Source organism: Vibrio maritimus (genome assembly GCF_021441885.1).
Lineage (GTDB): Bacteria > Pseudomonadota > Gammaproteobacteria > Enterobacterales > Vibrionaceae > Vibrio > Vibrio maritimus_B.
Genome location: NZ_CP090438.1, coordinates 115,343 through 173,013 on the forward strand (window position 1 = coordinate 115,343; position 57,671 = coordinate 173,013).

Consider the following 57,671-nt stretch of genomic DNA (forward strand, 5'->3'; position numbering starts at 1 on the left):
AGCAAGATTTCAACGAAGAAGATCACAACTCTCGATATTTCTGGTATATTGCGGGCGTTTTTTTAATCGAGTCAGCGGCTATCGTGCGGCGACTCTTGACTGAGTGAAAGAAATCTATGTCAACTCCACAGATTGATAAGTTAAGAAACATTGCGATTATCGCGCACGTTGACCACGGTAAAACTACCCTTGTTGACAAGCTGCTTCAGCAATCCGGTACTCTTGAGTCTCGCGGTGAAACTGAAGAGCGAGTTATGGACTCGAACGATATTGAAAAAGAGCGTGGTATTACCATTCTTGCTAAGAATACCGCGATCAACTGGAACGACTACCACATCAACATCGTAGATACTCCGGGACACGCGGACTTCGGTGGTGAAGTAGAGCGTATTATGTCGATGGTAGACTCAGTACTACTTATCGTTGACGCAGTAGACGGTCCAATGCCACAAACGCGTTTCGTAACGCAAAAAGCATTCGCGCACGGTCTTAAGCCAATCGTTGTAATCAACAAGATTGACCGTCCAGGTGCTCGTCCTGATTGGGTTATGGATCAAGTATTCGACCTATTCGACAACCTAGGTGCTTCTGACGAGCAGCTAGACTTCCAAGTGGTTTACGCATCGGCACTAAACGGCTGGGCTACGCTTGAAGAAGGCGAAGAAGGCGAGAACATGGAAGCACTATTCCAAGCTATCGTTGACAACGTAGAAGCGCCAGCAGTTGACCCAGAGGGTGCACTACAGATGCAGATCTCTCAGCTAGACTACAGCTCATACGTAGGTGTTATCGGTGTAGGCCGTGTAACTCGCGGTACGGTTAAGCCTAACCAACAAGTAACGGTTATCGGCGCTGACGGTAAGACTCGCAACGGTAAAGTAGGTACTATCCTTGGTTACCTAGGTCTTGAGCGTCACGAAGTTCAACAAGCAACGGCGGGCGACATCATCGCTATCACGGGTCTTGGCGAGCTAAAAATCTCTGACACTATCTGTGCTCAGGGTGAAGTTGAAGCGCTACCAGCACTGTCTGTTGATGAGCCAACAGTAACCATGACGTTCCAAGTAAACACCTCTCCATTCGCAGGCAAAGAAGGTAAGTTCGTGACTTCACGTAACATCCTTGAGCGTCTAGAGAAAGAATTGGTACACAACGTTGCACTGCGCGTTGAGCAACTTGACGATCCAGACAAGTTCCGTGTATCAGGTCGTGGTGAGCTACACCTATCTATCCTTATCGAGAACATGCGTCGTGAAGGCTTCGAGCTAGCGGTTTCTCGTCCTGAAGTTATCATCAAAGAAGAAGATGGTCAGAAGCAAGAGCCATACGAAACAGTAACTATCGACGTAGTTGAAGAGCACCAAGGTAGCATCATGGAAGCTATCGGTCTTCGTAAGGGTGAGCTAACTGACATGGCTCCAGATGGTAAAGGCCGTATCCGTATGGACTTCATGATGCCATCTCGTGGTCTAATCGGTTTCCAAACTGAATTCATGACACTAACGTCTGGTTCTGGTCTTCTATACCACACGTTCGATCACTACGGTCCATTCAAGGGCGGTGAGATCGGTCAGCGTGTAAACGGTGTACTTATCTCGAACGGTGCTGGTAAAGCGCTAACTAACGCACTGTTTAACCTACAAGAGCGCGGCCGTATGTTCATCGGTCACGGTGTTGAGGTTTACGAAGGCATGGTTATCGGTATCCACAGCCGCGACAACGACCTAACGGTTAACCCGCTTAAAGGTAAGCAGCTAACTAACGTTCGTGCATCTGGTACAGATGACGCACAGGTTCTTACTCCGCCAATCATCATGACTCTAGAGCAAGCGCTTGAGTTCATCGACGATGACGAGCTAGTAGAAGTAACACCTGAAAGCATCCGCATCCGTAAGAAGTTCCTATCGGAAAGCGACCGTAAGCGTGCAAGCCGCGAAGCTAAGTCTTAATTGATTTAGATGAGATGTGAAAAAACCAGCCGAGAGGCTGGTTTTTTTGTGTTTGAAGTCTGTCGATAGTTGCTACGCTTCTAACTGATACCGTCATCCTCACGCAAGTGAGGATCTGCTGCCACAAGTAACTCATCTAAAGCATCTTAAGAACCTAAAGCACGCGCTTCAAAAGATTCTCGTTTTCACGAGAATGACGTTGTTTTGAATTTTAAAGCAACTGCTTCAAAACCCGATCAGCCCTTACTCGGGTAATCTTCTTAATCAACTTCTGCACTGGCACCGGATAGTTCTCAACCTTCTCAAGCTGCTTATAAGTACAAATCAACTGAGTATGCTCAAGAATATTCTCAATCTCAGCATCAAACTTATCAACAAGGTGCGAGTAGTGATCCTGAATCAGAATCGCGTTCTCGAGATCTAGGCTCCAAGCGCGTGGGTTCAGGTTGTTTCCTGTGATCAGCATATAACGCTTATCGACCCAAATACCTTTCAAGTGGAAGCTGTTGTCATCGTGCTTCCAAAGACGAATGCACAGATTACGGCTTGCGATGTGCGCTTCGTTGGCTTTGGCAAAACGGCGCAGATTCATTTCATACAGATAAGGCAGGCCACCAATGGTCTTAAAGTCTTCTTCTGGTGAAATGTAGAAATCGTTAGCCGTCTTGTCACCAACGACAATACGCACTTTTACCCCGCGCTTTAGCGCGCGCTTGATCTCTTTAGCAACCGACTTAGGGAAGTTAAAGTAAGGCGTGCAAATAAAAATCTCGTCTTTGGCGCTTGCCAGAAGCTGATTGATGCTCTGGTTTAGCTTGTTGCGTCGCTTACCAATGCCCACGATCGGCGTGACGGACACCTGATGTTCATTAGCTGGCTCAGCATCGAATTCATAACGAGCTTGGGATAGCGAGCCGCGTAGCTGTCGGATCTCGGCCTTGATTTCTTTGGTGGTCGGCTTCTGTGGTAGCGATAGATCATTAACCGCAGGGTTAGCGATCATCTCTGAAGCCACAAAGTTCGCCATACTGTCGGCAAGCTTTTGATTCTCAAGAACGTGATAGCGGTCAAAACGGTAACGGTCTTGGTAGTTCAAGTAGATGTTATTAAGGCTAGCGCCGCTATAAATCACCTTGTCATCGACGATAAACCCTTTTAGGTGCAAAACGCCAAACACCTCTCGACCACGTACAGGAATACCGTATACAGGGACGGCATGTTCGTATTTCTCGCGAAACTCACGGTACATCACTGCATTGCCATCGGATTGCTTAGCGCCAATAAGGCCACGCTGAGCGCGATGCCAATCAACACAGATTGCGATATCTAGGGCAGGGTTGTTCTGTTTCGCCTGATAAAGCTCAGTCAAAATCTGACGACCTGCCTCATCATCTTCTAAATACAGTGCGACTAGGTAGATTCTTGACTTTGCTTCGCGTATCGCTTGAATTAAATATTCGCGATAGTCGCTGGCGGAGAGCAAAACATCGAGCTTGCTCGGATCCTGTGCGATAGAGGGAAGCTGTTCAAAAGAGTTCCTAAAAGCCATCATGTAGAGACTGTACCTTTGGTCATTGCAAAATTGCGAACCTAGAATTTTACCAAACTCTTGCCCCAAATGGGTAGTAAACCGTTGATAAGTTTAACGGGGATCAATGTAACGCATTGCTAACAGCGATTTTCCACCGCCAATGTAGCGAGAAAACAGTTGCTTAAGCGGATTTGGTAATGAATCCTCGTCTATGGTTTCAAAGCCATGTTGTGAGTAAAAGCGTTCAAGGTGCGACAAAGCGAAGCAGTAGTCTCCGTCTTTGAGTTCACCTTGCTCTAAATACGTCATCAACTGGTGACCAAGACCAGCGCCACGTTGTTCCGGTAGAACCAGCATGCCAGTCATCAGTCGGTAATGCTCAATCGTTCGAAAGCGCACCAGTGCACTGAGCGATTGATTGCGACTTAAAGTAAGAATGCGTTCGTCACTTTTTGGTTTACCCGCTGGGTAGTGCGATTTGTAGAGTTTCTTTGCGATTGGCAGCTTTATTGGGTCAAGCACACCGAAATTTAACGTATCCATAGCCAATACGGATTTCAAAAGGATAGAATAGCGGCAGTGTAAGCCATCAATCGACGCCCATGCAAATTCAAAACAATGCCCAGCTTCGCCCGTACCATACCTTTGGTATCGACCAACAATGTCACGTCTTGATTGAGGTCCACTCAGTAGAGGACCTTATTGCGGTTTATCAACGCCAAGAGTGGCTAGCTCTGCCAAAGCTTATGCTCGGAAAGGGCAGCAATATGCTGTTTACCACACCGTTTGAAGGTGTAGTCATTATCAATCGCTTACGCGGTATCGATGTCAGTGAGACCGACGGGCAATATCATCTGCATGTCTCAGGTGGGGAAGATTGGCCGAGTTTGGTCGAATGGTGTGTCGAGCATAACTACGCGGGCATCGAAAATCTCGCCCTGATCCCTGGCTGCTCAGGCAGCGCACCCATCCAAAACATTGGCGCGTATGGGATTGAGCTTAAAGATGTTTGCAGCTATGTCGACTACCTCTGCTTAGAAACCTTTGAGGTGAAAAGGCTGACGCGTGAGGCGTGTCTATTCGGCTATCGCGATTCGATTTTCAAACATCAGCTGAAAGATAAAGCCATTGTTACTGCGATCGGATTAGCGCTTGATAAGAAGTGGCAGCCAAATCTGAGCTACGGTCCGCTGCAATCGCTAGAGCCAACCACAGCAACACCTAAAGCCGTGTTTGATATTGTCGTTAAGGTGCGTCAGGAGAAGCTTCCCGACCCCAAAGTGACGGGTAATGCCGGTAGCTTTTTCAAAAATCCGATCATCAGCCGCGAACAATATGATGCGCTCAAAGCGCAGTTTGAGGCTTTGGTGGCGTATCCAGCTGATAAAGGTATGAAGCTTGCTGCGGGATGGCTGATTGATCAGTGTGGTCTCAAAGGGCACCAAATTGGCGGCGCCATGGTTCATCCCAACCAAGCGCTTGTATTGGTCAATCATAGCGGAGCGACTGCGCAGGACATCGTCGAACTTGCGGCATTTGTTCGTCAAAGTGTCTTAGACAAGTTTGGCGTAGAGCTTGAACATGAGGTTCGCTTTATGGGCGCGCAACATGAAGTTTATTTGAAGGATTTGCTATGAAAGAACATCAAATGAAGCTAGCAATCCTAAATCAGCTATCCAAAGGCGGCTTTCACTCGGGAGAGGCGCTCGGTGAACAGCTTGGGATCTCGCGTGCTGCGGTCAGCAAACACATCAAAGGCATCCAACAGTGGGGGGTGGATATCTTTCGCGTGCAAGGCAAGGGCTACCAATTGGCTCAACCTATGGAGCTATTATCGGAGCAAGCCATTGGTGATGCGCTGACGACGCCATTTGAGCTGATCCCAATTATCGACTCGACCAATCAATACTTGCTCGACAAACAGGATTTACTCGATTCGGGTTGTGTGTGTATTTCCGAGTACCAAGCCAAAGGGCGTGGTCGCCGAGGTAGACAGTGGGTCTCACCGTTTGGTAGCAATCTCTACCTTTCGATGTATTGGCGTTTAGAAGCCGGAATGGCAGCGGCAATGGGCCTAAGCCTTGTCGTTGGCGTGGCGATTGTCGAAGCGCTGCAAAGCTTGGGAATCAATGGCGTTAAACTTAAGTGGCCGAACGATCTCTACTACCAAGATAAGAAGCTTGCAGGCATTCTCGTTGAAATGTCCGGTCAAGCGGGTGGGGCGGCGAATCTAGTGATTGGTATGGGTATGAACCTGAACATGAGTGAGCAGGTGACCGGTATCGACCAACCATGGACCTCTCTTAGTGAGGTTGCAGATAAACCGTTTAGCCGTAACGAGTTAGTGGTGGCGTTTATCAAGGCGTGGCACGCCGCACTGGAAGACTACGAACTGCGTGGCCTGCACGGCTTTGTTGAGCGTTGGAATCAGCATGATAACTTCCTCGAAAGAGAGGTGAAGCTGATTATGGGCGCTCGAGAAGTTAAAGGTATCGTCAAAGGTATTGATGCAACAGGTGCTGTGCTGTTAGAAACCGAGCGTGGTGTCGAGGCATACGTCGGTGGTGAAATATCGCTAAGAAAAGCCTGATCTGAGATTATTGAGGCATCGGCTAACAACAGTCGATGCCAATTCGCGACTATTTTCTTAAGTACACCGTCTCAACGCTGTGATCCGCACCTTTTTGCAGAATCAACTGCGCGCGCTCTTTCGTCGGCAAGATGTTCTCTTCTAGGTTCAAGCCATTAATCGATGCCCAAATAGACTTCGCCTTAGAGGTCGCTTCGGCTTCGGTGAGCTGAGTGTAGTGGCTAAAGTAAGAGCCTGGCTTAGTGAACGCACCCTCACGGAATTTCATAAAGCGGTTTACATACCACTGCTCAATTTGCTCACTGTCGGCATCCACATACAGAGAAAAATCCAAGAAGTCAGAAATAAACACACGATGTGGGTCGTGCGGATAGTCCATACCACTTTGCAATACGTTTAACCCTTCAATGATCAGCACATCCGGTAGATCAACGATTTTCTGCTCTTCGGTAATATCGTAAGTAATGTGTGAGTAGACGGGGGCTTGGACGTTGCGTTTACATGCCTTAACGTCCGAGACAAACTGCACCAAGCGGCGCATGTCGTAGGACTCAGGAAAGCCTTTTTTACCCATTAGCCCTTTTTCCAATAGCGTTTTGTTGGGATACAGAAAACCGTCAGTGGTGATGAGTTCCACTTTCGGGTGGTTATCCCAGCGGCTTAATAACGCTTTCAGTAGACGCGCAGTGGTGCTTTTGCCAACGGCGACACTACCAGCGATACCAATAACAAAGGGTGGGGTGTGCTCACTGTTCCCAAGGAACTCACCGAGTACCGAGTTACGACGCTGCCTTGCTGCGACATAGAGGTTAAGCAGTCGAGAGAGCGGCAGGTAAACATCAGTGGCTTCTTGCATGGTTAGCTTTTCATTGATGCCCTGAAGCTCTTTTAGGTCTTCTTCTGTGAGTGTCATCGGTACGGCGTTACGAAGCGCTGACCATTGCTCTCGACTGAATGACATAAAGGGACTCATAGGTAACCTAACCATGGATTAAAGTGACTGAGTGCTGAACATACCTGAAGCAAGCGATAAATCAAATAATTCATGCAACCAGGTCACGCTAATTCCCCGAAATGTGTACAAAAAGTCGTCAAACAAAAAGAATGTGGTGAAAATCGGATTTTTTTTTAATTTAACGGTTGCATCCACAAGATTCATTCAATAGAATGCGCTCCACTTATGCCGACTTAGCTCAGTAGGTAGAGCAACTGACTTGTAATCAGTAGGTCACCAGTTCGATTCCGGTAGTCGGCACCATTTTCACTTTGCCTAGGGCAATGATGACGAAAATGGTAAGTAAAATTTGGGGGGGTTCCCGAGTGGCCAAAGGGAGCAGACTGTAAATCTGCCGGCACTGCCTTCGATGGTTCGAATCCGTCCCCCCCCACCATATTCTTTAGGGAATAGCTCTCAGAGTTACGTGTTGCGGGCATCGTATAATGGCTATTACCTCAGCCTTCCAAGCTGATGATGCGGGTTCGATTCCCGCTGCCCGCTCCAACTCATTTAGAGTGCTGATATAGCTCAGGTGGTAGAGCGCATCCTTGGTAAGGATGAGGTCGGCAGTTCGAGTCTGCCTATCAGCACCAGCTCTCAAAGCAATTTTCCTTTTGATACTTTCTTTCGCCTAAACTATGTTTATTGGTTGAAAGAAGCTTTATTACCAAGATTTTTTGGTTGCGTGGTCTTCAAAGCCACCTAAATCCGTACCTAGAGGGACAACTCATGTCTAAAGAAAAATTTGAACGTACGAAACCGCACGTAAACGTTGGTACTATCGGCCACGTTGACCACGGTAAAACAACTCTAACAGCTGCAATCTGTACTACTCTTGCAAAAGTGTACGGCGGTGAAGCGAAAGACTTCGCATCTATCGATAACGCTCCAGAAGAGCGTGAGCGCGGTATCACAATCGCAACTTCTCACGTTGAGTACGACACTCCAACTCGTCACTACGCACACGTAGACTGTCCAGGACACGCGGATTATGTTAAGAACATGATCACTGGTGCTGCACAGATGGACGGTGGTATCCTTGTAGTTGCTGCAACTGACGGCCCAATGCCTCAGACTCGTGAGCACATCCTACTAGGCCGTCAGGTTGGTATCCCATACATCATCGTATTCATGAACAAATGTGACATGGTTGACGATGAAGAGCTTCTAGAGCTAGTTGAAATGGAAGTTCGTGAACTTCTATCTGAGTACGAATTCCCAGGTGATGACCTACCAGTTATCCAAGGTTCTGCACTAGGCGCTCTAAACGGCGAGAAGCAGTGGGAAGACAAAATCGTTGAGCTTGCTGAAGCACTAGACTCTTACATCCCAGAGCCAGAGCGTGCAGTAGACCAACCGTTCCTACTACCAATCGAAGACGTATTCTCGATCCAAGGTCGTGGTACTGTTGTAACTGGTCGTATCGAGCGCGGTATCCTACGCGTAGGTGACGAAGTAGAAATCGTAGGTATCAAAGAGACTACAACGACTACTTGTACTGGTGTTGAGATGTTCCGTAAGCTTCTTGACGAAGGTCGTGCTGGTGAGAACGTTGGTGCACTTCTACGTGGTACTAAGCGTGACGAAGTTGAACGTGGTCAAGTTCTTGCAGCTCCTGGCTCAATCAACCCACACACTAAGTTCGAGTCTGAAGTATACGTACTTTCTAAAGACGAAGGCGGCCGTCATACTCCGTTCTTCAAAGGCTACCGTCCACAGTTCTACTTCCGTACAACTGACGTAACTGGTGATATCTCTCTACCAGACGGCGTAGAAATGGTAATGCCTGGCGACAACATCCAAATGAAAGTTGAGCTAATCGCTCCAATCGCTATGGATGAAGGCCTACGTTTCGCTATCCGTGAAGGTGGCCGTACAGTAGGTGCTGGTGTTGTTGCTAAGATCTTCGACTAATTCTTAGAATTGTCGCAAGCTCTGGGAAAATCTTTGAATAAGATTTGACTAAGCAATGCTAAAAAGGGCATCATTTGATGCCCTTTTTCTGCGCTACTATTTATAGGGGCGCATAATTCACTCAATGACTGCTCAAAGAGTGAATGAATAAAGGATTTATAAGGGTTGAGTTGGAAAGCGATTTCTACCTGAGCCTTTGCATAATATGTTGGTTTGACTCAAATTTTATCAACATTAAAGGAATAAGCCCTGCAGCAGCGGGGTTGTTGTCGTCTAGTTAAGACTTGTCACAGGTTGGTTTTATGAAAGCAAACGCTGAAACTCCTGATAGCTCAAATGCAGCAGATGTAATTAAGTGGATCGTCGCTTTTGCGCTGCTAGCCGCCGCTGTTGTGGGTAATTACCTGTACGGAGAGCTATCTGTAGTTCTTCGCGCTGCAGGTGTAGTTGTATTGATTGCCGCGGCACTTGGTGTTGCAGCTACAACAACAAAAGGTAAGGCAGCTATCACGTTCGCACGTGAAGCACGCGTAGAAGTTCGCAAAGTGGTTTGGCCTACACGCCAAGAAACAATGCAGACTACGCTGATTGTCCTTGCAGTAAGTATTGTAATGGCGCTTGCGTTATGGGGTATCGACGGCATTATGGTCCGTCTTGTTGCGTTCATAACCGGGTTATAGAGGGTGTTAATTCATGAGTGAAGCTCCGAAAAAACGCTGGTACGTTGTTCAAGCCTTTTCTGGTTTTGAAGGACGTGTGGCTCAGTCTCTTCGCGAACATATCAAAATGCACGCAATGGAAGAGTACTTTGGTGAAGTGCTAGTACCGACTGAAGAAGTTGTGGAAATGCGCTCTGGCCAACGCCGCAAGAGCGAGCGTAAGTTCTTCCCAGGCTACGTTCTTGTTCAAATGATCATGAACGACGAATCATGGCACCTTGTACGCAGTGTGCCACGAGTAATGGGCTTCATTGGTGGAACCTCTGACCGTCCAGCACCTATCACAGATAAAGAAGCTGATGCTATTCTGAATCGTCTAGAGAAAGCTAGCGAAGCTCCACGTCCAAGAACGATGTTCGAAGCGGGCGAAGTGGTACGTGTTAACGAAGGTCCGTTTGCTGACTTCAACGGTACTGTTGAAGAAGTGGATTATGAGAAGAGCCGCCTGAAAGTGTCTGTATCGATCTTTGGTCGTGCAACACCAGTTGAGCTTGAATTCGGTCAAGTTGATAAACTTGATTAATACTCATTTTTTAAAAGCTTAGGCCAATAAAAACGAGAGTATAAAAAAACACCATTTTAGGGTTGTTAAAGGCGCGAATTATGCTTATAATTTCGCGCCTTTTTGCAGTAACGACTGTAGAAAGTTTTTTCAAAACACGGGGAGCTCTCCCATTCGGATAGCGCTTGAACCCAAAATTAGGAAATATCATGGCTAAGAAAGTTGAAGCTTATATCAAACTGCAAGTTGCAGCTGGTATGGCAAACCCAAGTCCACCGGTTGGTCCTGCTCTAGGTCAACACGGTGTGAACATCATGGAATTCTGTAAAGCGTTCAACGCAAAAACAGAATCTATTGAGAAAGGTCTACCGACTCCAGTAGTAATCACTGTATACAACGACCGTTCTTTCACGTTCGTAACTAAGACTCCACCTGCTGCTGTTCTTCTTAAGAAAGCTGCTGGCGTTAAGTCTGGTTCAGGTCGTCCTAACACTGAAAAAGTGGGTACAGTAACTGACGCTCAAATCCAAGAAATCGCAGAAACTAAAGCTGCTGATATGACTGGTGCTGACATCGAAGCGATGAAGCGTTCTATCGCGGGTACTGCTCGTTCAATGGGCCTAGTGGTAGAGGGTTAAGATCATGGCAAAACTTACTAAGCGTATGCGCGTAATCCGCGAAAAAGTTGACGTAACTAAAGAATACGAAATCAACGAAGCTGTAGCTCTTCTTAAAGAACTAGCAACGGCTAAATTCGTTGAGTCTGTAGACGTTGCTGTTAACCTAGGCATCGATGCTCGTAAATCTGACCAGAACGTACGTGGTGCAACTGTACTACCTCACGGTACTGGCCGCGAAATCCGCGTTGCAGTGTTCACTCAAGGTGCAAACGCTGAAGCAGCTAAAGAAGCTGGCGCAGACATCGTAGGTATGGAAGATCTTGCTGAGCAAGTTAAGAAAGGCGAAATGAACTTCGACGTAGTTGTTGCTTCTCCAGATGCAATGCGTGTTGTTGGTCAACTAGGTACTATCCTAGGTCCTCGCGGTCTTATGCCAAACCCGAAAGTTGGTACTGTAACTCCTAACGTTGCTGAAGCAGTTAAGAACGCTAAAGCTGGTCAGGTTCGTTACCGTAACGACAAGAACGGCATCGTACACACTACTATCGGTAAAGTGTCTTTCGAAGCTAACCAACTACAAGAGAACCTAGAAGCTCTACTAGTTGCGCTTAAGAAAGCGAAGCCATCTTCAGCGAAAGGTACTTTCCTGAAGAAAGTAAGCATCTCTACTACTATGGGTGCTGGTGTTTCTGTAGATCAATCTACACTAAACACTCAAGCTTAATTGCTTGCATAGGCGCGAAATTCTTGTATAATTTTGCGCCTATCAAAATTTGTGGTTGAGGCTGAAATCCTAGTGACTTTAGTCTCCATCCAAGACCGTAGGCGTTCTGAAAAGAACTTAATACTACCTACGTAGATGGTGCCAGATAGAAAGGAAGTTGAGCGTAACGTTTATCTTTCTTCTGGAAAGCACCGTATGAACTCCCAAAATCGCGAAGATTTCGGGTGGTGTAAAAACAACCAGGAGTAAATCCAAGATGGCTTTAAACCTTCAAGACAAAAAAGCAATTGTTGCTGAAGTCAACGAAGCAGCCAGTGGTGCACTTTCTGCAGTTGTAGCTGACTCTCGTGGCGTTGAAGTTGGCGCAATGACTTCTCTACGTAAACAAGCGCGTGAAGCGGGCGTTTACCTGAAAGTTGTGCGTAACACTCTAGCACGCCGTGCGGTTCAGGGTACTGACTATGAGTGTCTAACTGACACTTTCACTGGTCCTACTCTAATCGCGTTCTCTAACGAGCACCCAGGTGCTGCAGCGCGTCTTTTCAAAGACTTCGCTAAAGAGAACAAAGAATTCGAGATCAAAGCTGCTGCATTTGAAGGCGCGGTTACTGATGCTGAAGTACTAGCGACACTACCAACTTACGACGAAGCTATTGCACGCCTAATGATGTGCATGAAAGAAGCTTCTGCAGGCAAGCTGGTACGTACTATCGCTGCACTACGCGACCAGAAGCAAGAAGAAGCTGCTTAATCAGCTTGCTTTTTACTGGTTGCAAAATAAACTTATTGTTGACTTAAAAGAGAATTGTTATGTCTATTACTAACGAGCAAATCCTAGACGCAGTTGCAGAAATGTCTGTAATGCAAGTTGTTGAGCTTATCGAAGCTATGGAAGAGAAATTCGGCGTATCTGCTGCAGCTGCTGTTGTAGCTGGCGGTGCTGCTGGTGGCGAAGCTGCTGCTGAGCAAACTGAATTCGACGTAATCCTAACTGCTGCTGGCGGTAACAAAGTTGCTGTTATCAAAGCGGTACGTGGCGCAACAGGTCTAGGCCTTAAAGAAGCTAAAGGTCTTGTAGACTCAGCTCCAGCACCTCTAAAAGAAGGCGTTGACAAAGCTGAAGCTGAAGCTCTTAAAGCTCAGCTAGAAGAAGCTGGTGCTTCTGTTGAAGTTAAGTAATTATTGCTTAATTTCTTAGCCGAATAGGCTAATGGCTGGTGGTTTATTGACCACCGGCCTTTTTGCGCTGTAGGGCATAGATGAATTTTCCCGCTGTTTAAGCGTCTATGCACCAAGCAAAAAACGTTGTCTCGACGCTAGAGTCAACGTCACTACAGTAAACAGTTGTTAGTCACTGCCCCATACTCCACCTTAAGTAACTAGGATGGAAGGGCAGTTTGGGTCACTTATCAGCGAGCTGAGGAACCCCATGGTTTACTCTTATACCGAGAAAAAGCGCATCCGTAAGGACTTTGGTACTCGTCCACAAGTTTTGGACATTCCATACCTGCTATCGATCCAGCTTGATTCGTTCGACAAATTCATCGAACAGGATCCAGAGGGTCAATACGGACTTGAAGCTGCGTTTCGTTCTGTATTCCCAATTCAGAGCTATAACGGCAACTCTGAGCTGCAATACGTTAGCTACCGTCTTGGTGAGCCAGTATTTGATGTTAAAGAATGTCAAATTCGTGGCGTTACGTATTCAAAGCCACTACGCGTAAAACTACGTCTAGTTATCTTTGATAAAGACGCACCAGCAGGTACCGTAAAAGACATTAAAGAACAAGAAGTCTACATGGGCGAAATTCCGCTTATGACAGACAATGGTACCTTCGTTATCAATGGTACCGAGAGGGTTATCGTATCCCAGCTGCACCGAAGCCCAGGCGTGTTCTTCGACAGCGATAAGGGTAAGACTCACTCTTCAGGTAAAGTTCTTTATAACGCACGTGTTATTCCTTACCGTGGTTCATGGCTCGACTTCGAGTTTGACCCGAAAGATAACCTGTACGTTCGTATCGACCGTCGTCGTAAACTACCAGCATCGATCATTCTTCGTGCACTAGGTAAGTCTACGCAAGAAATCCTCGATATCTTCTTCGAAAAAGTAAACTTCGAAGTTAAGGACCAAACTCTACTTATGGAGTTGGTGCCTGAGCGTCTACGTGGTGAGACTGCTTCTTTCGATATCGAAGCAAACGGCAAAACTTATGTTGAGACTGGTCGTCGCGTTACTGCTCGTCACATCCGTCAACTAGAAAAAGATGGCGTTGAGTTCATTGAAGTACCTGTCGAGTACATCGTAGGTAAAGTAGCTTCTCAAGACTACATCAATGAAGCGACAGGTGAGATCATCGTTGGTGCAAACCAAGAGATCAGCCTAGAAGCACTAGCGAACCTATCTCAGGCAGGCGTTAAGAAACTAGAAGTTCTATTTACGAACGATCTAGACCACGGTCCGTTCATGTCTGACACTCTACGTGTCGACAGCACGGTAGACCGCATCTCTGCACTGGTAGAAATCTACCGCATGATGCGCCCTGGTGAGCCGCCAACAAAAGAAGCTGCAGAAGCACTATTCGAAAGCCTATTCTTCTCTGAAGAGCGTTATGACCTATCGACTGTTGGTCGTATGAAGTTTAACAGCTCTATCCTACGTGAAGATGCTCTAGAGCAGGGTACGCTGGATGAGACTGACATCATCGAAGTGATGAAGAAGCTTATCGCGATCCGTAACGGTATCGGTGAAGTCGATGATATCGACCACCTAGGTAACCGTCGTATCCGTTCTGTAGGTGAAATGGCTGAGAACCAATTCCGTGTTGGTCTTGTACGTGTTGAGCGTGCAGTGAAAGAGCGTTTGAGCCTAGGTGACCTTGATGCAATCATGCCTCAAGACCTAATCAACGCGAAGCCTATCTCTGCGGCAGTTAAAGAATTCTTCGGTTCTTCACAGCTATCTCAGTTTATGGACCAGAACAACCCGCTTTCAGAAGTAACGCACAAGCGTCGTATTTCTGCATTGGGTCCTGGTGGTCTAACTCGTGAGCGTGCTGGCTTCGAAGTACGTGACGTACACGTAACTCACTACGGTCGTCTATGTCCTATCGAAACGCCTGAAGGTCCGAACATCGGTCTAATTAACTCTCTATCAGCATTCGCGCGCTGTAACGAGTACGGTTTCCTAGAAACTCCGTACCGCCGCGTTGTTGATGGTGTAGTAACTGACGAAGTTGATTACCTATCAGCAATCGAAGAAGGCCAATTCGTTATCGCTCAGGCTAACGCTGCGCTAACGGAAGAAGGCTCTTTTGCTGACGAGCTAATCACAGCACGTCAAAAAGGTGAATCTGGTCTTCACCCACGCGACCATGTTAACTACATGGACGTTGCAACAAACCAAGTAGTATCTATCGCTGCATCGCTTATCCCGTTCCTAGAACACGATGATGCGAACCGTGCATTGATGGGTGCGAACATGCAACGTCAGGCTGTTCCAACACTTAAGGCTGATAAGCCTCTAGTTGGTACTGGTATCGAGCGCAACGTAGCGGTTGACTCTGGTGTAACAGCAGTAGCTAAACGTGGCGGTACAGTTCAGTCTGTAGATGCTTCTCGTATCGTTATTAAAGTTAACGAAGACGAGCTGATCCCTGGCGAAGCAGGTATCGATATCTACAACCTGACTAAGTACACGCGTTCGAACCAGAACACTTGTATTAACCAGCGCCCAACCGTACTACCTGGCGAGCCAGTAGCACGCGGTGACGTTCTTGCTGATGGTCCTTCAACAGACCTTGGTGAGCTAGCGCTTGGTCAAAACATGCGTATCGCGTTCATGCCTTGGAACGGTTACAACTTCGAAGACTCGATCTTAGTATCTGAGCGCGTAGTTCAAGAAGACCGCTTCACGACTATCCACATCCAAGAACTGTCTTGTGTGGCACGTGATACTAAGCTGGGCTCTGAAGAGATCACAGCGGATATTCCAAACGTAGGTGAGTCTGCTCTGTCTAAACTAGACGAGTCAGGTATCGTTTACATCGGTGCTGAAGTTAAGGGTGGCGACATCCTAGTTGGTAAAGTAACGCCTAAAGGTGAAACTCAGCTGACTCCAGAAGAGAAGCTACTACGTGCGATCTTCGGTGAAAAAGCATCTGATGTTAAAGATACTTCACTACGTGTACCTAACTCTATTTCAGGTACCATCATTGACGTTCAAGTCTTCACTCGCGATGGCGTAGAGAAAGACAAGCGTGCTCTAGAAATTGAGCAAATGCAGCTGAAAGAAGCGAAGAAAGACCTAACTGAAGAATTCCAGATTCTTGAGGGTGGCCTTCTAAACCGTGTGAAAGCTGTACTACTTCAAGGTGGTTACTCTGACGCTAAACTAGATACTATCGATCGTAAGAAGTGGCTAGAGCTAACGCTAGAAGACGATGCAATGCAAACTCAGCTTGAGCAACTTGCAGAGCAGTACGACGAGCTAAAAGCAGACTTCGATAAGAAGTTTGAAACTAAGCGTCGTAAGATCACTCAAGGTGATGATCTAGCGCCTGGCGTTCTTAAGATTGTTAAAGTTTACCTAGCGGTTAAACGTCGTATCCAGCCTGGTGATAAGATGGCGGGTCGTCACGGTAACAAGGGTGTAATCTCTAAGATCAACCCTGTTGAAGACATGCCTTACGATGAGAAAGGTCAGCCTGTAGACATCGTACTTAACCCACTGGGTGTACCTTCGCGTATGAACATCGGTCAGATCCTTGAGGTTCACTTAGGTCTGGCAGCGAAAGGTATCGGTGACAAGATCAACCAGATGGTGAAAGAGCAGCAAGAACTAGCGAAATTCCGCGAGTTCCTGCAGAAGGTTTACGATCTAGGTGGTACTCGTCAGAACGTTGATATTGCATCACTGTCTGATGACGAAGTACGTACTCTAGTTAAGAACCTACGTGGCGGTCTACCGATTGCTACACCTGTCTTTGACGGTGCGTCTGAGAAGTCTATTAAAGAACTTCTAAAACTGGGTGACCTACCAGAATCTGGTCAGCTAACTCTGTTTGACGGTCGTACTGGTGATGCGTTTGAGCGTCCTGTAACTGTCGGTTACATGTACATGCTGAAACTAAACCACCTTGTTGATGACAAGATGCACGCTCGTTCAACTGGTTCGTACAGCCTAGTAACTCAGCAACCACTTGGTGGTAAAGCTCAGTTCGGTGGTCAGCGTTTCGGTGAGATGGAAGTATGGGCACTAGAAGCATACGGTGCTGCATATACGCTTCAAGAAATGCTAACGGTTAAGTCTGATGACGTTAACGGCCGTACGAAGATGTACAAAAACATCGTCGATGGTAACCACAGCATGGAACCTGGCATGCCAGAATCGTTCAACGTACTGTTGAAAGAGATCCGCTCGCTAGGTATCAACATCGAGCTAGAAGACGAATAATCCCTCTGGATTATCTGGTAGAAAAGGGGCTCGCACAGGTTTGCTGACCTAGCGGGTTCCTTTTTAAACTCCTTACAGGAGCTGATTGTGAAAGACTTATTAAACTTTCTAAAAGCACAGCATAAGACCGAAGAATTTGATGCAATCAAAATCGGTCTATCTTCACCTGACATGATTCGTTCATGGTCTTTTGGTGAAGTTAAAAAACCAGAAACTATCAACTATCGTACGTTCAAGCCTGAGCGCGATGGTCTGTTCTGTGCGCGTATCTTTGGTCCAGTTAAAGACTACGAATGTCTTTGTGGCAAATATAAGCGTCTGAAGCACCGTGGTGTTATCTGTGAGAAGTGTGGTGTAGAAGTTACACAAACTAAAGTTCGTCGTGACCGCATGGGCCACATCGAGCTTGCGTCTCCAGTAGCTCACATCTGGTTCCTAAAATCGCTACCATCTCGTATCGGTTTGCTAATGGACATCCCACTACGTGATATCGAGCGCGTTCTTTACTTCGAAATGTACGTAGTAACAGAGCCGGGTATGACGGATCTAGAAAAATCACAGATGCTTACTGAAGAAGAGTATCTTGATCGTCTAGAAGAATGGGGTGATGAGTTCACTGCTAAGATGGGTGCAGAAGCGATCAAAGATCTGCTGTCTACTATGGACATGCACGCTGAAGCAGAGATGATGCGCGAAGAGCTTGAGTCTACAAACTCAGAAACTAAGCGTAAGAAAATCACTAAGCGTCTGAAGCTAGTTGAAGCGTTTATTCAATCAGGTAACAACCCTGAGTGGATGATCCTAACTGTGCTTCCGGTACTTCCGCCAGATCTACGTCCTCTAGTACCACTAGATGGCGGCCGTTTCGCAACGTCTGATCTGAACGACCTATACCGTCGCGTAATCAACCGTAACAACCGTTTGAAGCGTCTTCTAGAGCTAGCGGCTCCGGACATCATCGTACGTAACGAAAAGCGTATGCTGCAAGAGTCTGTTGATGCCCTTCTAGATAACGGTCGTCGCGGTCGTGCGATCACAGGTTCGAACAAGCGTCCTCTGAAATCTCTTGCTGATATGATCAAGGGTAAACAAGGTCGTTTCCGTCAGAACCTACTAGGTAAGCGTGTAGACTACTCTGGCCGTTCTGTAATCACAGTAGGTCCATACCTTCGTCTGCACCAGTGTGGTCTTCCTAAGAAGATGGCACTAGAGCTATTCAAACCATTTATCTACAGCAAGCTAGAAACTCGTGGCATGGCGACGACAATCAAAGCAGCTAAGAAAATGGTAGAGCGCGAAGAAGCGATCGTTTGGGATATCCTAGACGAAGTAATCCGCGAACACCCAGTACTATTGAACCGTGCACCAACACTTCACCGTCTTGGTATCCAGGCGTTCGAACCAGTACTAATCGAAGGTAAAGCGATTCAGCTACACCCACTAGTGTGTGCGGCGTACAACGCGGACTTCGATGGTGACCAAATGGCGGTTCACGTGCCTCTAACTCTAGAAGCACAGCTTGAAGCTCGTACTCTGATGATGTCGACAAACAACATTCTGTCGCCAGCATCAGGTGATCCGATCATCGTACCTTCTCAGGACGTTGTATTGGGTCTGTACTACATGACACGTGACAAGATCAACGTGAAAGGTGAAGGTATGTACCTTGCTGGCCCTGAAGAGGCTGAGAAGGCATACCGTACTAAGAGCGCAGAGCTACACGCTCGCGTAAAAGTACGTATCACTGAAACTGTCGTTGACGAAGACGGCAACAGCACAACTGAGACTAAGATGGTTGATACCACTATCGGTCGTGCAATGCTATGGCAAATCGTGCCAGCAGGTCTTCCATTCAGCTTGGTAAACCAAAAGCTAGGTAAGAAGCAAATCTCTAACCTACTGAACGAGGCTTACCGCAAGCTGGGTCTAAAAGACACTGTAATCTTCGCTGACCAAGTTATGTACGCTGGTTTTGCTTACGCAGCACTTTCAGGTGTATCTGTTGGTATCGATGACATGGTTGTACCTCAAGCGAAGTACGACGAGATCGAATCAGCAGAAGAAGAAGTTCGCGAAATCCAGGATCAGTTCCAATCTGGTCTTGTAACAGCGGGTGAGCGCTACAACAAAGTGATCGATATTTGGGCATCGACCAACGATCGCGTAGCGAAAGCGATGATGGACAACCTATCATCTGAAACGGTTATCAACCGTGACGGTGAAGAAGAACAACAAGAGTCGTTCAACAGCATCTACATGATGGCTGACTCGGGCGCTCGTGGTTCTGCAGCTCAGATTCGTCAGCTTGCTGGTATGCGTGGTCTAATGGCACGTCCAGATGGTTCAATCATCGAGACGCCAATCACCGCGAACTTTAAAGAAGGTCTAAACGTACTTCAGTACTTTATCTCAACGCACGGTGCTCGTAAGGGTCTTGCGGATACAGCACTGAAAACAGCGAACTCGGGTTACCTAACTCGTCGTCTAGTAGACGTTGCTCAGGACGTAGTTGTTCACGAGCACGACTGTGGTACGCACGAAGGTATCCTAATGACTCCGCACATCGAAGGTGGTGACGTTAAAGTTGCACTTTCTGAACTTGCGCTGGGTCGTGTAGTTGCTGAAGACGTTCTTAAGCCAGGTACTGAAGAAGTTCTGATCCCACGTAATACTCTGATTGATGAGAAGTGGTGTCAGATCATGGAAGATAACTCTGTAGACAGCATGAAAGTGCGCTCAGTAGTTACCTGTGATGCAGACTTCGGTTGTTGTGCACAGTGTTACGGTCGTGACCTAGCACGTGGTCACCTAGTGAACCAAGGCGAAGCAGTGGGCGTTATCGCTGCTCAGTCTATCGGTGAGCCGGGTACACAGCTTACGATGCGTACGTTCCACATCGGTGGTGCGGCATCTACTGCAGCAGCAGAGAACAGCATCCAAGCTAAGAACACAGGTTCTGTGAAACTTCACAACGCTAAGTTTGTTATCAACAAAGATAAGAAACTGGTTATCACCTCTCGTGCGTCAGAAATGACGATCATCGATGAGTTCGGTCGTACCAAAGAGAAGCACAAACTTCCTTACGGTTCACTACTGACTAAAGGTGACGGCGATGCAGTTCAAGCTGGTGAAACAGTAGCGAACTGGGAAGCGCACACGCTTCCAATCATCACTGAAGTAGCAGGTCGCATCCAATTCGTAGACATGATCGATGGCGTAACTGTTTCTCGTCAAACAGATGACCTAACAGGTCTATCTTCAAGCGAAGTAACAGAAGCGGCAGCTCGCCCAGCAGCAGGTAAAGATATGCGTCCAGCAATCAAACTTGTTGATGAGCAAGGTAACGACGTAATGATCGCAGGCACTGAAATGCCAGCACTTTACTTCCTACCTGGTAAAGCGATCGTGAACATCGAAGATGGCGCAGAAGTAGGTGTGGGTGATACGCTAGCACGTATTCCACAGAAATCTGGCGGTAACAAAGATATCACCGGTGGTCTACCTCGCGTTGCGGACCTATTCGAAGCTCGTAAGCCAAAAGAGCCAGCAATCCTTGCTGAGCACTCTGGTACCGTTTCATTCGGTAAAGAGACGAAAGGTAAGCGTCGTCTAATCATCACTCGTGATGGTGGCGATAACTACGAAGAGATGATTCCTAAGCATCGTCAGCTAAACGTGTTCGAAGGTGAGCGCGTAGAGCGTGGTGACGTAATCGCTGATGGTCCAGAAACTCCGCATGACATTCTACGTCTACGTGGTATTCACGCTGTGACTCAATACATCGCGAACGAAGTTCAAGAAGTATACCGTCTACAGGGTGTAAAGATTAACGATAAGCACATCGAGACTATCGTTCGTCAAATGCTACGTAAGTGTACTATCACTCATGCTGGTGACTCTGAGTTCCTACCAGGCGAGCAGGTTGAATACTCAAGCGTTAAGATCGCAAACCGTCAGCTAGAAGCTGAAGGCAAAGAACTTGTACGTTTCGAGCGTGACCTACTAGGTATCACTAAGGCATCGCTAGCAACAGAATCGTTCATCTCTGCAGCATCGTTCCAAGAAACGACGCGCGTACTAACAGAGGCAGCGGTATCTGGTAAGCGTGATGACCTACGTGGTCTGAAAGAGAACGTTATCGTGGGTCGTCTGATCCCAGCGGGTACTGGTTTTGCGTATCACCAAGACCGTCAAGCTAAGCGTGACGAAGCTCAAGAAGGTCCATCAGCTGAACAAGCGACGGACAACCTAGCTGCACTACTAAACGCAGGTTTCTCTTCTGACGAGTAATCGCAGAGCGAAATGACAAAAGGCGCCGAAAGGCGCCTTTTTTGTGTCTGGAATCCTGAGATTTGGCAGGTGCGTTGAGTAGCCCCCTTGCCTGCGTCGGCGCGCGACAATTGGAGTGATGGGATTGCTTAGTCTTGATGGCTCCATAGCGCACGTCATTCCTGCGCAGGCAGGAATCTTCTTGAAGCTTGGTACACGCTTTGAGTAGACCCCTGCCTGCGCAGGGGTGACGGTCATTTTGAGTGTGGCTATTTTTAGTATGCAAATGCTAGCATTTTTAGGCGCGTAGTCGCTATTTGGGGCATAACGATTTATTTAGACGTGATTGCTCCACAACGTATGTCATTCCTGCGTAGGCAGGAATCTTCTAGAGGCTTGGTGCACGCTTTGAGTAACCCCTTCCTGCGCAGGAGCGCGGCTAGTGGAGTGACGGTAATTCTGGATTCAGAAATGCTAACTATTGCACTATTGCTTACGCACCTGGCGGAATCGCCAAACTATCCGCGATCAACTGAATCAGCTTATCTTCCACTTCAAAGCGCAGCTCAAGTATCTCACCAACTTTAGACATATCGTCCTCGAAACCCGGAAGCTCATCTTCAAATGATACTTGTACATATTTGTCGTTGAACTCAAGTAATGGGTCTGTGGTGAGAACGATCTTAGCGTAGGTCGCATCGATATCATCGTTGGTCTTAAAGCCAGTCGCCTTCCACTTATCCATCACCATGTCGTAGATCTTAAAGTGGCCTTCAGAGATGTAGTCGACGAGATGATCACAAAAGGAGCTGATTTCTTTCGCAGAGGGAAGCTCAACCACGTTAGATTGGGCTTGAGCGGGTTGAAGGGAACCGAGCTTACAGTATTCAACAATAAGCGCTTGTCTTGTTTCTAGCCAGTGGTCGATGACTTCGCTAGAGCCACCCCATTGTTCTTGTACTTGTTTGAATTTATTTAACATGACCATGTCCTCATGATCGGCACTGCAATTGGCAGCTGCACGCTTTGTAACGACAAAGAGTAAAAGAGAATTCGTTTCTCATTCACCAGAATTAGAATTTCGAGTTTTCTAGCTGGTATGAATTTAGATTGCCAGTAAAATGGACGAACTGCAAGTGAAGAGGATTCATGATGTTAAAAAAAAGTGAAAAGGTCATTCGCCAGGCTTATTGGTGTGTGGTGTCAGGGAATGAACTTTGGCTTGCAGACGGTGATGTGCCGCTTGGTTCGGCAGAGCAGTTTTCACTGCCTGCTCATCAGGCAATAAAAGTAGGGGCGTTTGAAGGTAAGCCCGTGATGTGGCTTAACGATGCCGACCTAGAAGGAGAGCGAGAGCTAACCTCACTGCGCGAATTGCTTCATCTCCCAGAGACGCTGTTCCATCAAATCTCCAAAGCAATTCAATATGGCTATATGAGCCAGTCTATGCGTTTTTGTCCTCAATGCGGAGGTCGCAATCACCTCAACCACAATCAGCTCGCTATGCAGTGCCAAGACTGCCGAACGCTGCATTATCCACGTATCTTTCCCTGCATTATCGTCGCCGTGCGCAAAGGGCAAGATATCTTGCTGGCACAGCATAATCGCCATGCAGGCGGCATGTACACGGTTATCGCCGGGTTCCTAGAAGTGGGGGAAACACTAGAAACTTGCGTTGCCCGTGAGGTGGAAGAGGAGACAGGCATCAAGGTTGCCAATATTCGTTATTTTGGCAGTCAGCCATGGGCATTTCCTTCGAGCATGATGATGGCGTTTCTAGCTGACTATGAGAGTGGGGATATCAAACCAGACTACAGTGAGCTCAAAGACGCACAGTGGTTTAATACTAATGAGCTTCCCTTGGTCGCGCCTGAAGGAACTATTGCCAGATCGCTTATTCATGCGACCGTCGAGGCGGCTGCGGCAGAAAAATGACAAAAAAAACCCTCCGCGTGCGGAGGGGGTAAGTAAGATGTCGTTATGAGATGCTGAGTCTAGAGACTCAGTAGTATTATTGTAATTTTCGCTAGCAAACAAACTTTTAACATTCCTTTTGGTCCTTGGCAAACTCACCTCAAAACTGCGTATTGATAATATGATCTGCTTTGCAAAGTGACTCTTTTTTGAGCGGTGGCGCAGCACAGGCGATGACCCTCAAATTTTGGTAAAAGAATTGTTATCTAAGGCTGCCAACCATGAATGAATAGCGGTAAACTAACGCCTTTCGAATTGGAGAAAAAAGAATGACGGAATTAAAGAACGATCGCTATCTTCGAGCGTTGTTAAAGCAACCTGTAGACTACACACCAGTATGGATGATGCGCCAAGCGGGCCGTTACCTTCCAGAATACCGTGAGACTCGCTCAGTAGCGGGTGATTTCATGTCACTGTGTAAGAATGCAGAGCTAGCGTCTGAGGTGACTCTTCAGCCGCTACGCCGTTTCCCACTGGATGCCGCCATTCTATTTTCTGACATCTTGACGATTCCTGATGCAATGGGCCTAGGTTTGTACTTTGAAGCGGGTGAAGGTCCTAAGTTTGAGCGTCCAATTACCTGCAAAGCAGATGTCGACAAGATTGGTATACCAGATCCAGAAGGCGAGCTAAAGTACGTAATGAACGCCGTCCGTCAGATCCGTAAAGACTTGAATGGTGATGTTCCGCTGATTGGTTTCTCTGGTAGCCCGTGGACTTTGGCTACTTACATGGTTGAAGGTGGCAGCTCGAAAGCCTTCACTAAAATCAAGAAGATGATGTACGCAGAGCCACAAATCCTGCATGCACTTCTTGATAAGCTAGCAGACAGTGTTATCGAATATCTAAATGCTCAGATCAAAGCAGGTGCTCAGTCTGTAATGGTATTTGATACTTGGGGTGGCGTCTTAACACCTCGCGATTACAACCTGTTCTCACTTCAGTACATGCATAAGATTGTCGATGGCCTTATCCGTGAAAATGAAGGTCGCCGCGTTCCAGTGACCTTGTTCACTAAGAACGGCGGTATGTGGCTAGAGCAAATCGCTGCAACAGGTTGTGATGCGGTCGGTTTAGACTGGACCATCAACATTGCCGATGCGAAAGCTCGCGTAGGCGATAAAGTGGCACTTCAGGGTAACATGGATCCATCTATGCTTTACGCTCAACCTGAGCGTATTCGTGAAGAAGTGGCGACCATCCTGGAAGGCTTTGGCGACGGTGGTACAGGTCATGTATTCAACCTAGGTCACGGCATCCACTTGGATGTACCACCAGAGAATGCTGGTGTGTTTGTAGAGGCCGTTCACGAGCTATCTAAGCCATACCACAAGTAATCCATTTCTAATTACTGTCGTCTAAATATTGAGATGCCGTTATTTCCCAAAAGGGAGTAACGGCATTTTTGTCTCACTTTGACTACGCTTTAACTAGGTCTTGTGTTGTGAGGCAACCCTATGTTTAAAGTGCTTGTTCCCTTTCTAGCTTCGCTGCTGTTTCTCACCGGTTGTGCCTCAGACGTCGCAACCGACTACAACTCTAGCGTCAACTTCGCTGCGTTCAACACGTATCAATACCAAGAAAACGCTGAGGTGCCAGTTAGCCTAGATGGTGCCCGCATCAAACAAGCCGTTGATAACGAGCTCAATGTTCGAGGTTTTTCTATGGTGGAACAGGGGGCCGACTTGGTCGTGCGCTATGACATCCTTGAGGGCACAGAATTAAGAGCTGATGGCCCTAGCTTTGGATTTGGTATCGGCACGGGTGGGTACAACAGCGGCTATGGTGTGGGCGTCCGTACCCCAACACGAGTGAAGGAGAAAAAATTTGGTAAGTTGGCGGTCGAGCTTGTTGACCCAAAAACCAATGACGTGGTGTGGCGCTCAGTCTCACAGCGTCAGCTAACCGAGACCATGGAGCCGGCCGACAGAGATGTATTTGTACAGGAGCAGGTTCATAAGATGTTTGAGGAGTATCCTGCAAACTAGCTGTATCCGTTTAGGTCATAGAGCTTTTGGATCATGGTGATCCAAAAGCTTAAATACCACCCTAATACCCACGCTCAAAATCAATCAAATTCTGCAGCTGAAACCCATCACGCCAACGCAGATAATTCTCAGCAAATATCTCGACCACCTGCTCAGGAAAACTTATTGCCGCTATATGAGGCGTCACCGTTACGTTTGGATTACTCCAGTAAGGGCACTCTTGCGAGATAGGCTCATCAATAAACACATCCAAAAACGCATGCACCAGGTTGCCGCGCTCCAAGGCGTTAAGCAGAGCGTTGCCATCCACCGTTTGACCGCGGCCAACATTAAAAAACAGCGCATGGCGACAAGCCGCAAATAGGCGCTCATCGAAAAGGCCGTCAGTAGATGGCGTATTAGGGAGCGTGTTGACGATGATATTCGCACTTTCAAGCGCTTTGCCCGCCTCATTGATATGGTAGGTCTCTGCAAAGGCACTTTGTCTTGGTGGGATTCCGGTGCGATTAATGCCTACAGGGATTATCCCCAGGGCTTTGACGGTATTGGCAAGATGGCTACCAATCGCGCCGGTACCAAAAATGACCATGCGTTTGCCGATCATCGATTGATAAGTGTGAGGCTGCCAATCACGTTTTTGTTGCTGCTGCTTGTAAAGGTCGAAATGTCGGAAATAGCCAATCGAGTAACCCAGTACATACTCACTAATCTGCTGACCAAAAATACCTTTCACATTAGTAAGCTTGTAATCCTTACGAAGTGACTCGCCAAGCAGTGCATCGATACCCGCATACGTTGACTGAACCCACTCTAACTCCTTAGCGTCACCCAGTTGTAGTGCCAGTTTTGGTGGTGCCGCTAGCAAGATGGTTGCACCATCGATCTCGGTGGTGATCTCGAGATCTGGCAACTGTTTGGTTTCAAGGAGCTTTAGGTAGTGGTCATTGTTGTCCGTCACAAGTGCTAAGCGATGCTTTTGCGTCGTCATTTCTGGCTATTCCCTATCCGTTTGGTTACACTTCCGCTGTCTACATTCACTACGGCAGAGCGACCATGTTAAAGAACCCTATTCAGGTACGTATCGAAAAATTTGAGCCTTGGCAGCATATCACTTTTATGACCTGTTTGTGCGAACGTATGTACCCCAACTTCGCTATGTTCTGTGAGCAAACCGAGTTTGCGGAAGCGCGCGTGTACCGCAATATTTTGGATGCGGTATGGGAACTGCTGACGGTGAAAACCGCTAAAATCAACTTCGAAAAGCAGCTTGAGAAGCTAGAAGAGGTCATCCCGAACTCAGAAGATTTCGAGATGTATGGCGTATACCCCGCGATTGATGCCTGTTTCGCGCTGTCGACGCTTCTGCATGGTTTGCTTGACCGTGATTACCTACTGGAATCGAGTCTTAAAATCAGCCAGCAGTCCGTAGTGACGGTTGCTCAACTGGAGCAGGCTGAAACTGGCGTTGAGATCACCAACGACAACCAGAAAGAAAACGAAGCCGTGTGTGAAGAGTGGGATGTTCAATGGGCTATCTTCCGCCCACTGCGTGACAGTGAAGAGCGTGATATTGAGCTGATTAAAGACCTGCGCCTAGAATTGAAAGAGCAGGGCATCAGTAATATTGGTGTTGAGATTTAAATACAAAAATGGCCCAGTTCTCTGGGCCATTTTTGTTATAAACCGTTGTAGCTTATTCGATTAACAAACCACTCTTTGATGCCTTCTGGTGTCTTTACCACAAATTCATCATCGACTTCTTTCTTTAAAATCGCTCTTGCCATTGGCGCATCAATGGAAATGTAGCCTTTTGCACCACCGTAGATTTCATCAGGGCCGACAATACGAAAGCTCATGGTATCGCCATCTTCGTTCTCAATCTCGACCCAAGCGCCAAAGAAGACTTTGCCTTCTTGCTGAGGGGAGTAATCGACCACAGTGACTTGCTCTAGGCGTTTGCGAAGGTAGCGGACGCGGCGGTCAATTTCGCGCAGGCGCTTCTTGTTGTACTGATAGTCAGCGTTCTCGGAGCGATCTCCAAGCGACGCAGCCCAAGTCACTTTTTTCGTCACCTCAGGACGCTCTTCACGCCACAAGAAATCGAGCTCTTTTTTAAGTTTGTCATACCCTTCGCGGGTAATTAGGTTTGTTTTCATTGTTCAATCATTTCGCCATTCATCATTGCGAACTGAGTCCACTTACGGAGTCGTGGATTCATTCGCACATGACTACATATTGCCATGAAAACAAAAAAGCTCAATCTATGCTGGAGTGGCGCTTTTCTCGCTGTGAACTTCGGCAGCATTGAGACGGCGGTCTCTTTGCACTTTCTGGTGGTGACTAAGCAGTGACAAGATCCGACCTTCATCATGTATCCGCTCAAAGAATGGGTTGGCGTTGAGGGTATTAATGTTGCACTCATATACGCTGAGCTCGCCAATTCTGTATTTCTCAGGGATGTAGATATCAGAGATGACAGTTTTAGCGTATGGCTTGATGGCTGTAATAAGGACTTTTTTATCTTCAAACATTTCACTCGTATAACGGTGAACCTGGCGATATAGGACTTTATCAAGGGCAAGGTAACTGAGCAGGCAGTCTTGGCCGCTACCATCTTTGCCATGAACGATATGGCCGACCATTGCATTGTTATGAAGGGCGACCACCACGTGGATTTCACTGACAGACATGACACTGATCAGATCATCAAAGCTGATGTTGCGATAATTCTCTTGTGCGTAAAGGATCTGCTCTCTATAGACCTCAGGTAGTTTGTCCCAAGGGTAGGTGACATAGCGATCGATAGTGCATGGGTATAAAGTATCGAACCCGACAAAGAACTGATCATATTTCTCAACGCTTTGAATGAGCCTGAGCTCTTCTTCTGAGTACTGATAAGGCTGCTGAAAAAACGCCGCAACGCCAACGCGTCGCATGAGAGAAGGTTGGCCATTGCCATGCTCCCATTTACTCAGCATCGGCTGATTGACGCCTTGAAAAGCTCGGTGAGACAAACTCAGCGCTTCCACGAGGTCTAGTTGAGACATGCCATTGAAACTTCGCCAGTGCTTGAGTGCTTGGGCAAAATTATCACGCGAAAAATGAAGTTCCCATTGGGGCGCTAGAGTCATAACCTTTCCTTGAATAATTCAAAACAAGATACCGTATACAGGGTATATGACAGAACGACGCCTCGTACGCTAAAACCAAGTTTCAGAATGTTACAAAGCGTTAGCGGGCGCAAGGAATATAGCTACAGGGTTAAATAGGTTTCAGGGAGTAAATTTCCTCAACATGCGATAAACATCGCTCATATCACATAGAACTGTGACGAAGATGAATAATATAGACCATAATTAATAATCTCTAACAATTCCGTGCACAATTTTTACGCAAGGAATGTTACATTTACCGCTGATACGCTGATTTGTCATAGTGTTAGACAATTTAGTGTGTGGATAGCCTTTTTAGTGGTGGAATCGAATATGCAAGAAAATCACAAGATTTTAGTTGTTGATGATGATGCACGTCTGCGTGCATTACTAGAGCGTTACTTATCAGAGCAAGGATTCCAAGTACGCAGTGTTGCTAACAGTGAGCAGATGGACCGCCTGTTAACCCGTGAAAACTTTCACCTTATGGTATTGGACTTAATGCTACCTGGTGAAGATGGCCTGTCGATCTGTCGTCGTTTACGTAACGCCAACAACATGTTGCCGATTCTAATGCTGACAGCGAAGGGCGATGAGGTAGACCGTATCGTTGGCCTTGAGGTTGGCGCGGATGACTACCTTCCTAAGCCATTCAACCCACGCGAGCTGCTGGCTCGTATTAAAGCGGTGTTACGTCGTCAGACTATTGAAGCGCCGGGTGCACCTAGCCAAGAAGAGTCTGTGGTTGAGTTCGGTGACTTCCGACTAAACCTAGGTACTCGTGAAATGTTCCGTGGTGAAGAGGCGATGCCTCTCACATCTGGTGAGTTTGCAGTACTTAAAGCGTTAGTGACTAACGCGCGTGAGCCAATGTCTCGCGACAAACTGATGAACATGGCTCGTGGTCGTGAATACTCAGCGATGGAGCGTTCAATCGACGTTCAAATCTCTCGCCTACGTCGTATGTTAGAGATTGACCCAAGTAAGCCTCGTTACATTCAAACGGTATGGGGTTTAGGTTACGTCTTCGTGCCAGACGGCAAAGAAGCATAATCTCGCTGGTTTTATGAAGGCTCTGGATGGATTCAGAGCCTTTTTTGTTTATTATCAACTCTCGTCTTCGCTCCAAAGGAAACGTTATGCGCTTTCGTAGCTCGTTCACCCAATCCATTCTTCTGTTCTTTACTCTGCTTATCGCCAGTCAGGTTTTCTCGTACTACGCGGTGTATAACTACGCGCTAGTACCAAGTTTGCAGCAGTTCAACAAGATACTGGCGCATGAGTTGGTGTTCTTCTTGGAAGATACCGAAGATGTCGATGGTCAGATTGAGATGGACGCGCCCCTGCGCAGACAGGTGCTGGCTCAGTTAGGTGTGACTATTCATGCTGATGACAGTGCGATGGCGAATGAGTTTAATCATGCTCTGCCTATTGACTTGATGAGTGAGGAGATGACCGATGAGCTGCAGTCCAATACCGAGGTGAGGCTTATCTTAGGCGAAGAGAGTTATATTCTCTGGATGCAGATTGATGCTCTTCCAAACTCTCTGATCCGCATTCCTTTGTCTGAGCTGCAAGAAGAGGACTTCGCGCCGCTGTTTCGTAATAGCTTGATCATGGCATTGCTTGTCATTGTGGGTGGTTGGCTGTTTATTCGATTGCAAAACCGTCCATTAACCGCCTTGGAGAATGCCGCGAAGCTGGTGGGTAAGGGTGAGATCCCACCGCCACTACCAGAGCGAGGCGCGTCAGAGATTCGCTCTGTGACGCGTGCATTCAATCAAATGGCGAAGGGCATTCAAGAGCTTGAGCAAGACCGCACATTGCTTATGGCCGGTATCAGCCATGATATCCGCACGCCTCTGACTCGTATTCGACTCGCGACAGAGATGATGTCGCCAGAGGATAGCTATCTGGCGGAAGGGATCATCAGTGATACTGAAGAGTGTAATGAGATCATCGGTCAGTTCATGGATTACCTCAAGCCGGTCAATACTCAATCTTTTGAACCGATGAGCCTCAATGATATCTCGTCTGATATTGTTTCTTCCGAGGGTGGCTATGAGGTGCAGATTGAATACGCGCCAATGAAGAACATCAAAGATATCGAAGGCAGCCCAATTGCCATCAAGCGGGCCATTACCAATCTGGTAGTGAATGCGGTTCGTTACGGTAATGGTTGGGTGAAGGTCACGACAGGGATGACGGTGGATAATAAACTGGCTTGGGTCACCATTGAGGATAATGGTCCAGGTATTGAAGAGAGCCAGATCGGTCGTTTGTTCGAACCGTTCACTCGCGGTGATACTGCCCGCGGCAGTGAGGGTACCGGTTTGGGCTTGGCAATCGTGAAACGAATTATCAGCCAGCATCACGGCTCTGTAAGCATTACCAATCGCAGTGGTGGAGGCTTGAAGGCTCAGGTGAGTTTTCCTGTGCCGAAGGGTAATAAAAAGCTCTAATTAGCCTAACCTGAATAGAAACCTAGAAAGGTAAAGCCACGCGCTGACAGCGTGTGACTTTACTTGCTTCGGTCTAGAGTTATGCTTTCGCGTAAAACTCTCGGTCGCCCAGCCAGCGGTCGATAATCTTCTTGGCGTTGTCTGGATATTGCTCATGAACATGGCGCGCAATGCGCTGAACTTCGGGCACTAATCGTTGGTCGCGCACCAAATCCGCAATCTTAAACTCAGCCAATCCCGTTTGCTTGGTGCCAAGTAGTTCACCCGGTCCACGTATCTCCAAGTCTTTTTGCGCGATCACAAAGCCATCATTACTCTCACGAAGCACGCCTAAGCGCTTCTGTGCAGTTTTAGAGAGTGGAGAGTGATACAACAGCACACAGTGGCTCGCCACGCTACCACGGCCCACACGGCCGCGTAGCTGGTGCAATTGAGCTAGACCAAGGCGCTCTGGGTTTTCAATAATCATCAAGCTGGAGTTGGGGACATCCACACCGACTTCAATAACCGTGGTCGCTACCAATAGGTGCAGTTCATTGTTTTTAAAGCGCTGCATAACGTCTTGCTTCTCAGCTGGCTTCATGCGGCCATGCACTAAGCCTATTTTGAGATCGGGCAGTTTGCGCTGCAGGTCTTCAGCCGTGTCGGCTGCTGCTTGCGCTTCAAGTACTTCCGACTCATCAATAAGGGTACACACCCAATAGGCTTGCTTGCCTTCATGCAGGCAGGCATTTTTAACCCTTTCAATCACATCATCGCGCTTAGTATCGGGAATAGCGACGGTTTGAATCGGGGTTCGACCTGGTGGAAGCTCATCGATAACTGAAGTTTCTAAGTCAGCATAAGCGGTCATCGCCAGCGTTCTTGGAATTGGCGTTGCCGTCATGATCAATTGGTGTGGGTAGAAGCCTTGCTTGGCACCTTTGGCACGCAGTTCTAGACGCTGGTGGACCCCAAAACGGTGCTGTTCATCGATGATGACAAGGGCGAGATTGTTAAATTCAACCGACTCCTGAAACAGCGCATGAGTCCCCACTACCATCTGCGCTTCACCACTGGCGATGCGCGCTAGCTCGGCTTCTTTCGCCTTGCCTTTCTGCTTACCAGACAGCCAACCGACTTGGATGCCCATAGACTCAAACCAGCCGGCAAAGTTAATGGCATGCTGCTCAGCAAGCAGTTCAGTAGGCGCCATCATGGCGACTTGATAGCCGTGTTCAATGGCGCGCACGGCAGCCAAAGCGGCAACCAGCGTTTTACCTGAGCCCACATCGCCCTGGACTAATCGCATCATAGGAATTGGCTTTTGAAGATCGGTTTCTATCTCTTGAACGACGCGAGCTTGAGCGCCTGTTGGTGAGAAGGGCAGTTGTCCGAGTAGCTTGTGCTTGAGCGTCTCGACAGGCTGCAGCGCGATAGCCGCGTCCTGCTGACCTTTGCTTCGCACGGCCAACATCGAGAGGTTCTGTGCCATCAACTCTTCAATGATAAGACGCTGCTGCGCAGGGTGCTTACCTTCATCAAAATCGTCGAGGTTAATGTTCGGTGGCGGGCGGTGAATAATGTGCAACGCCTCAGCAAGCGTCATTTGTTGGTTGTACAAGCCACTTGGGAGGAGTTCATCTACTGCTGCGCCGTCCATTAGCTTAAGGGCTTGGTCGGTTAAGCTCTTTAGAGTGAGCTGCCTCAAACCCTCTGTTGTCGGGTAGATAGGCGTCAGGGTTTGCTCTAGCTTCGGCGTTTTACCTTCAGCATGGAACTTGTACTCAGGATGGATGATTTCAAGACCATGGTTACCGCGCTTTACTTCACCGTAAGCGACTATCACGCGTCCTTCGGAGAAGTTGTTCTTCATCGCTGCGGTGAAGTTGAAAAAGCGTAGTGTGATGGTGCCATTACCATCGCTAACCTTTACCGTCAGCATCTTGCGACGACCAAAGGCCACATCACTGCTCATCACCTTACCCTGCACTGAACCCCAAAGACCGGGGTGCAGTTTGACGATAGGGTAAATACGCGTGCGGTCTTCATAACGATGAGGTAGGTGAAATAGCAGGTCTTGCACCGTGTGCAATCCTACCTTTTCAAGTTTCTCTGCGACTTTTGCCCCCACGCCAGAAAGCGAAGTTAAAGGAATTGCCGACAGTAACTGAGCCATATTCACCATCCATCAAAGTGTTAGATGAGAATATTCAAGCATTTTACTGTCTTTTTGTACAGTTTTATAAGAAGGGTCTACTTTCATGCTCAAAGTTCGTCATTCCACTGGCCGTGCGCCTACGAAGGAGTGACGCATATTTTGAGTGTGGGGAACTTACAACTCCCGTCATTCCTGCGCAGGCAGGAATCTTGTAGAGGCTTGGTGCGCGCGTTGAGTAGACTCCTGCCTACTCAGGAGTGACGACTATTTTGAGTGTGAAGAACCAACAACTCACGTCATTCCTGCGCAGGCAGGAATCTTGTAGAGGCTTGGTGCGCGTGTTGAGTAGACTCCTGCCTACGCAGGAGTGACGACTATTTTGAATGTCAGGAACCTACAACTCGCGTCATTCCTGCGCAGGCAGGAATCTTGTAGAGGCTGGTGCGCGCGTTGAGTAGACTCCTGCCTACGCAGGAGTGACGACTATTTTGAATGTCATGAACCTGAAACTCATGTCATTCCTGCGCAGGCAGGAATCTTGTTGAGGCTTGGTGCACGTGTTGAGTAGACTCCTGCCTACGCAGGAGTGACGACTATTTTGAATGTCATGAACCTGAAACTCATGTCATTCCTGCGCAGGCAGGAATCTTCTTGAGGCTTGGTGCACGTGTTGAGTAGACTCCTGCCTACGCAGGAGTGACGACTATTTTGAATGTCATGAACCTGAAACTCATGTCATTCCTGCGCAGACAGGAATCTTCTTGAGGCTTGGTGCGTGCGTTGAGTAGATCTCTGCCTGCGCAGAGATGACAAAAAATGTATAACCTCGATTCTACGTGACACTTCTCAACTACAGAGAATCATACAAGTCCACCCAATCAGGGTTAACACCCTTAATGAGATTCTCTTTCCATTCACGCTTCCACTTCTTCACCTGCTTCTCTCTTTCAATCGCAGAGTACATCGAATGGTGACCCTCAAAAAAGACTAACTTGTGAACGCGGTACTTTTTAGTAAAACCGTCAACAACACCAGCTTTGTGTTGCCAAACCCTTTGTTTGAGCTGCGAGGTGACACCAATGTAAAGAACGTTGTGGTTATTGGAAGATAAAATGTATACGCACGCATGCTTCATAGAGGTTGCTCAAATAGTGGCAGATTACCATCTGAGCATTTTCTGATTGCGAGTCGCTTCAAACAGAAAAGAAAACCAGTCTTAAATCAAACTTTGTTACTTCTTCTGCATCTCTTTCCACCACGACTCATCAGCAACAATCTGCCCTTCGTCATCGAGTGGTGGATATGGCATGTTTTTCTTCTTAGCGACCTTGGCGAGAACAGGGTGACCACGCTCGAAGAGGATGCGGTGAATGGTTTCTTTTGGAAGCTCACTCGTATCGCGATCGTACATACCTGCCAGCTGACGCTGACGTTGTGCTTCGAATAAAATAAGCGCGCTGGCAACCGAGACATTAAGTGACTGCACCATGCCAACCATAGGAATAATGATGTCTTGATCCGCTTCACCGAGCGCATCTTGAGTAATACCGTTCTTCTCGCCGCCGAGAATGATAGCGGTAGGCTTGGTATAGTCTATCTCGCGAAAGTCGACGGCGTTATCAGACAGATTGGTAGCCAGTACTTGCATGCTTTGGCTTTTTAGCTCGCGCACCGCGTCTGCGACCGTGTCGTGAGTTTCAACTTCCACCCAGTTACGTGCGCCTGCTGAGGTGTGGCTTAGGGTGCGCATTTTCTCATCAGGCCAAACGGCGTGGACCTTGTGCACACCGGCGGCGTCAGCCGTGCGAATGACGGCAGAGACATTGTTCGGCTTGTGAACTTGTTCTAGCAGTAAAGTCAGATCGGGTTGGCGTGCTTTAAGCACTTCCTGAATACGATTGTAGCGTTCTAAATTCATTAGGATGTTCCAAATAAAACGGGCTCGATATTCATCGAACCCGTGTTAGATCAAGCAATAGCCTTAGTTCTTACGACGTCTGACTCGCAGTGCGTGTGGCATAACGCGAATGCGCTTCATGATGCCAGCAAGGTGCACACGGTCTTTGGTTGTCAGCAATACCGTCACAGTATACAAACGACCATCACGCTCTTCCGTCGAAATGCCGTGAATGTTCGAGCCAGTCTTAGCAATCACATTAGTGAGCTCGGCAAGCGCACCTTGGTGGTTTTGCAGATCGACTTGAAGTTCTGCAGTGAACTCTTGCTCGTAGTCGTCACTCCACTCTACCGCCATGTACTTATCTGGCTCTTTCTGGTGACCACGAACGTTTGGACACGTTTCACGGTGAACCACAAGACCACGCCCCGGCGACACATGGGCAATGATGTGATCGTCTGGAATTGGGTGACAGCAGTTTGCGAACGTCAGAAGAATACCTTCCGCTCCGCGGATTGGCAGCTTCTTACCTGATGATGGAATAGAGCTTGTTTGTGTTAGCTCGTCCGTATCACCCAGCAAGCGTCTTGCAATTACGATGCTCATCAGCTCACCAAGACCAATCGCAGCAAGCAAGTCGTCGAGCGACTCTAGCTTGAGGTCGGTGAGTACTTCGTTGATGTTCTCTGGGTAGATGGTATCAACAGAGTGGCGACCTAAAGCATGGTTAAGCAGGCGGCGACCCAGAACCACAGACTCTTCACGACGCATGGTCTTAAGCACCTGACGGATCTTAGTGCGAGCACGTGACGTCACGACATAGTTTAGCCATGCCGCATTTGGACGAGCGCCTGGTGCACTGATGATCTCAACGGTTTGACCGTTCTTCAGAGCCTTGCTTAGTGGGTACGGGTTACGATCAACGCGAGCGCCCACACAGGTGTTACCGACATCGGTATGCACCGCATAAGCAAAGTCGACTGCTGTCGCGCCGAGTGGTAGCTCGACGATACGACCTTTTGGTGTGAACACGTAAATCTCATCTGGGAACAGATCGGATTTTACGTTTTCGATAAATTCAAATGAGTTACCTGCGCTTTGCTGTAGCTCAAGCAGGCTTTGCATCCAGCGCTGTGCTTTGATTTGCGCAGTAGTGCCAGTGCGGTCGCCATTGCCTTTGTATGCCCAATGCGCTGCCACACCCTTGTCAGCCATCTGGTCCATGTCTTCAGTACGAATCTGTACTTCAACAGGGACACCGTGAGGACCAACCATAGAGGTGTGAAGGGATTGATAGCCGTTCGCCTTTGGTACCGCAATGTAATCTTTCATGCGACCTGGACGGGGCTTATACAGGCTATGTACTTGACCAAGTACGCGATAGCAGGTGTCCGCCGTGTCCACGATAACGCGGAAGGCGTAGATATCCATGATGGTGTGGAAGCGCTGCTCTTTGGTTTTCATCTTGTTATAGATGGAGAACAGGTTCTTCTCACGACCCAACACGCGACAGTTCAAACCAACCTCACCGAGGCGGCCTTCGATCTCGCTATGGATACGCTGGATCATTTCCTTACGGTTACCACGAGCAGCTTTCACTACTTCTTTTAGAACGCGATAACGGTTTGGATAAAGTGCTTCAAAACCTAACTCTTCAAGCTCGGTCTTGATGTTGTGAATACCGAGACGATGCGCAAGCGGCGCGTAGATCTCTAGGGTTTCACGAGCAATACGGCGTTTCTTGTCCGGACGAAGCGCGCCCAATGTACGCATGTTATGAGTACGGTCACTGAGCTTAATCAAGATCACGCGGATGTCTTGCACCATGGCAAGCACCATCTTGCGGAAGTTTTCCGCTTGAGCTTCTTTGCGATCTCGGAATTTTAGCTTGTCGAGCTTAGAGACGCCGTCCACGAGTTCCGCGACGGTGTTGCCAAACTGTTCTTCTAGCTCTTCTTTGGTGACTTCCGTATCTTCAATGACATCATGCAACAGTGCTGCTTGCAGAGTTTCGATATCCAGACGCATTTCTGCGAGGATACGAGCAACCGCTACAGGGTGGATGATGTAAGGTTCACCGCTAGAGCGGGTCTGCCCTTCATGGGCATCTCTTGCTACCACATAAGATTGACGCAGAGCCTCAATTTGAGGCTCTGTTAGGTATTCTTGGGCAACGTCTTTAAGGCTATCGAATAGGTACAAATTATAGGCCCGAAAGTCGATGGAACTCTGATTGGATAGGTCGAATTAACGGTTGTGAGCGATGCTGCTTACTGCCGCTAGTTCTGCAGCTTCTTGCTCTTGCTGCTCTTGACGCTCGCGTGCGTCTAGTACTTCTTTCGTGATCAAGCCTTCTTCGATTTCGCGTAGAGCGATAACCGTTGGCTTATCATTTTCTTCTGGCACTAGTGCATCTTTACCACCGATTTGCATCTGACGTGCGCGGCGAGCCGAAATAAGAACTAGGTCGAAGCGGTTGCCAACTTTTTCAACAGCGTCTTGAACAGTTACGCGTGCCATAAGAACTCCAATAGTTAACTAAATTTTTGATGACGAGAAAGTATACAGGCTATTACATTTAGATTCTAGATCACAAATGATCCGTTTAGCTACTGTTACTTAGGTTTTAATTGCGCGCTACCTTCGAAGTAGCACATTCGTCATCCCCTTGAAAAAGGGGATCTCGTGCGGCGAGTGACTCATATAATTTGAGCACGATACTCGCTGATAAAGATCCTCACTTTCGTGAGGATGACGGCTTTCTATCCAGCTAGCAAAGCATCCAGCATGCCTTTATATTTCACCGCTTGCTTGTCTTGCTTCAAACGCTCAGCACGCAAAATCGCTTTAAAATCAACAAGTGCGCCATCAAAGTCATCGTTGACGATAACATAGTCGTACTCGTTGTAATGTGACATTTCTGATTTTGCTTCGCTCATGCGTTTTGCGATCACTTCGTCGCTGTCTTGACCGCGCACGTTTAGGCGGCGCTCAAGTTCACTGTTTGAAGGCGGAAGAATAAAGACGCTTTTCGCTTCTGGCATTTGCTCGCGGATCTGACGCGCGCCTTGCCAGTCGATATCTAGGAAGACATCGATGCCTTTCTCTAGCGTTTCTTCAATCCACAGGCGAGACGTACCGTAGTAGTTACCAAACACTTCGGCGTACTCTAGAAATGCGCCTTGCTCAATCAGTGACTCAAACTCTGATTTTTCAACAAAGTGGTAGTGCACGCCGTCTTCTTCACCAGGGCGCATGCCGCGAGTGGTGTGAGAAACAGAAACCTTCATTGCGTAGGTTGGGTTTTTTTCCAACATAGCTGCAATTAAGCTCGATTTACCAGCGCCGCTTGGTGCCGATACGATATACAGGGTGCCTTTACCAATCATTTGTCAGTGTCCGCATTCTTGGGTTGAAGGAATAGAAGCTGCGCGATGCACTCTTCTATTTTAGATAAAACACTGGCCCAAGTGCTGAAATTTCGGCCAGAAAAATGGAGGCGAAGAGTATCATGATTGAGGGCAGCACGACAAGCTGTCTTCTCTTTGATGTGAGGACTTGCATAAGGCGCACGGGGTAGGTGCCGAGAGTTGAGACGCAATATTCAAAGCAAACGTTTGCTTATTTATCAAGGTTTTGTTTTTTAAGCGATAAAAACCAACAAGAAAAACATTGATTTATTTCTCTGGCTGATTAGAATTCGCGCCATTATTTTTGTCGCGCATACGTTTGCGTCTCCGTCATTTCTATCTTTAAAGGTTCCACTGTGAGTGCAGAATTAGCTGGCCAAAGGCAAGCCAACCCCTCTTTTATCGAAGCTACCTTCAAGGTGAGCGAGCGTAAATCTACGATCGGCACCGAGGTATATGCAGGTTTTATTACGTTTCTAGCGATGAGCTACATCCTAGCGGTGAACCCAGCCATCTTGGGTGATATTCCCGGCATGGACCGCGGCGCGGTATTCACTGCAACGGCGTTAGCTGCGGCATTTGCGACTCTAATTATGGGTTTCTTTGGTAACTACCCAGTGATGCTTGCACCTGGTATGAGCATGAATGGCTTCTTTAAAGGCATGCTTCTTAGCGGCTCAGTGGCTCTGGTTTGGCATGAAGCGCTACTGGGTATCTTCTTCTCGGGCATCATCTACTTGATCTTATCAATGACTAAGATCCGTAAAGCAATGATCGAATCGATTCCAGAAGACCTAAAGCTGGCGATTACCGTATCGCTCGGCTTGTTTATCGCCTTCTTAGGGCTTAAGAACGCCGGTATCATCGTTTCAAACCCAATCATCTTGGTGAGCATGGGCGATATCCTGAACCCTCAGGTTATGATCGCTTACATCAGTATCTTTATTGCGCTGGGTTGTATGGTTCGCGATATCAAGCTGGCGACGTTTATTTCGTTCATATCAGCCATCGTTCTGACCATCCTTGCTGACACCTTTATGGGTACAAGCAACGCACCAATTCCAGATCAGCTCGTCGCGATGCCACCAAGCATGGCAGGTAGCTTTGGTGCTATCTTCGATTTCTCTGGTCTAACGGCAGAGAAGATGTTTGATCTGCTGTTCATCGTGATTATCTTTTTAATTGTCGACTTCTTCGATGGTTTGAGCACGATTGTGGGTGTGGGCCGTGACGCTGGCATCATCGACAAAGACGGCAAGGTGCCAAATGCTCGTTCAGCGCTCGTCGCTGATGCGGGTGGTACAGTAATGGGCTCGCTGCTTGGTACTACGTCGGTTACAGCATTCTCTGAGTCGGGCATCGCGTCTTCTCAAGGTGCGAAAACCGGCCTAGCGGCAGTTGTAGTAGCCGGTTTGTTCTTTGTGTCTCTATTCCTATACCCGCTATTCTCATTGTTCTCTGCGGCCATGGTGGCACCAGCGATGGTTGTGGTTGGTATTTACATGATTGGTCGCCTAGGCGATATTAAGTGGGACAAAAAAGAGTCGCGCATCGCTGCCTTCTTTACCATTATGTTTACCGTGCTGAGCTTCTCACCAGCAAACGGTATGGCGATGGGCTTTATCAGTTATGCATTTAGTATGGTTGTGGCAGGCAAGGGTAGAGAGGTTCATCCGGTGATCTATGTGTTGTCGGCGCTGTTTATGACTTACTTGGTGTTGTTGTAGTCACTTGTAAATATTGAACCTGCACACAGCGGCTCTCGTCATTCCTGCGCAGGCAGGAATCTAATTGAGGCTTGGCGCGAGCGTTGAGAAGACCCCTGCCTGCGCAGGGGTGACGATAAATTTTGTTTTCTAAGAACTCTAAAGCGCCGTCATTCCACTGGCCGTGCACTACGTAGGCAGGAATCTTCTTGAGGCCTGGTGCGAACGTTGAGTATACCTCCGCTAACACGGGAGCACGACTCGTGTGAGGGAGCGGTTAATTTGAGCGCGGTACACAAGCAATAAAAAAGCAGGCATCAGCCTGCTTTTTTATCATTCAACAGAATTATTCAATATTCTGAATCTGCTCACGCATCTGCTCAATCAACACCTTAAGCTCAACACCTGATGCAGTGATATCCGTACTGATAGACTTAGACGCGAGCGTGTTCGACTCGCGGTTAAACTCTTGCATCATAAAGTCGAGACGACGACCGACTGCGCCACCTTTTTTCATGATGCTGTTGGTTTCTTTAACGTGAGAGTCTAGACGGTCTAGCTCTTCTGCTACGTCAGATTTTTGCGCCAGAAGAATCAACTCTTGCTCAACGCGAGAGGCATCAAGCTCAATCTTGGCTTCTTCAAATTTGCCCAGTAGACGTTCACGTTGCCATTCGATGATTTCTGGCATGCGAGCGCGAACCTTCACCACTTCTTCTGTGATGGCATCTAAACGCTGAACGATCAACGCCTTCATGTTTTCACCTTCACGACCACGCGCTTCGATGAAGTCACTCAGTGCACCCTCAAAGCCGTCTAGTAGTGCTTTGTTGATGGTGTCCATATCTTGCTCTGGCGTTTCCATCACACCTGGCCACTGCATGACTTGGAATGGGTTAATGCGGTTTTGCTCACCAGTGAGCCCCATAATCTGGTTCGCTGCACCAATCACTTGCTTAGCGAGTGTTTCATTGATGTTCAGCTCACCTTTCGCTGCAGGGTTAGCTTCAAAGCGGAGGTGACATTCGACCTTACCGCGCGCCAAACGCTTGCGGAAGCGCTCACGAAGTACAGGTTCAAGGCCACGGAACTGCTCAGGAAGACGGAAGTATGTTTCGAGATAACGTTGGTTTACAGAGCGGATTTCCCATACTGCGCTACCCCAGTCACCTTTGACCTCTTTGCGCGCGTACGCGGTCATGCTGTAGATCATGAAATGATTCCCTTGGATTCAATAAATGTGTTCAAACTGTCTTCATGGTAGCACAGAGCTCGAATCGAAGTCACACAACCTAGACCCATACTCGCTTCTCCGTTATAATCTTCGCCCAACCAAATTCGCTTCCCCAACAAAGGTAATGTCCATGCGTCCAAATGATCGCGCAGCAGACCAAGTGCGCCCAATAAAAATTACTCGCAACTATACCGCTTACGCAGAAGGCTCTGTGCTGGTAGAGTTCGGCAATACCAAAGTGTTGTGTAACGCAACAGTGGAAGAGAATGTGCCTCGTTGGCTAAAAGGTCAGGGTAAAGGCTGGGTAACCGCTGAATACGGCATGCTACCACGCTCGACGCACTCAAGAATGCGTCGTGAAGCTGCCAGTGGCAAGCAAGGCGGCCGCACCATGGAAATCCAACGCCTGATCGCTCGCAGCCTACGCGCAGTCGTAGACCTCGAAGCTATGGGTGAAATCATGGTGACAGTAGACTGTGACGTTATCCAAGCGGACGGTGGTACTCGTACTGCATCTATTTCTGGCGCTAGCGTTGCAATGGCAGACGCATTTGCTCACCTTGTAGCAAAAGGCACGCTAAAAGCGAACCCAATGAAAGGGCACGTTGCGGCAGTATCTGTGGGCATTCTTGGTGAAGACGTTTTGTGTGACCTTGAATATACAGAAGACTCAGCAGCCGATACTGACATGAACGTTGTGATGACTGAAGATGGTCGCATGATCGAAATCCAGGGCACCGCAGAAGGCGAACCGTTTAGCCACGATGAGCTAATGGCGCTACTGGCGTCAGCGAAGAAAGGCATTACCGAGATCGTAGCCGCTCAGAAGCTGGCATTAGAAGATTGATTGATGGCTCCCGTAAGGGGGCTATTTTTTTGTGTATTACAGATACACAACGACGCGTCATTCCACTGGCCGTGCGCCTACGCAGGCAGGTATCTACTTGAGGCTTGGTGCATGCTTTGAGTAGACCCCTGTCTGCACAGGGGTGACGAGAGCCCAGGGTTAGTAAACCACTAAATAAAAAGACATAAAGCATCATGTCTACCGGGGTATGACAACAACATACCTAAACACAACAACCGAGAGAGATAAAATGAAAGCATACCAGCGTGAATTTATTGAATTTGCATTAGAGAAAGAAGTCCTAAAGTTTGGCGAGTTTACCCTTAAATCTGGTCGTAAAAGCCCGTACTTCTTTAACGCTGGGCTTTTCAATACGGGTCGTGACCTTGCTCGTCTAGGTCGCTTCTACGCAGCAGCACTAGCAGACTCTGGCATTGAGTTTGACGTGCTATTTGGCCCTGCTTACAAAGGCATCCCAATCGCAACAACAACAGCGGTAGCACTCGCTGATCATCACGACATCGACACTCCTTACTGCTTTAACCGCAAAGAAGCGAAAGACCACGGTGAAGGTGGCAACCTGGTAGGTAGCGCACTTGAAGGTCGTATTATGCTGGTGGATGACGTGATCACAGCAGGCACTGCAATTCGTGAGTCGATGGAAATCATCAAAGCAAACGGCGCTGACCTAGCAGGCGTACTTGTTGCTATTGACCGTCAAGAAAAAGGCAAAGGTGAGCTATCTGCGATTCAAGAAGTTGAACGCGACTTTGGCTGCGCAGTGATTTCAATTGTAAGCCTAACTGATCTTATTACTTACCTTGAAGAGAAAGGTGGTAATGCTGAGCATTTAGAGGCGGTGAAGGCGTATCGAGCGTCTTACGGCATCTAAGCCAAATCTCAAACAAAAGGCCCATAGCTTATTGAGCTATGGGCCTTTTTTACAGTTACAATCTACTCTACATATCAGTTAAATTTGCAAAGTAGCGCAACACGAGAATCACTTTCTGCCTGGGGTTCACTACAAACCACTTTGTCAGCTGCGACTGCACTCCACTTCTCTCGCCACTCTTTACGAACCACAATGTAGAAGTCTTCTTTATCCTTAATATCTTCGATAGCGTTGATAACTTTAGCGTTACCGCTACTGTAGTATTGACCAGAATAAGAGCGCGACTCTAGATAGTAAGTCGGTACCGACGGGTCAATCTCTTGAAAGATGGATTTATCGCTATTGTCGGCAACCTGCCCCGTGTGAAGTAGCCAAGTAGCTGCAATAAGCGCAACTGGCACCACCAAAGCCGCTATGCTCATCCAAACGATGTCTTTTTTCTTCCAGAATATCGCCAGTAGCACAGCTACTGCAGGTGTGCCAGGAAGAACGTAGGTTGGCAGAATATTGCTCGATAGTGTGAACAAAATGAGTGGTGATAGTGCCCACCAGATAGCAAAGCTTGTGAAACCGTTGTTTTGTTTCGCTTGCTCTAAGCCATACTTCGCACGCACGAGCATAACAACGGGTAAAATCAGAGACCACGGTAGTACCGCTAATAGCCAGAAGAAGAAAATCTTTCCTTTAGGCTCTTCATGACCAGAACCATAGAGATCGCCTTCCCAACCAGGTTCTACAAAGCGCTTATAGTGCTCGCCGACGATAAAGTAGTCGAGGAAACCTGGCGTTGCACGCTCGGCCATTAGATACCACGGTAGTGCGATCGCTAGCATTAGCAGCGTTCCCTTGATGAGCGGGAATCGACGCCACAGCTCGACAAACGCTCCAATTATACCGTGCTGAATCACCATCCATGGGAACACACCAAGACCAAATAGCACAATAGCAACAGGGCCTTTAGCAAGCAGGCCGACCGCAAGACCAGCGAAACCCACATAACCCCAGAAGGTTTTACCCAGCCAACATTGGTAAAAACCAATCATCGCCATAGTGAGTCCCACTGTCAGTGCCATATCGGTCATAACAGCGCCGGCTGAGATAGAGAAGACAAGTGTAGTCGATAGCACAACGGCGGCAACTAACGGGTTGTATCCATTTTTCTTTGAGAACCAAGCCGCGAACCAAACGACAAACACACCCGCAGCCCAATGCGGCAAGCGCAGAGTAAACTCAGAGAGTCCGAACATTTCAACGCTGATGGCGCTCATCCAGGTAAACAGAGGCGGTTTACCCCAGAAAGGGACACCATAATCAAAAAGCGGTGTTAACCAGTTTCCTGTTTCGACCATTAAGCGTGCCATCTCGCCATAACGAGACTCTGTCGTATCCATTAATGGATACAAACCTAATGAAAGTAGACGGATAAGTAACGCACCTATCAATAAAGTCCAGAGTGTGCGTTCTTTATTAATCATCTTTTACTCCTAACAAATAAGGCAACATAGGCGGTCGAAATCTAGTGTGACGACTGACTGATATAAGGGCTTATGATGTCTAAGACCATTTCTGGGTGCAGTTGTTTCATACACCGATTGTTCTTACACGTTTTGAAACGTTCAGTATGAGAACAAGGACTGCATTCTATGTTGATCGAGGCGATGTGGACAGTATTAAATTTGCACGAATAAGGTGCTGTGCCTTTTGGATCGCTAGGACCAAACAAAGCGACTGTCGGCGCGCCTGCAGCGGCAGCCATATGAGACGGACCCGTGTCGGTGGTCACGACGGCCTTAGCACCTTGTAAAACAGCAATCAGCTCAGGAAGGTTAGACTTACCTAATAGGTCGATAACATCAGTGCCGAGGCCATTTAAAAACTCTGACAAATAAGCTTTTTCTTCGTCAGTCCCCACCAGAACCACAGGGATGTCTTTTGTTGAGAGTTCTATTAAAGAACGCCAATGTGGCAGCGGCCATGAACGGTAACTTCGATAGTCGGTTTTGTCCGAGTGGCTGTTAGCGGGATGAAAGACGACGTAGCGCTCTGGCAAGTTAAACTTGGCTTTCACATGACTCAGCTCGTCACCGATTAGGCGAGGAAAACCATTAGTGTCTTCGACGCTAGCGAGAGCTAGTGAAGCTAGCATATGTTCCACCGCGTGCACTTCTGAGGTATCAATCTCAACATCCCCAATGTGAATCGCTTTTCGAGCGGCAATGTAGTTCACAAAGCGGCGAAATGATTTAGAGTTCTCTAAGTTAACGACTAAGTCATAAGGGGCTTTTTGAGCATGCGCCAGCATCTTGAGTTTGGGCACGTTGAAGAGCGTGGCTAACTTACGACTCTTAATCGTAAAGACCGTATTGATACGATGATCTTTGGCAAATAATCCTTTTGCTAATGGGTTGCCTAGCCAGTCGATACGAGTATCTTCACCAAAGTGTTTGCGCAGACAGTCGATGACTGCGGTGGCAAAGATAGTATCGCCGAGGGCTCCGGCTCTAATAACAAGGATCTTCATAACTATACGATTTTCTTAGACTCTAGCGCATTGGCTACAATAGGTGGAACAAATTGAGTCACATCCCCGCCATGAATAGCCACTTCACGAACCAAAGTTGAAGATATAAATGCGTGCTCTTCTGCAGGCGTTAGGAATACGCTCTCTAATCCAGGCAATAGGCGGCGGTACATGTTAGTGAGACCAAACTCATACTCAAAGTCGACCGTAGTTCGTAATCCGCGAATGAGCACATTGGCTTGCTCTACTTTGGCAAAATCGACGAGCAAACCAGAAAACCCTTTAGAGGTAACATTTGGAAGATGGCTCGTTACTTGGCGAGAGAACTCAACCCGTTCTTCTAAGGTAAATAAGGTGTTTTTACTTGGGCTGGCAGCGATCGCTATAATGATTTCATCAAACATGGTGGATGCACGCTCGATGAGGTCGAGGTGTCCGTTCGTGATTGGATCGAATGTGCCAGGGTAAATGACTCTGGATAGGCGTTTTTGACTCACAGTATTCTCTCTGGTCGAGTTTTGGCGGTAAGTTTACCATGTTATAGACAGGAACAAAGGGGTACGCAAGAGTTATCATTATGCAGTGGACTTGCTATCATCAGGTGTTGGTTTAGCTAGAGTGAAAACAATGAGCAGAATGAAAAACATACTCGTGGTGCGTAATGACAAGATCGGAGACTTCATGCTTGCGTGGCCAAGTTTCGCGATGCTAAAGCAATCTCTTCCTGATTGTCGCGTTACTGCTCTGGTTCCCAGTTACACCGCAGCCCTCGCCAAGGCATGCCCTTGGATTGATGAGGTCATTATTGATGCTGGCAAAAAAGCCGATAAAGCGATGCAGCAGGCTCTAGTGCGCACCATAAAAAGTGCCAATTTTGATGCATCGATCAATCTGTTCTCCGATACCTATAACGCACTGCTGGTGTGGAAAGCGAGAATTCCTTATCGTTTAGCGCCTGCCACTAAGTTCGCACAGGTGTTTTACAACAAACGCATTAAGCAAAAGCGCTCACAAAGTGCCAAGCCTGAGTTTGAGTACAATTTAGACCTTATCCGTGCATTTTTGAACGATCAGTCAGTTGCGATTGTTGAGCCCAAAGCCCCTTACTTCTCCTTTTCTTTAGATTCGCTCGCTAAGCAAAAAGAAAAGTTGTCCGAGCAACTTGGCTTGAACAAGGCGAAGTCATGGCTCTATGTGCATGCAGGTAGCGGTGGCTCTGCGAATAACCTGAGCTTGGAGCAGTACTGCTCGCTACTGAAAGGACTTAATGAAGATTTTGAAATCGTACTGACCGCAGGACCAGGTGAACAAGAGAAAGCGCAAGAGCTGCAGAGTCTGCTCAAAGAAAACGCCCTAGCGAGCGTGATCTACGATAAAAATGATGGCCTCGTTGACTTTTCATGCTCTCTGGCTTGTGCGAGCTTGTTCATCGCTGGCTCAACAGGGCCGCTTCACATTGCCGCAGCGCTGGATGTTCCTACCGTTGGTTTTTTCCCAGCCAAGCGCTCAGCGACACCGCTGCGTTGGCGACCGCTAAACTCTGAAGGTAAACATATCGCGTTTTGCCCACCGAAAGCAGAGGATAAAGCGAGCCAAGATGATATGTCGCGAATCGATGTCATTGCATGCTCTAACGATGTAAACAGCTGGTGGCAGGGCATTCGATAGGGGCAAAAAAGCCAAGAGGTTATTCTCTTGGCTTCTCGTTTATTCGGGATGGCTTTTTTCAGCGACTAAGATTTTTGCTGGCTATCGTTCGCTCTTGCCCAAAGGTCGGCGTATTTGATGAATGTTGAATGCGCCGACAGAATTGCAATCAAGAAGCCTTGCTTACCGTCCAAGAAACCACGCTTCAATACGTACATTTTCAGGAAGCAGCCGAGCGCGTGCAATATCGCTTGCGACAGCGAGGCTGATTTACCGCGTTTCTGTTTTTGGTCCGCCCAAGCGCGACCATAACTCGCCGATTTCACCAAGTAGTGTTCCATATCCTTATAGGAATAGTGAAGGATGTCACCCTTGAGTCGCTTAGTCTCTGTTCCTTCTGGAATGATGACCGACTCATGCACTAAATTATCGTTATATTTCGTCAATGTATTTGGATACAGGCGAACATGGTGATAGTACCAACCCGAGTGCTTTAGGAAGCGACCAAATACCCAAGTCAGCTCATTCAAACTGAATACCGCGTTTTTCGGTGGTGACACCAGCATGGCTTGAATTTCCTGCTGCAGCACATCATCAATGCGCTCGTCAGCATCCAAAGCGAGGATCCAATCACAGTCAGTATACGACTGAGCCAGTTGTTTCTGTTTACCAAACCCAGGCCACTCACTGTTTACGAAGAATTTTGCGCCGTACTTCTCTGCGATCTGCTGCGTTCCATCCGTACTACCTGAGTCGACGATGACGATCTCATCAACCCAAGTGACACTTTGCAAACACTCCTCCAATGACGCCTCTTCATTTTTTGTAATGATGATGGCAGCAATGGATGCTCGCTCTTGATGGGCTGTTGTTTGTGATGTCATAGTTTTTCCTCGTGACAAACAAGGTCGAACATGTCGATTACTTGCTGTGGTTGGATGCGTTGCATCGCTTGTTTATCTTTCACTCGTGTACGCCACTCAAGCTCACTGCTTGGCTTACCGGTTTCGGCAATGATAGCCTTTTCATAGGCTGAAACAACATACTTTTGATAGTTGTAAGGCCCCGTGCGAAGCGGATTATGGTGAGCATACAACCCAATCACCGGTGTCGCCATCGCGTTAGCCATATGCGTTGGCCCAGTATCAGGAGCCAACACTAGATCGGCGCGATCAATCAGTGCCAACATCTGCATAATGTCTGTCTGACCGATAAGGTTGGTCACAAGGTTAGGGCACAGCCTTTCTATCTGTTCGCCAAGTTCAATCTCGATCTGTGCTGGACTGCCACCTAAGATGATATTCCAACCGAGTTCAGAGGCGTGCTGAATCACTTGAGCATAACCTTCGGCAGTCCAGTTTTTATAGCCTTTGCTTGCCGCAGGTACGATGACAAGATTTCGTTTTGAATCTTCTGAAATAATCCCCTCAGACCAAGACCTAGCTTCTGCCGGGTAGTCCAAGCTCCACTTTGGATAGGTTGCTGGCACACCTAAGCTTTGTGTAAATGCCATTAACCCATCAAGTACATGGAGTTTAGTTGGAGAGGGCACTTTCACGTTGGTAAACAAATGCTGCAAGTCCTGTGAGCGCGCTTTATCAAAGCCGAGCTTGTATTTCGCTTTGATCCCCAAGGTAGCAATGCTCGCTCTAAACGCATATTGCATATGCAATAGAGCATCAAACTGTTGTCCTTTGAGTTGCTTCCAAAGCTGAGTATAGCCACGCCATCCGGCTTTCTTGTCGAATACCACGACATCTACACCGGGTAGGTCGCGAATCAGCTTCGCTTCGAGGCTACCCGTCACCCAAGTAATTCTCACCGAAGGCCAATGAGATTGAATCGATTGTACCGCCGCAATGGTATTGCATACATCGCCAAGGGCAGAGAGCCTTAGAATACAAATGGACTTGGGTGGCTGACTAAACAGGGACATAGGAATGCGGTCTTGGGGAATTATGGTAAAGATTATGCAGGGCTGAGGTTTGATTGTAAAATAGGAACTTACAAAATGTAATTCTATGCATGTAGAGGCATTAACAGCAAAGGCCTATCTGTGAAAGAACTTAAAAAAAACAGCACTAAGTTTTGGTATAACGAGTCACTGCTTACCGATCCAGTCGAGCAAGTATTTGAGCCAGACTATTGGCAGGCGCAAGACCGTATTATCGGCAGCGCTCAAGGCCGAGGTACGACTTGGTTCGTTAGAATGGATACGTGCGATGCGGCGCTTCGTCATTACCGCAGAGGCGGGCTGTTTGGCAGGTTAGTGAAAGACTACTACTGGTTTACTGGTTGGAAAAATACGCGCAGCTACAAAGAATACGCCCTGCTCAATACCTTAGCGAAAGCTGGCGTGAATGTTCCAAGACCTATTGCTATTCGCACGGTTCGGTCTGGTTGCTTCTATCGAGCTGATTTACTGAGCGAAAAAGTCAAAGACGCTGAAGATCTTGTGTCGTTTCTATCCAAAAGAACTATTTCGAAACAGCTATGTCGAAGTATTGGTTATGAAATAAAGAAAATGCATCAAATCAACGTTAATCATACCGATCTGAACATTCACAATATCCTTATCGATAACACCAATAAGGTGTGGCTCATTGACTTTGACAAGTGCCACAAATCAAATGATCACGGATGGAAGCAAGAGAACATGAATCGTTTAGAGCGTTCGTTTCGTAAAGAGAAAGGCAGGGTTGCTGCCCTTAAGGATATGAATGTGGAAAACATCTTTGGAGACATTCAGATTGGATACAACGAACAAAAATAAAGGGTCAATAATGGGAATGGAGTGGTTTACAAACTGTGGCGCGGAGAGCCGCTGGAAGTGATGGCGGTATCATGAAAAAAGTCGTAGTTATCAACGACCGAGGTATGGGAGATTGCCTAATCAGCCTCATGGCCGTGGATAGCGTTATTGAATTGGATAACGATATAGAAATCAATTATGTCTTCTCAAAGCAACATATTGATTTATTTGAACATAGCATTTTTAATCAAAGAAAAAACGTCCACTATCATCAGGGTAACTACCGAGCGGTCAGTGACATCTTAGACTTTGTAAAATACCTCTTCAAAAAAAAGCCAGACCTAGTTATCGACATATCAAGGACTCGTCGGATAAAGAAGGTGATGAATACCTTAAACACCCTGACGTTTAACAAGTTTCCTTTCAAAAGTTTGCAAGGTAAGCCTTTTGATAAGAGCCAATTTGACGCACTTTCTTTGTCGATACATGATCTTCAAGTGTTGTTAGAGCGACCGATTGAAAAGCTTACTCGCACTGAGTCTATTGGGCTCTGTGAGCTATCAGAAAAGCCACGCATCATTGTCTCTATGGCAACCTCAACCAAAGAGCATCAAATTGACGTTGCGCTATTTGTTGAGTTGGTGAGTCTTGTTACGGCACGTTTTCCCGATAAAACAATTACATACATGTACAGTGGTACGAAGTTAGATCTTGAGACAAAACGGCGCATGGAAAAGCAACTGCCTGATCTTGATTACGTGCAAAGCGAGCTGAACAAGACCCCAGATTACTTCAGTGATGCCATGATGTTCATTGGATTGGACACTGGGATAAAACACTTAGCCGCGTATATGAATGTACCGACATTTAGCTTTATTCCAGTCAAGAGTTACCCTTACAGCCATCCATACAAAGCGCCGCACAAGTGTCTGCGCATGGATAGCCCACAAGAAGAGAGTCTGCGCGAGTTTAGCCAATGGCTGAGCACTAATTTTGATTAGTCGATGGTCTATACAGTTTCACAGGTGTGAAAAAGGGAGGTATTGTCATAATACCTCCCTTTTTAAAACGCTTGGAGAGTGCGATTATCTTGCTAGATTGTCAGCGTTATTTTGAGTCCAGTCCTTTATCGGCTCTGTACTTTCCTTCTGCTTTTCTTTGCCTCATAAGCTCTAACAGCTCAGCTTCGTAGGGAATAAACCTTGAGCGCTTCTCATGATAAAGGTGTATGACGTTGGCATAAAACTTAACCGAAGAGACTTTTAGTCCATAAGCTCGAAGTCGCCATTCAATATCCGTATCGTCAGCGATAGCTGTATCTCGATACGACTCATCAAACCCATTGATTGCCTTAAAGTCTTCGGTGTAGCAAGAGAAGTTGCATCCTAGAAGGCTCGTATCTTTTAGCGGCAGAATCTTCTTGAACCAATCGTAGCTGACATTAAGTCCAGCCTCGACATGGCCTTCTTGACAGTCTTTAGCAATTGCAGGAAGCAAGAGTAAAAACCGAGAGGCTAGAGTGTCAGATGTCATCTCAGCATCGCGGATCTTTCTAGAGAAGCCGGGGCCTAGATTCAAACGTTTGCCCGATAGCACTCGCCCTTTTTGCGACAGCCTGAGGTGATTCTCGATAAAATTAGGGTATGGCACACAATCCCCATCGATGAAGATAACAATATCCCCTTCGGCTAAACTCGCTGCTGAGTTCTGAGCGATGGACTTCCGAATACCATCATCTTCTTGAAAGTGGTGTTTGATCTCTAACTGACTACTGTAACGCTCGACAATCGCTTTCATCTCAGACGAGTCATTATCCTCGGCTATTATGACCTCGAAATCTTTTGTCGTTTGATTACACAAAGCAGCAAGAATCAACTCAATTGCTTGGTAGTCTTTGTATACCGCAACAATCAGGCTAGCCTTCATTGGTGGTCTCCTTTTTAATGCGATCGGACAATGCCAAAGGAATGATGAAAGAGAGTGTCAGTACAGAATAATCCTGTAGCAGACTGTAAAACGGTAGTGTTATCAAAAAACCTGTTCCGTAGATCAGAAACGCACGCGTAGACGGGCTATTTTCATTTCTATCTATAAAGAAACGAGAGGTACAACTCAGGAAGGCTGCACTAATGAGAGCGAAGAATATGATCCCTGATTTTGCAATAACATCGATTGGCCCGTTGTGGAAATCGGTGCCACCGCCAATGCCACCCTCTACGATGAATGTTTCAAACTTTTCAGGTGGCAGAGTATCCATGTAGTCTCGATAGATTTGATCTGTGCTGACCATGCCTGAGCCAACAAGCAAATTCACTTTATTGTCAGATACATTGTGACCTAAGTACTCCACACCAGAGCGCCAAATGGTAAGTCGAACACTGTTTGAGTGGTCAGTCTTTGTTTCCGTGATACTTGCCACTCTTGCTTTCAGGGTGTCGTAATAACCGGGATTGAATTGACTGAGTGAGAATATAGCAACCACTCCAACCAGTATCGACGGAACAAGCAAGTAGCGATGGTAAAGAACCATTGCGACTACAAACATAGCTCCAGTGGCTAACCAACCGCCTCTAGTCCCTGAGATTAGAATGCTGAAGAGTAAAACTAAGATGGGAAGTAGCCACCCAAATGATTTTGGGCTCTTTTTGTCGATTAAGGCAATGCAAAACGCAATACCTAGTAGCAGAGAGTTTATGTGTCTGGAGAAGTCCAACAAACCGGTTGCTCTAGAATGAACTAACCAAACCTCTGTGCCAAACTTCGTAAAACTAGAAATCGCGGCAACAACACACGCTAGAACAAATCCATATATATAAGGTTTAGTGTTAGTCGTTTTGCCGAAAAGATAGACCGCTATGGGAATCACAAGCAGGTAGACATTCTTTTGGAGGAAACTCTGAATGTCTTGAGCATTCGTGTTGACGATAATAGGCCCAATTAAGCCTGCTAAAAAGCAGACGCAGCATACGATAAAGGTCGTTCGCAGTGTTTGTGACTCCGACTTGAGCTGTAGTGGCAAGTAAGTTAGTGTGCCTAACCCCAAGATAAGCGACGCTGCATTCATCCCAGCTTTAGACGTAGGAATAGAAATAACCAATAAAAATAGGAAAAACGCCCAGACTTTGTCGATGTTGGACATTTTAGAAACCTGATTCATAACACCTTTTTCCAGTTCTCGAAGCTTGCTTGTTTTGAGAAGCGACATTGTAGAATGTCGTAGTCGCTTTCAACGAATGTCTGCGTGGTGACTGATGATAGCGCTTGAGCGAGCTCATCTACATCTCTATCTTTTGCTAAGTGAAGGTTGTTAAAACCTATCTCTTTTAGCTCTGGAAAGACGGTATTTGAGTAGCTAATGCACTGCAAACCATAAGACAGCGCCTCAAGAATCACATTCCCCAGTCCTTCACCGTGACTTGGGAACAGGAAATAGCGATGGGAAAGATACATCAGCTCTGGCTTATTAGTAAAGCCAGCAAGGTCGAGTTGAATCCCATGCTCGCTTGCTAGCCTCTCAAGGGTTTTTACATAATCACTTTGGCAACTGCCAACCGCGGTGAGCTTTTTCAAAGAGTCATCAATATTCGCTTTACCCAAAGCGATGATGGCATCTTCAATACCTTTCCCTTTTTCCACACGACCAACAAAGAGAAAAGGCTTCTCTCGCTCAGTTTTAACTTGGGTCGGCAGTTCGATAAAGTTATAAATGGCCTCAACCGGCTTGCCATTAGTCGGGAAAATATCGTAGATATTGCGACGAAGATGCTCACTGATACCGACATAGGCATCAGTACATGAGTAAAACAGTGAGTGAATAAAGTCTTTTTTAGGGGACGACATGGTTGTACCGTGACGAACAATCACTTTGCAGTCGAGTCCCTTTACCGCAAAGTAGATAGACTTTATCTCTGAAGTGCCAAAGAAAACTAGGGTAGAGATCTTTTCATACTGAACGACACGTCTCAGCCCTTTGATTAGCTTAATATCTAGCTTACGTTTAAAGTCGATGGCATGATGCTGGATATCTCTGGATTTCGCCTCTTGCTCAAGGAATGTCGACGCACGACAGATCAGCGAGCAGTCATAACCAAACTCATTGAAGTGCTTAGTGTATTTAAGCGCATCTATCTCCATGCCGCCTTCGAAGTGCGATAAACACAAAACGGCAATTTTCTTAGACATCGTAGCGATCTCTCCACAAGGTTATACTTTTATCGATAGCGCCTTTGTTGTCATTTACAACATCAGAGGCATTTTGTGCTAATTGTTGCTGTTTATCGTTGTTAGCGAGCAGTTCTGATAAGGCGTCAAAAATGCGGTTCTCTACCGCGAGTTCAATCGCATTTGACTCGACCATTTTCTCAACGATGTCTTTAAAGTTAAAGTAGCTCGGGCCGATTATACAAGGTGTCCCCATAGCCGCAGGCTCTAACACATTATGCCCGCCCACTTTACCTTCAAAGAGGCTGCCACCCATAACACAAACATCAGATGCGCCTTGCAGCATCAAAAGGTCGCCCATTGTATCACCGAGATAGACCTGTGTGTCTTCGAGTATCGGAGAGGCCGTGCTGCGCCTTACTGTTTTTAGTCCACGAGCCTCACACAGCGAATAAACATCGTTAAAGCGCTCAGGATGGCGCGGTACCAGTATTAATAGCAGTGCGGGGTTGGTCTCTAGCAAGCGCTGGTGGTAGTCCAACAACACCTCGTCTTCGCCTTTATGAGTACTGGCCGCTATCCAAACCTGTCGCGAGCCGAATGAATCTCGAAGCTGCTTAGATTGATCAAGCAATGTTGCCGGAATATCCACATCATATTTAATCGACCCTGTGGTCTCGAGTTGACCCTCGCTTACCCCTAGCGCTTTAAAACGCTCGGCATCTTGCTTGCTGTGGCAAAGCAGTAGGTCGATGTTTTTGAAAATCAGGCTGCCGATAGACGGAATCTTTTGATAATTCTTAAGTGATTTTTCTGACAGACGAGCATTGATGACGGTGATAGAAACGCCATGCTGATGAACATAGTGCAATGTGTTAGGCCACAGTTCCGTCTCAACAATAATCAGATGGCTAGGCTGAACAGTGCGTAAAAAGCGCTTAACGGCAAAGCCAAAGTCAAGCGGCATGTAGCGATGCTCAGCGATATCGCTAAGCTTTTCTGCTTGCGCTGCTCCTGTTGGGGTCGTTGTCGTAATGATGATTTTTTTGTCTGGGTTTGCTTTAGCGAAACGCTTGATAAGTGGCGTAATGGCTAAGGTTTCCCCCACGGAGACCGCATGAAACCAAACAATCGGCTTATCTGTAGCGTTAACACGGGGAGTGATACCAAAGTGCTCTCGCCAGCGCTTACCCACGCTCGGCTTTCCTGGTTTCTTCTTAAATAGACCATAAAGAAACAGAGGCGCGACGAGTGTGAGTAGTAGCGTATAAACAAAGCGCAATATCATTGTGGTTCCAGATGTAATTTAACGAGATTTTGCTCTAATAGGTATTGTTCTGTTTGCTGAACATAGTCCGCTTCAAAAGAGTACTTAATGCTATCGTGTGAAGCTAAGAGGTTCAGAACAAGCAAATAACCAAGTGATAATTTAAGTAACGTCAACTGCTTATCGCGAACTGTAAACCATGTTGCTAGGGTAGTCGTGACAGAGTAGCGCTGAACGAAGCGCGAGAATTTGCTTGTCGTTTGTCGCGAAGCGTCTGCTTGGTTACGTTCTGACTCTTCATTGGCGATGATACTGCGAATACCTATGAGGATTGGCAGTATGGCAAATGGGTAAACCATAATCAGGTGCCAATACGAGAAGGTAATAGGTGACAAAGATGCGCTAATCAGCACGCCGACAATAGCCCCAAAGACATAGAGTTCAATCCACTGCTGGTTGTCGAGCTCCCCTTTACCTCTTAGACAAATTGGCTTCACGCGTTTCCACCATGTCCAGTTAAACTTGGCTGAAACCACAACGGTAATCGCCCCCACCACAAAGACGAGTGCTTTCCATAAACTAAGCGCAGAGAGCTTAATCCACTCTATTTGAGTCAGCCAATCGAACTCACCATAAGCAATGACTTTGTTGGAGAACAGCATAGAGCCGTAGCGCAGCCAATAGAGTACAGCCTTGAGTACCGGGTAAACGTGGACGATGCCATAACCAATATATCGATCGCTTTCTCGCTTAATATCATCGTTCACCGCGTATTCTTGGAAATAAGGCACGAGTGATAGAAGTAAAACCGCAATCGCAGACACCGCGCCGACCCATGAGATTTGCCCCATTTGACGATAGAACAGATAGCACGAGATAACGGCTAAGATAGGCCAAGAGTAGTGCAGTTGCATCGCGAGGCCTATCGACAACACATGAACGAAGGTATAACCAAACGACTTATGGTTACGCATCTTAGATGCAGACCAAAGATGCATCGCCGCAAACAGACAAAGGTACGAAGGGTTGTAGAGCAAGCTATCGTACAAAAACCATGGATTTAGCCAATAGAGCGCAAGAAAAATCAGTCGCATCAATGCGCTGTTGTTCTCTGGCATCATGGTTTTGATGACATTGTCGAGCAGCACAAGCGAAACGATACGCAGCGCAATGAGCAACACCATAGGTGACCAAGGTGAATCCCACACCAGCAATGGAACACCGATGAGCCACGCCGATAATGAACCCGGAACATTACCCACAGCGCTAGCGGCATTACCATAGTTTAGCCAGGTCCCTTGGTACGCACCCAAGTAGCCTTTGTGTAGCATTTGGGTTTGATCGCCAGTAAGAATTTGGTTTTGTGCGTAGAGGAAGGTCAATACCAGTCCGATAGTAAAACCAAGCGCGTATAGCCAGTGGAAATGTCGTTCTGCGTTTAAGTTAGGGTTCATTCTTCGACTCTTGGAAATCGTTAACGCGATGTTGACTCAGATGAGCCAGCATACGTCCACATTTTATGAATTATATAAGTGATAATTGGTAAAATAACGACGACCATCAGGACCCGAATGTAGCTGTTCCAATCAGAAAAGAGTTCGCTAATTCCTTGCGAGATCATCAATGCTCCAAACTGCACCATAAAAAAGCGCAGGGCGTTGCTGATGTTCACGGAGCGTCTGAACACCAGAATGGTTTGTGCGAAATAAGAAAACAGAAAGGCGATCGAAAAGCCAAGTACATTGGCATAGAGCACATTATCTTGAACCAAGTGAATAAAGCTGAATGCGACGGCAATATGGATTGCCGTCGCTAACCCGCCAGTCAGTGCGAATCGAATGACTCGATACTGGATAAGTCGGTCAATGAGCGCTCTCATTTGGTGTCGCTCGACACGTCTTTTTGCTTAATCGTCACTGGTTCTGAAGACTCACCCAAACTGTCTTCTTCAATGATGTAAGTCGGTCTGCGCTTAGACTCCATATAAAGGCGACCAATATACTCACCCATGACACCAATACCAATCAACTGCACGCCACCTAAAAACAGCATAACAGTAATCAACGAGGCATAACCGGGAGCATCAATGCCGTAGATTAGAGTTTTAATCACAGTAAAGCTGCCATACACAAAAGCCAGAGCAGAGATAAATGAACCGATATATAGCCAGATACGAAGCGGTGCGGTGCTAAAGCTTGTGATGCCATCGAGTGCAAAGTTCCAGAGCTTCCAACCGTTAAAGCTGGTTTCACCTGCTTCGCGTGCTTCGCGTTTGTACTCGACAACCGAGGTTTTGAAACCCACCCAAGAAAAGATGCCTTTCATGAATCGTTGGTTTTCAGGCAGTAATT

50 protein-coding genes and 4 tRNA genes (1 of these 54 cut by a window edge) are annotated in these 57,671 nt (G+C 47.2%); 28 read left to right on the top strand and 26 right to left on the bottom strand.

Features of this window, described 5'->3' with window-relative positions; genetic code table 11:
- The first annotated feature begins 116 nt into the window (after nucleotides 1-116).
- Nucleotides 117-1,949, top strand: coding sequence for a translational GTPase TypA (gene typA, locus LY387_RS00555; protein WP_042478807.1), 1,833 nt, complete (start codon nucleotides 117-119; stop codon nucleotides 1,947-1,949).
- 211 nt (nucleotides 1,950-2,160) lie between these two features.
- Here typA and pssA read toward each other — a convergent pair whose 3' ends face one another.
- Nucleotides 2,161-3,501, bottom strand: coding sequence for a CDP-diacylglycerol--serine O-phosphatidyltransferase (gene pssA / locus LY387_RS00560; protein WP_234494964.1), 1,341 nt, complete (start codon nucleotides 3,499-3,501; stop codon nucleotides 2,161-2,163).
- Nucleotides 3,502-3,591: 90 nt separating this feature from the next.
- Nucleotides 3,592-4,023: a GNAT family N-acetyltransferase gene (locus LY387_RS00565; protein WP_234494965.1), complete on the bottom strand. Its 432-nt coding sequence runs from the start codon at nucleotides 4,021-4,023 to the stop codon at nucleotides 3,592-3,594.
- 59 nt (nucleotides 4,024-4,082) lie between these two features.
- Between LY387_RS00565 and murB the strand changes: the two genes are divergently transcribed.
- On the top strand, nucleotides 4,083-5,117 hold the full coding sequence (gene murB, locus LY387_RS00570) for a UDP-N-acetylmuramate dehydrogenase (protein WP_234494966.1): 1,035 nt from the start codon (nucleotides 4,083-4,085) through the stop codon (nucleotides 5,115-5,117).
- A complete protein-coding gene (gene birA, locus LY387_RS00575; RefSeq protein ID WP_234494967.1) occupies nucleotides 5,114-6,070 on the top strand; it encodes a bifunctional biotin--[acetyl-CoA-carboxylase] ligase/biotin operon repressor BirA in 957 nt (318 codons plus the stop codon). Before murB ends, birA begins: the two co-directional genes overlap by 4 nt.
- A gap of 49 nt (nucleotides 6,071-6,119) precedes the next feature.
- Here the strand turns inward: birA and coaA are convergent, their stop codons facing one another.
- Nucleotides 6,120-7,043: a type I pantothenate kinase gene (gene coaA / locus LY387_RS00580; RefSeq protein WP_234494968.1), complete on the bottom strand. Its 924-nt coding sequence runs from the start codon at nucleotides 7,041-7,043 to the stop codon at nucleotides 6,120-6,122.
- A gap of 209 nt (nucleotides 7,044-7,252) precedes the next feature.
- On the opposite strand from coaA, the gene LY387_RS00585 reads away from it, so the two are divergent.
- The 13 genes from LY387_RS00585 to rpoC all read left to right on the top strand — a co-directional run bounded on the left by LY387_RS00585 (nucleotide 7,253) and on the right by rpoC (nucleotide 21,291).
- A tRNA-Thr gene (locus LY387_RS00585) sits at nucleotides 7,253-7,328 on the top strand.
- 48 nt (nucleotides 7,329-7,376) lie between these two features.
- Nucleotides 7,377-7,461, top strand: a tRNA-Tyr gene (locus LY387_RS00590).
- Nucleotides 7,462-7,496: 35 nt separating this feature from the next.
- Nucleotides 7,497-7,571, top strand: a tRNA-Gly gene (locus LY387_RS00595).
- A gap of 13 nt (nucleotides 7,572-7,584) precedes the next feature.
- Nucleotides 7,585-7,660, top strand: a tRNA-Thr gene (locus tag LY387_RS00600).
- A gap of 136 nt (nucleotides 7,661-7,796) precedes the next feature.
- Entirely contained in the window at nucleotides 7,797-8,981 is a 1,185-nt protein-coding gene (gene tuf / locus LY387_RS00605) for an elongation factor Tu (protein ID WP_234494646.1), read from the top strand.
- Between the two features lie 302 nt (nucleotides 8,982-9,283).
- Nucleotides 9,284-9,661: a preprotein translocase subunit SecE gene (gene secE, locus LY387_RS00610; protein ID WP_042478967.1), complete on the top strand. Its 378-nt coding sequence runs from the start codon at nucleotides 9,284-9,286 to the stop codon at nucleotides 9,659-9,661.
- Between the two features lie 13 nt (nucleotides 9,662-9,674).
- Nucleotides 9,675-10,223, top strand: a complete 549-nt coding sequence (gene nusG, locus LY387_RS00615; protein ID WP_042478970.1) for a transcription termination/antitermination protein NusG — start codon at nucleotides 9,675-9,677, stop codon at nucleotides 10,221-10,223.
- A gap of 188 nt (nucleotides 10,224-10,411) precedes the next feature.
- Nucleotides 10,412-10,840: a 50S ribosomal protein L11 gene (rplK, locus tag LY387_RS00620; protein ID WP_008078231.1), complete on the top strand. Its 429-nt coding sequence runs from the start codon at nucleotides 10,412-10,414 to the stop codon at nucleotides 10,838-10,840.
- Nucleotides 10,841-10,844: 4 nt separating this feature from the next.
- Nucleotides 10,845-11,546, top strand: coding sequence for a 50S ribosomal protein L1 (rplA, locus tag LY387_RS00625; protein WP_042503215.1), 702 nt, complete (start codon nucleotides 10,845-10,847; stop codon nucleotides 11,544-11,546).
- A gap of 256 nt (nucleotides 11,547-11,802) precedes the next feature.
- Complete coding sequence (gene rplJ / locus LY387_RS00630; RefSeq protein WP_096995134.1) at nucleotides 11,803-12,297, top strand: 50S ribosomal protein L10; 495 nt, start codon at nucleotides 11,803-11,805, stop codon at nucleotides 12,295-12,297.
- A gap of 59 nt (nucleotides 12,298-12,356) precedes the next feature.
- Nucleotides 12,357-12,725: a 50S ribosomal protein L7/L12 gene (gene rplL, locus LY387_RS00635; RefSeq protein ID WP_031493851.1), complete on the top strand. Its 369-nt coding sequence runs from the start codon at nucleotides 12,357-12,359 to the stop codon at nucleotides 12,723-12,725.
- A 250-nt stretch (nucleotides 12,726-12,975) separates the two neighbouring features.
- On the top strand, nucleotides 12,976-17,001 hold the full coding sequence (gene rpoB, locus LY387_RS00640; RefSeq protein ID WP_234494969.1) for a DNA-directed RNA polymerase subunit beta: 4,026 nt from the start codon (nucleotides 12,976-12,978) through the stop codon (nucleotides 16,999-17,001).
- Nucleotides 17,002-17,088: 87 nt separating this feature from the next.
- Nucleotides 17,089-21,291, top strand: a complete 4,203-nt coding sequence (rpoC, locus tag LY387_RS00645; protein ID WP_112478821.1) for a DNA-directed RNA polymerase subunit beta' — start codon at nucleotides 17,089-17,091, stop codon at nucleotides 21,289-21,291.
- A 472-nt stretch (nucleotides 21,292-21,763) separates the two neighbouring features.
- On the opposite strand, the gene LY387_RS00650 is transcribed toward rpoC, so the two are convergent.
- Nucleotides 21,764-22,258, bottom strand: a complete 495-nt coding sequence (locus LY387_RS00650; RefSeq protein WP_042478978.1) for an Rsd/AlgQ family anti-sigma factor — start codon at nucleotides 22,256-22,258, stop codon at nucleotides 21,764-21,766.
- 164 nt (nucleotides 22,259-22,422) lie between these two features.
- Between LY387_RS00650 and nudC the strand changes: the two genes are divergently transcribed.
- The 3 genes from nudC (at nucleotide 22,423) to LY387_RS00665 (ending at nucleotide 25,232) form a co-directional block, all read left to right on the top strand.
- Nucleotides 22,423-23,205 carry an NAD(+) diphosphatase gene (nudC, locus tag LY387_RS00655; protein WP_234496027.1) on the top strand — a complete coding sequence of 261 codons (783 nt, stop codon included), beginning with the start codon at nucleotides 22,423-22,425 and terminating at the stop codon, nucleotides 23,203-23,205.
- Between the two features lie 308 nt (nucleotides 23,206-23,513).
- Complete coding sequence (gene hemE, locus LY387_RS00660; RefSeq protein WP_042478979.1) at nucleotides 23,514-24,581, top strand: uroporphyrinogen decarboxylase; 1,068 nt, start codon at nucleotides 23,514-23,516, stop codon at nucleotides 24,579-24,581.
- A 120-nt stretch (nucleotides 24,582-24,701) separates the two neighbouring features.
- Nucleotides 24,702-25,232 (top strand): DUF4136 domain-containing protein, encoded by a 531-nt coding sequence (locus LY387_RS00665; RefSeq protein ID WP_234494970.1) that lies wholly within the window; start codon nucleotides 24,702-24,704, stop codon nucleotides 25,230-25,232.
- 61 nt (nucleotides 25,233-25,293) lie between these two features.
- Here LY387_RS00665 and LY387_RS00670 read toward each other — a convergent pair whose 3' ends face one another.
- Nucleotides 25,294-26,220 carry a D-2-hydroxyacid dehydrogenase gene (locus LY387_RS00670; protein WP_234494971.1) on the bottom strand — a complete coding sequence of 309 codons (927 nt, stop codon included), beginning with the start codon at nucleotides 26,218-26,220 and terminating at the stop codon, nucleotides 25,294-25,296.
- Between the two features lie 65 nt (nucleotides 26,221-26,285).
- Between LY387_RS00670 and LY387_RS00675 the strand changes: the two genes are divergently transcribed.
- The gene (locus LY387_RS00675; RefSeq protein WP_234494972.1) at nucleotides 26,286-26,873 is read left to right on the top strand and encodes a YjaG family protein; all 588 of its coding nucleotides are present in this window, start codon (nucleotides 26,286-26,288) and stop codon (nucleotides 26,871-26,873) included.
- A gap of 35 nt (nucleotides 26,874-26,908) precedes the next feature.
- Here the strand turns inward: LY387_RS00675 and greB are convergent, their stop codons facing one another.
- Both greB and LY387_RS00685 read right to left on the bottom strand, forming a co-directional pair.
- Entirely contained in the window at nucleotides 26,909-27,388 is a 480-nt protein-coding gene (greB, locus tag LY387_RS00680; protein ID WP_234494973.1) for a transcription elongation factor GreB, read from the bottom strand.
- A gap of 105 nt (nucleotides 27,389-27,493) precedes the next feature.
- Nucleotides 27,494-28,363 (bottom strand): helix-turn-helix domain-containing protein, encoded by an 870-nt coding sequence (locus tag LY387_RS00685; protein ID WP_234494974.1) that lies wholly within the window; start codon nucleotides 28,361-28,363, stop codon nucleotides 27,494-27,496.
- 354 nt (nucleotides 28,364-28,717) lie between these two features.
- Between LY387_RS00685 and ompR the strand changes: the two genes are divergently transcribed.
- Both ompR and envZ read left to right on the top strand, forming a co-directional pair.
- Nucleotides 28,718-29,437 (top strand): two-component system response regulator OmpR, encoded by a 720-nt coding sequence (gene ompR / locus LY387_RS00690; RefSeq protein ID WP_006071277.1) that lies wholly within the window; start codon nucleotides 28,718-28,720, stop codon nucleotides 29,435-29,437.
- Between the two features lie 86 nt (nucleotides 29,438-29,523).
- The gene (gene envZ, locus LY387_RS00695) at nucleotides 29,524-30,846 is read left to right on the top strand and encodes a two-component system sensor histidine kinase EnvZ (RefSeq protein WP_234494975.1); all 1,323 of its coding nucleotides are present in this window, start codon (nucleotides 29,524-29,526) and stop codon (nucleotides 30,844-30,846) included.
- 79 nt (nucleotides 30,847-30,925) lie between these two features.
- On the opposite strand, the gene recG is transcribed toward envZ, so the two are convergent.
- The 6 genes from recG to gmk all read right to left on the bottom strand — a co-directional run bounded on the left by recG (nucleotide 30,926) and on the right by gmk (nucleotide 38,269).
- Nucleotides 30,926-33,004 carry an ATP-dependent DNA helicase RecG gene (gene recG / locus LY387_RS00700; RefSeq protein WP_234494976.1) on the bottom strand — a complete coding sequence of 693 codons (2,079 nt, stop codon included), beginning with the start codon at nucleotides 33,002-33,004 and terminating at the stop codon, nucleotides 30,926-30,928.
- 832 nt (nucleotides 33,005-33,836) lie between these two features.
- Entirely contained in the window at nucleotides 33,837-34,121 is a 285-nt protein-coding gene (locus LY387_RS00705; RefSeq protein ID WP_234494977.1) for a GIY-YIG nuclease family protein, read from the bottom strand.
- Between the two features lie 96 nt (nucleotides 34,122-34,217).
- Nucleotides 34,218-34,904, bottom strand: a complete 687-nt coding sequence (gene trmH / locus LY387_RS00710; RefSeq protein ID WP_234494978.1) for a tRNA (guanosine(18)-2'-O)-methyltransferase TrmH — start codon at nucleotides 34,902-34,904, stop codon at nucleotides 34,218-34,220.
- A 63-nt stretch (nucleotides 34,905-34,967) separates the two neighbouring features.
- The gene (gene spoT, locus LY387_RS00715; RefSeq protein WP_042476939.1) at nucleotides 34,968-37,085 is read right to left on the bottom strand and encodes a bifunctional GTP diphosphokinase/guanosine-3',5'-bis pyrophosphate 3'-pyrophosphohydrolase; all 2,118 of its coding nucleotides are present in this window, start codon (nucleotides 37,083-37,085) and stop codon (nucleotides 34,968-34,970) included.
- 45 nt (nucleotides 37,086-37,130) lie between these two features.
- Nucleotides 37,131-37,403: a DNA-directed RNA polymerase subunit omega gene (gene rpoZ / locus LY387_RS00720; RefSeq protein ID WP_006071268.1), complete on the bottom strand. Its 273-nt coding sequence runs from the start codon at nucleotides 37,401-37,403 to the stop codon at nucleotides 37,131-37,133.
- A 242-nt stretch (nucleotides 37,404-37,645) separates the two neighbouring features.
- Nucleotides 37,646-38,269: a guanylate kinase gene (gene gmk / locus LY387_RS00725; protein ID WP_234496028.1), complete on the bottom strand. Its 624-nt coding sequence runs from the start codon at nucleotides 38,267-38,269 to the stop codon at nucleotides 37,646-37,648.
- A 380-nt stretch (nucleotides 38,270-38,649) separates the two neighbouring features.
- Between gmk and LY387_RS00730 the strand changes: the two genes are divergently transcribed.
- Nucleotides 38,650-40,020, top strand: a complete 1,371-nt coding sequence (locus tag LY387_RS00730) for an NCS2 family permease (protein ID WP_234494979.1) — start codon at nucleotides 38,650-38,652, stop codon at nucleotides 40,018-40,020.
- Between the two features lie 325 nt (nucleotides 40,021-40,345).
- Here LY387_RS00730 and LY387_RS00735 read toward each other — a convergent pair whose 3' ends face one another.
- Nucleotides 40,346-41,212 carry a YicC/YloC family endoribonuclease gene (locus LY387_RS00735; RefSeq protein WP_128648010.1) on the bottom strand — a complete coding sequence of 289 codons (867 nt, stop codon included), beginning with the start codon at nucleotides 41,210-41,212 and terminating at the stop codon, nucleotides 40,346-40,348.
- Between the two features lie 151 nt (nucleotides 41,213-41,363).
- On the opposite strand from LY387_RS00735, the gene rph reads away from it, so the two are divergent.
- Together rph and pyrE are read left to right on the top strand one after the other, a co-directional pair.
- A complete protein-coding gene (gene rph, locus LY387_RS00740; protein ID WP_234494980.1) occupies nucleotides 41,364-42,080 on the top strand; it encodes a ribonuclease PH in 717 nt (238 codons plus the stop codon).
- 250 nt (nucleotides 42,081-42,330) lie between these two features.
- A complete protein-coding gene (gene pyrE, locus LY387_RS00745) occupies nucleotides 42,331-42,972 on the top strand; it encodes an orotate phosphoribosyltransferase (protein WP_234494981.1) in 642 nt (213 codons plus the stop codon).
- Between the two features lie 74 nt (nucleotides 42,973-43,046).
- Here the strand turns inward: pyrE and LY387_RS00750 are convergent, their stop codons facing one another.
- Genes LY387_RS00750 through coaD form a run of 3 tightly spaced genes read right to left on the bottom strand, consistent with a single transcriptional unit; the run spans nucleotide 43,047 to nucleotide 45,990 of the window.
- Nucleotides 43,047-44,447, bottom strand: a complete 1,401-nt coding sequence (locus tag LY387_RS00750) for an ArnT family glycosyltransferase (protein ID WP_234494982.1) — start codon at nucleotides 44,445-44,447, stop codon at nucleotides 43,047-43,049.
- A gap of 41 nt (nucleotides 44,448-44,488) precedes the next feature.
- Nucleotides 44,489-45,493 (bottom strand): glycosyltransferase family 9 protein, encoded by a 1,005-nt coding sequence (locus LY387_RS00755; protein WP_234494983.1) that lies wholly within the window; start codon nucleotides 45,491-45,493, stop codon nucleotides 44,489-44,491.
- Between the two features lie 2 nt (nucleotides 45,494-45,495).
- Nucleotides 45,496-45,990 carry a pantetheine-phosphate adenylyltransferase gene (coaD, locus tag LY387_RS00760; protein ID WP_234494984.1) on the bottom strand — a complete coding sequence of 165 codons (495 nt, stop codon included), beginning with the start codon at nucleotides 45,988-45,990 and terminating at the stop codon, nucleotides 45,496-45,498.
- 139 nt (nucleotides 45,991-46,129) lie between these two features.
- Here coaD and LY387_RS00765 point away from each other — a divergent pair, with 139 nt between their 5' ends.
- Entirely contained in the window at nucleotides 46,130-47,161 is a 1,032-nt protein-coding gene (locus tag LY387_RS00765; RefSeq protein WP_234494985.1) for a glycosyltransferase family 9 protein, read from the top strand.
- Nucleotides 47,162-47,226: 65 nt separating this feature from the next.
- Here the strand turns inward: LY387_RS00765 and LY387_RS00770 are convergent, their stop codons facing one another.
- Together LY387_RS00770 and LY387_RS00775 are read right to left on the bottom strand one after the other, a co-directional pair.
- Nucleotides 47,227-48,024 carry a glycosyltransferase family 2 protein gene (locus LY387_RS00770; RefSeq protein ID WP_234494986.1) on the bottom strand — a complete coding sequence of 266 codons (798 nt, stop codon included), beginning with the start codon at nucleotides 48,022-48,024 and terminating at the stop codon, nucleotides 47,227-47,229.
- Nucleotides 48,021-49,076 (bottom strand): glycosyltransferase family 9 protein, encoded by a 1,056-nt coding sequence (locus LY387_RS00775; RefSeq protein WP_234494987.1) that lies wholly within the window; start codon nucleotides 49,074-49,076, stop codon nucleotides 48,021-48,023. The genes LY387_RS00770 and LY387_RS00775 overlap by 4 nt, the downstream gene beginning before the upstream one ends.
- A gap of 120 nt (nucleotides 49,077-49,196) precedes the next feature.
- Between LY387_RS00775 and LY387_RS00780 the strand changes: the two genes are divergently transcribed.
- On the top strand, nucleotides 49,197-49,913 hold the full coding sequence (locus tag LY387_RS00780) for a 3-deoxy-D-manno-octulosonic acid kinase (RefSeq protein ID WP_234494988.1): 717 nt from the start codon (nucleotides 49,197-49,199) through the stop codon (nucleotides 49,911-49,913).
- 71 nt (nucleotides 49,914-49,984) lie between these two features.
- Nucleotides 49,985-50,893 (top strand): glycosyltransferase family 9 protein, encoded by a 909-nt coding sequence (locus LY387_RS00785; protein WP_234494989.1) that lies wholly within the window; start codon nucleotides 49,985-49,987, stop codon nucleotides 50,891-50,893.
- 106 nt (nucleotides 50,894-50,999) lie between these two features.
- On the opposite strand, the gene LY387_RS00790 is transcribed toward LY387_RS00785, so the two are convergent.
- The 7 genes in view from LY387_RS00790 to LY387_RS00820 are tightly spaced (at most 20 nt apart) and all read right to left on the bottom strand, a layout consistent with a single transcriptional unit that may run on beyond the window.
- Entirely contained in the window at nucleotides 51,000-51,818 is an 819-nt protein-coding gene (locus LY387_RS00790) for a glycosyltransferase (protein ID WP_234494990.1), read from the bottom strand.
- On the bottom strand, nucleotides 51,808-53,049 hold the full coding sequence (locus tag LY387_RS00795; RefSeq protein WP_234494991.1) for an O-antigen ligase family protein: 1,242 nt from the start codon (nucleotides 53,047-53,049) through the stop codon (nucleotides 51,808-51,810). The genes LY387_RS00790 and LY387_RS00795 overlap by 11 nt, the downstream gene beginning before the upstream one ends.
- Nucleotides 53,046-54,074 carry a glycosyltransferase family 4 protein gene (locus LY387_RS00800; RefSeq protein WP_234494992.1) on the bottom strand — a complete coding sequence of 343 codons (1,029 nt, stop codon included), beginning with the start codon at nucleotides 54,072-54,074 and terminating at the stop codon, nucleotides 53,046-53,048. The genes LY387_RS00795 and LY387_RS00800 overlap by 4 nt, the downstream gene beginning before the upstream one ends.
- Complete coding sequence (gene waaA / locus LY387_RS00805; protein WP_234494993.1) at nucleotides 54,067-55,341, bottom strand: lipid IV(A) 3-deoxy-D-manno-octulosonic acid transferase; 1,275 nt, start codon at nucleotides 55,339-55,341, stop codon at nucleotides 54,067-54,069. The genes LY387_RS00800 and waaA overlap by 8 nt, the downstream gene beginning before the upstream one ends.
- Nucleotides 55,338-56,774 (bottom strand): 3-deoxy-D-manno-octulosonic acid transferase, encoded by a 1,437-nt coding sequence (locus LY387_RS00810; RefSeq protein WP_234494994.1) that lies wholly within the window; start codon nucleotides 56,772-56,774, stop codon nucleotides 55,338-55,340. Before LY387_RS00810 ends, waaA begins: the two co-directional genes overlap by 4 nt.
- A gap of 20 nt (nucleotides 56,775-56,794) precedes the next feature.
- A complete protein-coding gene (locus LY387_RS00815) occupies nucleotides 56,795-57,199 on the bottom strand; it encodes a GtrA family protein (protein ID WP_234494995.1) in 405 nt (134 codons plus the stop codon).
- Nucleotides 57,196-57,671: the 3' portion of a glycosyltransferase family 2 protein gene (locus tag LY387_RS00820; protein ID WP_234494996.1), read on the bottom strand. The gene runs 514 nt beyond the window's last position; only the last 476 of its 990 coding nucleotides appear in the window; its start codon lies beyond the right edge, outside the window; its stop codon occupies nucleotides 57,196-57,198. Before LY387_RS00820 ends, LY387_RS00815 begins: the two co-directional genes overlap by 4 nt.

Bases quoted from the DNA above. Each gene is read 5' to 3' on its own strand.
- typA (WP_042478807.1), top strand. From the start codon at position 117: ATGTCAACTCCACAGATTGATAAGTTAAGAAACATTGCGATTATCGCG.
- pssA (WP_234494964.1), bottom strand. From the start codon at position 3,501: ATGATGGCTTTTAGGAACTCTTTTGAACAGCTTCCCTCTATCGCACAG.
- LY387_RS00565 (WP_234494965.1), bottom strand. From the start codon at position 4,023: ATGGATACGTTAAATTTCGGTGTGCTTGACCCAATAAAGCTGCCAATC.
- murB (WP_234494966.1), top strand. From the start codon at position 4,083: ATGCAAATTCAAAACAATGCCCAGCTTCGCCCGTACCATACCTTTGGT.
- birA (WP_234494967.1), top strand. From the start codon at position 5,114: ATGAAAGAACATCAAATGAAGCTAGCAATCCTAAATCAGCTATCCAAA.
- coaA (WP_234494968.1), bottom strand. From the start codon at position 7,043: ATGAGTCCCTTTATGTCATTCAGTCGAGAGCAATGGTCAGCGCTTCGT.
- tuf (WP_234494646.1), top strand. From the start codon at position 7,797: ATGTCTAAAGAAAAATTTGAACGTACGAAACCGCACGTAAACGTTGGT.
- secE (WP_042478967.1), top strand. From the start codon at position 9,284: ATGAAAGCAAACGCTGAAACTCCTGATAGCTCAAATGCAGCAGATGTA.
- nusG (WP_042478970.1), top strand. From the start codon at position 9,675: ATGAGTGAAGCTCCGAAAAAACGCTGGTACGTTGTTCAAGCCTTTTCT.
- rplK (WP_008078231.1), top strand. From the start codon at position 10,412: ATGGCTAAGAAAGTTGAAGCTTATATCAAACTGCAAGTTGCAGCTGGT.
- rplA (WP_042503215.1), top strand. From the start codon at position 10,845: ATGGCAAAACTTACTAAGCGTATGCGCGTAATCCGCGAAAAAGTTGAC.
- rplJ (WP_096995134.1), top strand. From the start codon at position 11,803: ATGGCTTTAAACCTTCAAGACAAAAAAGCAATTGTTGCTGAAGTCAAC.
- rplL (WP_031493851.1), top strand. From the start codon at position 12,357: ATGTCTATTACTAACGAGCAAATCCTAGACGCAGTTGCAGAAATGTCT.
- rpoB (WP_234494969.1), top strand. From the start codon at position 12,976: ATGGTTTACTCTTATACCGAGAAAAAGCGCATCCGTAAGGACTTTGGT.
- LY387_RS00650 (WP_042478978.1), bottom strand. From the start codon at position 22,258: ATGGTCATGTTAAATAAATTCAAACAAGTACAAGAACAATGGGGTGGC.
- nudC (WP_234496027.1), top strand. From the start codon at position 22,423: ATGTTAAAAAAAAGTGAAAAGGTCATTCGCCAGGCTTATTGGTGTGTG.
- hemE (WP_042478979.1), top strand. From the start codon at position 23,514: ATGACGGAATTAAAGAACGATCGCTATCTTCGAGCGTTGTTAAAGCAA.
- LY387_RS00665 (WP_234494970.1), top strand. From the start codon at position 24,702: ATGTTTAAAGTGCTTGTTCCCTTTCTAGCTTCGCTGCTGTTTCTCACC.
- LY387_RS00670 (WP_234494971.1), bottom strand. From the start codon at position 26,220: ATGACGACGCAAAAGCATCGCTTAGCACTTGTGACGGACAACAATGAC.
- LY387_RS00675 (WP_234494972.1), top strand. From the start codon at position 26,286: ATGTTAAAGAACCCTATTCAGGTACGTATCGAAAAATTTGAGCCTTGG.
- greB (WP_234494973.1), bottom strand. From the start codon at position 27,388: ATGAAAACAAACCTAATTACCCGCGAAGGGTATGACAAACTTAAAAAA.
- LY387_RS00685 (WP_234494974.1), bottom strand. From the start codon at position 28,363: ATGACTCTAGCGCCCCAATGGGAACTTCATTTTTCGCGTGATAATTTT.
- ompR (WP_006071277.1), top strand. From the start codon at position 28,718: ATGCAAGAAAATCACAAGATTTTAGTTGTTGATGATGATGCACGTCTG.
- envZ (WP_234494975.1), top strand. From the start codon at position 29,524: ATGCGCTTTCGTAGCTCGTTCACCCAATCCATTCTTCTGTTCTTTACT.
- recG (WP_234494976.1), bottom strand. From the start codon at position 33,004: ATGGCTCAGTTACTGTCGGCAATTCCTTTAACTTCGCTTTCTGGCGTG.
- LY387_RS00705 (WP_234494977.1), bottom strand. From the start codon at position 34,121: ATGAAGCATGCGTGCGTATACATTTTATCTTCCAATAACCACAACGTT.
- trmH (WP_234494978.1), bottom strand. From the start codon at position 34,904: ATGAATTTAGAACGCTACAATCGTATTCAGGAAGTGCTTAAAGCACGC.
- rpoZ (WP_006071268.1), bottom strand. From the start codon at position 37,403: ATGGCACGCGTAACTGTTCAAGACGCTGTTGAAAAAGTTGGCAACCGC.
- LY387_RS00735 (WP_128648010.1), bottom strand. From the start codon at position 41,212: ATGATCTACAGCATGACCGCGTACGCGCGCAAAGAGGTCAAAGGTGAC.
- rph (WP_234494980.1), top strand. From the start codon at position 41,364: ATGCGTCCAAATGATCGCGCAGCAGACCAAGTGCGCCCAATAAAAATT.
- pyrE (WP_234494981.1), top strand. From the start codon at position 42,331: ATGAAAGCATACCAGCGTGAATTTATTGAATTTGCATTAGAGAAAGAA.
- LY387_RS00750 (WP_234494982.1), bottom strand. From the start codon at position 44,447: ATGATTAATAAAGAACGCACACTCTGGACTTTATTGATAGGTGCGTTA.
- LY387_RS00755 (WP_234494983.1), bottom strand. From the start codon at position 45,493: ATGAAGATCCTTGTTATTAGAGCCGGAGCCCTCGGCGATACTATCTTT.
- LY387_RS00765 (WP_234494985.1), top strand. From the start codon at position 46,130: ATGAAAAACATACTCGTGGTGCGTAATGACAAGATCGGAGACTTCATG.
- LY387_RS00770 (WP_234494986.1), bottom strand. From the start codon at position 48,024: ATGACATCACAAACAACAGCCCATCAAGAGCGAGCATCCATTGCTGCC.
- LY387_RS00775 (WP_234494987.1), bottom strand. From the start codon at position 49,076: ATGTCCCTGTTTAGTCAGCCACCCAAGTCCATTTGTATTCTAAGGCTC.
- LY387_RS00785 (WP_234494989.1), top strand. From the start codon at position 49,985: ATGAAAAAAGTCGTAGTTATCAACGACCGAGGTATGGGAGATTGCCTA.
- LY387_RS00790 (WP_234494990.1), bottom strand. From the start codon at position 51,818: ATGAAGGCTAGCCTGATTGTTGCGGTATACAAAGACTACCAAGCAATT.
- LY387_RS00795 (WP_234494991.1), bottom strand. From the start codon at position 53,049: ATGAATCAGGTTTCTAAAATGTCCAACATCGACAAAGTCTGGGCGTTT.
- LY387_RS00800 (WP_234494992.1), bottom strand. From the start codon at position 54,074: ATGTCTAAGAAAATTGCCGTTTTGTGTTTATCGCACTTCGAAGGCGGC.
- waaA (WP_234494993.1), bottom strand. From the start codon at position 55,341: ATGATATTGCGCTTTGTTTATACGCTACTACTCACACTCGTCGCGCCT.
- LY387_RS00810 (WP_234494994.1), bottom strand. From the start codon at position 56,774: ATGAACCCTAACTTAAACGCAGAACGACATTTCCACTGGCTATACGCG.
- LY387_RS00815 (WP_234494995.1), bottom strand. From the start codon at position 57,199: ATGAGAGCGCTCATTGACCGACTTATCCAGTATCGAGTCATTCGATTC.